We start from the raw sequence: 45,752 nt of genomic DNA, 5'->3' as shown, positions 1-45,752 counted from the left end.
TGCGGATTCCGACATTATCCGGCCGGGCATTCCAACCTGAAGCCGGCCATCGTTCCGACGTGAAGCCGGCCACCATTCCGATCAATATCCGGCCGCTTTGAGGTCTGAGCAGGAGCACCAGGGTCAGCAACTTTGGCATGACGGTCCTTTTGAACAAGGGACGCGTAATGCCGGCAAAGAGAAGGCTGACCATGAGACAATTACGACAGATGCTGCGGCTTGCCGGTGATGGAACCAGCGCCCGCGAGATCGCACAGAGGCTGGGCGTCGCGCGCAGCACCGTGCAGGACAATCTGAAGCGCGCGACCGCGGCGGGACTGATCTGGCCGCTGCCAGGCGACCTGACCGACGACGCGCTGGAGAACCGGCTGTTCGCCCGCGCCGGGGTGAAGCAGGGCCTGCGCCGGCTGCCGGAGCCGAACTGGGCGGATCTTGCGCTGGAGTTGAAGAAGCCGGGCGTCACGCTGATGCTTCTGTGGGAAGAGTACCGCGCCGTCCATTCCGGCGGCTATGGCTACAGCCGTTTCTGCGACCTGTTCCGCGGCTTCGAGAAGCGTCTGTCGCCGACGATGCGCCAGGAGCATGTCGCCGGCGACAAGGTGTTTGTGGATTATTCCGGCAAGAAGATCGCCATCGTCGACCCGCTGACCGGCGAGATCCGCGAGGCGGAGATCTTTGTCGGCGTCCTGGGTGCATCCGGCTTCACCTATGCGGAAGCGACCTGGACGCAGGCGCTACCGGACTGGATCGGCGCGCATGTACGCATGTTCAGCTTCTTCGGCGGCGTCCCGCGCCTGATCGTGCCCGACAACCTGAAGTCCGGCGTCAATCATGCCTCCTTCTATGATCCGGAGATCAACCGCAGCTATGGCATGATGGCCTCGCACTATGGCGTCGGCGTGCTGCCGGCGCGGCCGCGTCGCCCGAAGGACAAGGCCAAGGTCGAGAACGGCGTGCGTTTCGCCCAGACCTGCATTCTCGGCCGGCTGCGACGACAGACCTTCTTCTCGCTGGCCGAGGCCAATGCCGCAATCGCCGGGGCGCTCGACCGCATCAATGACCATGTCATGCGCCGCCTTGGCGTCAGCCGCCGCCATTTGTTCGAGACGGTGGAACGGCCGACCCTGGCGAGCCTACCGGTGCAGAATTACGAGTTCGCCGAATGGCGCCTGGCTCGCGTCGCCACCGACTATCATGTCGAGTTCAAGACCTTCTTCTATTCCGTGCCGCACAGCCTCATCCGCCAGCAGGTCGATATCCGCGCGACCAGCAGGACGATCGAGATCTTCCACCGCGGCAAGCGCGTCGCCGTTCATCAGCGCCGCTATGGCGGACGCCGCTACGGCACCAACCCCGAGCACATGCCCAGTTCCCACCGTCGATATGCAGAGTGGACGCCGGCACGCTTCCGCCGCTGGGCGGCATCGATCGGGCCACAGACCGAGGGGCTGATCATCGCCATTCTGGCCAGCCGACCGCATCCGGAACAGGGGTTCCGCACATGCCTTGGCGTTTTGCGCCTCTACCGGGATCTCCGTCGTGAGCGTGCCGAGACCATATCAGCCCGCGCCGTCGAGATCGGCGGGCTGACCTGCAAGAGCATCGCCGCCCTCATCATCAACCACAAGGCCGCCCGGCCTGCCGGCAATCCCGGCGCCATCATCGACCACGCCAATCTGCGTGGTCCCGGCTACTTCCATTGAGGAGATAAAGATCATGCTGACCCATCCCACCCTCGACATGTTGCGCGACCTCGGACTGCACGGCATGGCCAAAGGCTTCCAGGATCTCGACGCGCAGCCGGAAGCACGCGCCCTCGACCATGGCGAATGGCTTGCCATCCTGCTCGAGAACGAAGCGACGCTGCGCCGTCAGAAGCGCTTCGAGGCGCGTGCCCGCGCTGCCAGGCTGCGCCATGATGCGCAGGTCGAAGATGCCGACTTCCGTGCCGAACGCGGGCTCGACCGCTCCCTGTACCTCAAGCTCGCAGGCTGCGACTGGATTCGCCAGCGTCACGGGCTCCTGATCACGGGCCCGGCCGGTGTCGGCAAGAGCTGGCTCGCCTGCGCTCTCGGGCACAAGGCCTGTCGCGAGGACTTCTCCGTCGTCTATCACCGCGCCCCACGGCTCTTCGCCACGCTCGCTCTCGCAAGGGGAGACGGTCGCTATGCCAGGATGCTCAAGGCGCTGGCCCGAACCGACCTGCTCATCCTCGACGATTGGGGACCCGAAAAGCTCAACGACGAACAGCGCCGCGATCTCCTCGAGATCGTCGAGGACCGCTATGAGCGGCGATCGACCATCGTCACCAGCCAGGTGCCCGTCGACCACTGGTACGAGATCATCGGCAATCCCACCATCGCCGACGCCATCCTCGACCGCCTCGTGCACAACGCCTATCGCATCGAACTGACCGGCGAAAGCATGCGAAAACGGCGCGCGCCACAAAACCCGGAAACAGCTCAGGCTTGACCAGAAACGAAACTCGAACCAAATCTCAACAACGACCCAGGTGATCCAAAAAAGTGGCCGGCTTCAAATCGGAATCCCGGCCGGAATGAAATTGGAATGGGTGGCCGGTAATTGATCGGAATCACTGGCCGGCTTCGTCGGAATGCGCACCTCGGCTCCATGAGGTCGCGGAAAAACAGATCATCGAGCGCCCTCAGCGTCTCGAATGCCAGCACCTCCGAAGGTTGCTCGTAGCCGAACAGATAGGATCGCTGATCCTCCAGCCCCTTCCGGAGATGCGCTAGTGCCGCATCCTCCTCATTGTTCTTCCCTGTCATGTCGGCCCGCCCCGTCGGATTACACGTTTTCTCTGCCGATACAGCGTCGCAAAAGCGCAGGACGAATGTCAGATGCGCTTGGAATCATTCGTCATCGGATGAAGCTATTCGAGAGCATGCTGGCCCAACCAGAGCCCAGGCCGCATCCACAACTTCCTCCAGCGACAGGTCCGGGAGGTCGATCGATTGTGCATAGGCGCGCCACTGTCGTTGCTTGACCTCGTCCGCCGACAGAGCCTTCGAGAGACCCGGTGGTCGTTCAGAGGGAACGGCAGTTCGTCTTCGTTCGAAGGTGGCTCGTATCGCGGCATCAAGTTCACCGTCGGAAACGGGAACGGCCCTCGCGATCGCCCACAGATCGAAGTAATCCTTCATGCGTCCGTTGGCGACGCCAAGTGCAACCATCGCCTGGAACTTCTCGGCGACTACCGTTGCAGGCGGATAAGTCCGTATTCTCGGCGTTTCCATGCCAAGCAGTGATGGATAGGCAAATGGCTGTGCGCCGGCGGCAATCGCGTCTCCAAACCCGATATCGACCGTGACCGGAATGCGTGACTTCTCCAGAAATGCCGTCGTCCGCAGACGCACGCCCTCGTACTCCATGTCTTCCCGGATCGTCATTGCCGTCAGCGCCTCGGTATCGAAGATGAGTCCATCGTTCGCATCTATGGCCATGACTTCTGCAAACGTGGCCTTGAGGTTGTCTGTGCTGGCGTCCCCGAACCCGAGAAAGTCCGCATCCCGTGTCTCGCGGTTGCCGCCCTCGATCCAAAGCGTCAAGAGCATGCCGCCCTTCAGAACGAAACGGTCATTGTGATCCGATATCGAAAGGCGATAGAGCAGTCGCTCGAGCGCGTAACGGACGAGCACGACTTCGTACACGCGCCCCTCCTTGCGTGCGAGGTTCAGCAGCCTTTGCTTGATCGATGCGGCCTGATTTGCCGGAGGCGTATTACCCATTCGACGTCAAAGCCTCGAGATAGGGTCGCATGATCCGCCAGGCCCCTGCCCCCATTGCCGCCTCTGCGATCGCACCTGGCGTGGCCTTGCGCTGTTCAAGTGCCGCACGAAGGCCCTCCACGGCAACCGAGCGGTCGACCAGCTTGCTGTTGCGAAAGATGTCAGCAAGCGTCTTTGTTACCGAGAATACGGGCACGTCGACACCTGATATCCGGTGATGCTCGATTCCCTGCTGCATGTACTTGTCGCGAAATTCGACGATGCGGATCGGGGGATAGGTGGGCGCCGGCGCCCAGTCCTTCGTGCTGATGGCAACCCAGATCTTCCTAGGCATCTGATCGGTCAGCCCATGGAAGGCAAGTGCCGAGACCATCGCGATGACCCCTTTCGGCACCAGTTTTGCAGCTTCGGCCAGTGCCTGTTCCGTGTCCACATCGGTGTCGGCGCGCTGGTAGAGACCCCGGGAGATGCGAACAAGCTCGCCGTCATCGACGGCGCGCTTGATCGTCTGACCGGCGATTCCCACCTTGCGGAGCTCGTACGCGCGCACGATCGGCTTTGATCGGAGAAGAGCCGACAGTTGATCACGCTGGGTTCGCCCTGCCTGGGTCATGCCGTTACATATCCTGGGTCTAACTTGATTCTCACCCAGGTTTTGTAACACAATCGCGCGTGACAATTCCTGGGTCTATTCTATTCGACACCCAGGTTTTGTAACGCACAGACCCACTCTCCACCAGCCCAATCGAACGGTGCATCGATACAACGGAGGCCCCAGGAGCTGACGAACCTGCCGGAATCTCATGCATAGTGGCCGCTTCGCGCCCATAAATCGGACGTTTCCTGGGTATAGACCTCTTCGCGAAAGCCGACATTCTTTGCAGCTCGAGCCAAGGGCCAAATTGGGCGGATGAACCGACATGCGGCTGCGCCCTGCAGGCGCCCGCGCGCTGGTAACGGACGCCCATGCCGCCGCATCGCTTGAAGCCCGGCGCCAGATTGCCGACACTATGGACCGCTTTGTTGAGCGCAAGGCAGAGCTGCCGATGTCGGTGCAGTCGGCGCATCATAACCTTGTCGAGCAAACTCGGGTGGGCACCGCGAGTTCAATTGCCGCCTCCATGAACAGACGGGGCGGTTGGACGCAGTTTTCGGTCCATCATTTGCTCGGCGTCGGCGTCCGGTCGGATGCCGCGGCGCGCAGCATGAGGGCGTTTGTCGGCATCGAAGAGATCATCCGTGACCTTGAAGGCCAGTTTGCGCACCTTCCGGATGTGGCCCAGGCGCTTGCAGGCCTGCGGGAAGAAATGAAGGAATGGGAGCAGGAATTCCTCGCGCAGGCGCTCGCGCTCGGCCGCGCCGCATTTAAGCCGCAGCTCGATGAGGCCAACGAGCTTTGGCGGGCTTGCGTTGAGCGCTGGGGCCGGGGTGCCGGATATCGCGACGATATCGCAGGCATTCTCGAAGAGTGGTTCCGAACCAACGAGAGTCTCGATGCTGCGCGTCGTTCCGTTGAAAGCGGCCTCAACCAAATCTGGAAGGAGTTGGTTCTCGATGCGCTGATAGCGGCTACACGTATCGATGGTGTTGTTGATGGTGAGGACACGGAATGAGTTGGGCGCTTTTTATCGACGAATTCGTCTTGCTAGCTCAGCCGTGATACTGGGGCTTTAAAAATGAAACACCAGGTGAGGACTGGCCTGACCTGGTGAACATATGACTGGTGTCGAAGGCGCTTGGCAAGCCAGTGGGGCCTAGTCGACTGCTTGGAGGGAGTTATCGTCGTTCTATGGCCGAAAGTCAAGTTCCTTATGGGACTGTCAGGAATTCTGTGCGCGAGGCCATAGTGATGGAAAGGAGAGAATCATCACATGGCTATCGAGAAAGAACTTCTGGACCAGCTCCTTGCTGGCCGCGATCCCAATGAGGTGTTTGCCAGAGATGGGCTGCTCGACGATCTGAAGAAGGCGCTTTCAGAGCGCATTCTGAACGCCGAGCTGGACGAGCACCTTGAAGATGAAGGCGATGCCGGCAACGCCAATCGGCGCAACGGACATTCGCGCAAGTCGGTGCTGACGGGCACATCGAAGATGACGCTGTCGATCCCGCGCGACCGGTCCGGCACCTTCGACCCGAAGCTGATCGCCAAATATCAGCGCCGCTTCCCCGATTTCGATGACAAGATCATTTCCATGTATGCACGCGGCATGACGGTGCGCGAGATCCGCGGTCACCTCGAAGAACTCTACGGCATCGACGTATCGCCGGACCTGATCTCGGCTGTCACCGACGCCGTCCTGGAGGAGGTTGCCGAATGGCAGAACCGGCCGCTCGACATCTGCTATCCGCTCGTCTTCTTCGATGCGATCCGCGTCAAGATCAGGGACGAAGGCTTCGTTCGCAACAAGGCCGTCTACATCGCGCTCGGCATCCTGCCCGACGGCGCGAAGGAGATTCTGGGCATCTGGATCGAGCAGACGGAAGGCGCAAAGTTTTGGCTGCGCGTCATGAACGAGCTGAAGAACCGTGGCGCCGCCGACATTCTGATCGCCGTTGTCGACGGCCTGAAGGGCTTTCCCGAGGCCATCAACGCGGTCTTTCCCCAGACCGTCGTCCAGACCTGCATCGTGCATCTGATCCGCCATTCGCTCGAGTTCGTGTCCTGGAAGGATCGCAAGCCCGTTGTGCCGGCGCTGCGGGCGATCTACCGGGCGAAGGACGCCGAAGCCGGCATGAAGGCCCTTGAGGATTTCGAAGCCGGCTACTGGGGTCAACGCTATCCGGCAATCACGCAAAACTGGCGGCGCAACTGGGACCACGTCGTGCCGTTCTTCGCCTTCCCCGAAAGCGTGCGTCGGATCATCTACACCACGAACCAGATTGAGGCGCTGAACTCCAAGCTGCGGCGCGCCGTGCGAACGCGGGGCCATTTCCCGAATGACGACGCGGCCATGAAGCTGCTATACTTGGTGCTGAACCACGCGGCCGAGGAATGGAAACGACCGCCGCGCGAATGGTTCGAGGCCAAGACCCAGTTCGCCGTCGTCTTCGGCGAGAGGTTCGTCAGCCAATGACGAAACCGGCCTCGCGCACAGAACTCCTGACAGTCCCGTTCCTTATCCATATACGCACGAACAACTGCAAGCCATCAGAGCGTCGATTTCCGAACCTCGATTTGCGACATATCTGAAAAAGGGCGGCAATCATGAAGCGTACGCCCTAGCGCTATACCTCTACAACGCTCGCGTCGCGAAGGCGTTCCTCTACCCGCTCAATGTGGCGGAAGTGACCCTGCGCAACGCCGTCGATCAGATCCTGGTCGCCACGTTCCAAGATAATTGGCATCAGACGGCTACCTTCCGGGACCAGACCCTGACTCCTGCTGGGCTCGCGACCCTTGACAAGGCTATTCAGCGGGCCGGCCAGAATGCTCCCCGAGACCAGGTTGTCGCGACGCTGACATTTGATTTCTGGTCGAACCTGTTCAGGCCAGAGTATGGTGGCCTCTGGCGCACCCACGTCAATCGTGCCTTCCCTTATCTCCAGCATGGAGAAGGTCGACACGAGATTCAGATCCTGGTCAAAGCGATCAACACGTTTCGCAACCGTGTTGCTCATCACGAGCCTGTTCTGGACCTCAATATCAACGACATCTATGCGAAAATCATTCAGCTCACCGAATTGCGGTGCCCGGAAACAGCAGCGTGGATGAAGCACCATTCCACCGTCGGCAGCATCGTGAGAACCCGGCCACGTCGTGATGGCACGATGGCCAACAGCCTCGCGACGAAACTCGACAAGTCGTTTGTGAGCACTTCGATCGATACCACACTGCTAGAGCTGATCGAGAAAGCCGATGAAAGGCATCAGGCGATCGTATGTCTGAAAGCCAACGGGTCGCCGATCGCCGCCTTCACGTCTATCGACGTCACACGTTTCATAGCGGCCCGCGCCAAGGAACTAGACGGTATGATCGCGCTTCCCGATCACAAGGTTTCGGATCTTCTCGCGGATTTCGATCTCACCAACCGCTGGGCAGCCATGGACGACTCCACGCCTTTGGGTATTGCAGTCAAAGAACTGCAGAAGCCTCGCATTCAGATATTAGTCGGCGTTAATGGGGCATCCGGTAAGGTGACCGGCGCCATTATTCGTGCTCACCGCAGATACTAACGCTGCCGGAAAAATCACCTCCCGTTGGAACTTGATCGAAGAGCCTCATAGGCCAAGCGCGATCCCACTTTGACATACTACCTGTCGTTTGCTATCGTTAGGTATCAAATGGTGGGTTTACACATGACGGAAGAGACGACTTGGCTTTCGCTCGAAGATACCGCTTCCTACCTCGGTATGGGGAAGACCGCGCTTTATGCGTTGGCGCGCGAGGGCAAGATTCCGGCGCGCAAATTGGGCAAGAAGTGGACGTTTGAGAAAGCAGGTCTCGATGCCTGGGTCCGGTCGAGCCGCCCGCTTCAGGCATTCTTTCTCGATCTGGAGTTCAAGATCGACGGAAACGAGAATCTGCGCGATCCGCAGAGGGAGGGCTACCTTCGGACCTATGAATTTTTCAGAGAGGGCAAGAACAAGGCGATTCTGCAAATACCCGTCGGGTGCGGAAAAACCGGCTTGGCGACAATCTTGCCTCTGGGTCTCGCAGAGGGCCGAGTCATCGTTATCGCGCCGAATCTGACGATACGTAACGGCCTATACGAGGCGATGGACATCACCAACCGTCAAAAGTGCTTCTGGCGGAAAGCGGCGGTGCTGAGCCAAGATCAGATGATCTCAGGTCCCTTGGCGACGACCCTGGATAGCGGGAACATTACGGTCGCTACCAAGTCACACGTGGTGATCACGAACGTGCAGCAGCTCGCCACCAACGTGGACAAGTGGCTGACGCAGTTTCCCGATGATTTCTTTGACATGATCATCGTCGATGAAGCGCACCACAGTGCCGCGGCAAGTTGGCAACAGGTCATTGAGAGGTTCCCGAAGGCGAAGGTGGTCTTGCTGACCGCCACGCCATTTCGCAGCGATCGTCAGGAGTTGGATGGCCAGCTCGTTTTCCGGTACCCGTTTAGAAACGCGACTTTGAAGGGCTACATCAAGCGATTGAAGGCGAGCTATGTCGCGCCATCGACCATCCAGCTTGGCTTCACCGATGAGGGCGGAAGAACCTACACGCTCGCAGAGGTCGAGAAGCTTAAGGAAGAGGACTGGTTCAGCCGTGGGGTTGCTCTGGCGCGAGTTTGTAATCAGCACATAGTCGACAGCAGTCTTCAGAAACTAGAGGACCTTCGACAGAGCGGGACGCAACATCAGCTCATCGCAGTCGCGTGCTCGATCAATCACGCGAGGGAAATCCGCTCGCTGTACCGGGAGCGCGGATTCACTGCAGACGTCATACACAGCAAGCAGTCCCCTGATGAGCAAGCCGACATTCTGGCGGCACTGCGAAATGGGACGCTTGATTGCATTATCCAGGTTCAGATGCTCGGCGAGGGTTTTGACCACCCGAAACTGAGCGTCGCCGCCATTTTCAGGCCTTTCCGCACACTCGCGCCGTACATCCAGTTCGTCGGCCGAGTGATGCGCGTGGTGGTGCAGAACGATCCCACACACCCGGACAATATGGGGCACATCGTTACGCATCTCGGCATGAATCTCGATCAGCGGCTGAAGGAGTTTAAGGACTTCGAGAATGACGACCAGGCATTCTGGGACAAGGTGATCGGTGGCGAGGAGCCCGAAGTTCCGCAGGAGGTGTTGGATGGAACGAAGCGGCTGCGCGCCGGGGAAAACGTGGTCGTCCATGGCGAGATCGTTGAATCGCTTTGGGAGGAGGACTTCACGAGCCTCGAAGACGCTCAGATCGTGGAAGACATTCGCGAGCGTTTCAAACTCCTAGGCCTTGACCCTAGCCAAGTCGAAGAAATGGTTAAGCGGGCGCTCAAGTCACCGCTTCGAAAACAGGCGCCGACGGCGCCGTTTCTAGTTCAGCCACAGCGGGAGTGGGAAGAGGCGAGAAAAAGACTTAACGAGCAATCGAAACGGTTGGCAACGTTGCTGCTCAATCATGTTGAGCTCAATGTGAATGGAACGGAACTGACCTACAAGTACCGCTCGCTCAAGCTCTCGGGGCGGACGAATTTTATCTCGGCGCTGACGATGGTCAATCATGAGATTAATAAACGCCTCGGAAAAGAGAGGGGTGAGGCGTCGATCGAAGAATTCCGGGAAATACTCGACAACTTAGACGATATCTTACAAACGCTTGCCCGCCGAGTTCGAAAGGCGAAGTCTGACTATGACAAAGAAGACACCTAGGGGGCCGACCCCATCGCTTATTGGCGGTACCAATGGGCGGCCGCGCAGGGTCGATGTCTTGCGCAAAGGCAAATGCTACCGCTGTGGGGATACATTGCTCTCCGGCACGAAATGCATTGAGATCCCGAAGTTGGGCACCGGGTTTTCGGATTCGAAACGTTGTTGCGACGAATGTTATGAGAAGATTATCGCCAAGACTATGAGTGATCTGGAGGAGCTGAGGGTTCTGTAGTGGAGGAAATCTATGGGCGACGGCCATAATTTCAAACAACTAAAAGACCGTATTCTCGCCCTTAGCCTTGCGACGGACTGGGAGGTCGCACGGAAAGAGTGGAGCCTTGTAGGCATCCACGAGGCGGACGAGCCCGAGACCTGTATTTGCGGGCATTTTCCGATTGTTGAAGTCTGCGAGATTTACAACAGGGTGACGAAGCGTCGAACCGAGGTTGGCAATCAATGCGTTAAGCGCTTCCTTGGCCTTAGATCGGATCTGGTATTCACCGCGATCAAACGTATCCGAAAGGACATTACCAAGAGCCTGAATGCCGATGCGATCAGTTTTTTTCACGAGCGCGGTCAGCTCAACGATTGGGAGTACACATTCTCACAGGACACTATGGCCAAGCGAAACCTGTCTGCTGCGCAACTCCAAAAAAGAAGGGCTATCAACGAGAAGATCCTCGCCGCGATTGGCCGTCGCGGATTCCAGGGGCCGGAGTAAAGAAGGGGCCGATCGGCGCCTCGTTGTGGTTCGTTCAAGCTGTGTCGTGGAGCCGTTCGAGTTCAGCTGGCTGGCGGCGTTTTCGCGACTGCTAGCATCAAGTCGACACGGCCGCTGGCAGCGTCTCTACAGGATTCCATTCCCCGGAATCTCGCGTCAATAGCGCCGGGATGTCTTTCCCGCCGGAAGGATCAAGGCCGTGCCTTCATGTGGCGTCGTCACAAGGGAACGGAGCAAATTCGTACGACGCTTGGAACCGCCGCGACGCACGCGATCCGGAGCTAACCGGGCCATAGCGCATAGCTGTGGACGCAAGCGGAAAATCCCTGTGTAATATAAGGAGGGGGCAACACCATGGATACAGAAGTACCAAACCAGGGCGTCCTGTTCGATGACCGATTCCTGGACAAGTATGCGGGGCCCATCATTTCCGATCCTGCAGTGGCCATCGTTGAACTTGTCGCGAATGCTTGGGACGCCTATGCGACTAAAGTGGATATAGTTTGGCCGAAGCGCGGCGAGAACATCCCCTTTTCCATCACCGACAACGGCAAAGGGATGACGCCCGAACAGTTCGAGAGGCGTTGGAAGACGCTTGACTACAATCGCCTTGCCGACGAGGGCACCAAGTCGGCGCCGCCGGCGGATCTGTCAGACTCCCCTCCCCGAAACCCGTATGGCCGCAACGGTAAAGGCCGCCATGCGGCCTTCAAGTTCTCCGATCCTTACACCGTGCGCACTTGGCGAGACGGCATCGAAACCGTCTACGAAGTCCGTCGCGGTGTGACCCAGCCATTCGACGTCACGGTGATCAGCTCACGCGACAAGGTCCCGGGGCATGGCACGGAGATAGCGGCGGCCGCCTCCGATGGCACCTCCATGGATGCCGACACAGCCCGCGAGATCATCGGAACGCGCTTTCTCGCGGACCCGAATTTCGTGGTCTCGCTCGACGGGACTTTGGTCACATTCGATGACATTCCGACGCGCAACATCCGGAAGGTCAACGTCGACGTGTCCGGTTTCGGGATGGTCCAGATCGTCATGATCGATAGCCAGAAGGCCGATCGGACCACGAGGCAGCATGGCATCGCATGGCGCGTGAATTCGCGGCTGGTCGGAAACCCGGGCTGGGTCGGGTTCGACCATGAACGTATTGTCGACGGGCGAAGCACCGAAGCGAAGCGTTTCCAGTTCATCGTCTCGGCAGATATCCTTGAGAATGCAGTGCAGCCGGATTGGAGTGGGTTCCATCCCACCGACCCAACATGGCAGGCGACCCGGCCCGCAGTCCATGCACAGATCAAGCAGTACCTTTCCACCTTTTCTGCCGATCGTCGCCGCGAGGCAAAACATTCGGTCAAGGAACACCTGGTCAAAACGGTGCGCCAGCTGCCTCCCGTTGGGCGCGAGCGCTGGAATCAGTTCGTGGATGAGGTGATCGACAATTGCCCCTCAATCTCGACGGAGGAGGTCGGCAAGGTCGCCGGCATCCTCGCCAATCTCGAATTGAGCACCTCGAAATTCAGTCTGGTCGGGAAACTGAATGAGCTGCAGCCGGGCGATCTCGATGCTCTGTACGAACTCCTCGACGACTGGACCCTCAGGCTGGCCAAGGACGCCCTTGATGAGATCCAGATGCGCCTGAAGTTGATCGAAGACCTGGATAAAAAGCTTCGCGACGAGACCATGGACGAGGTCGGCGACCTGCAGCCGCTATTCGAGCGATCGCTGTGGGTATTCGGCCCCGAATTCGAGAGCCTCGAGTTCACGAGCAATAAAGGCATGACGGAGGTCATTCGTAAGATATTTGGATCGAATGAGACCGGCAGCAGACAGCGGCCCGATTTTGTGATGCTCCCTGACGGCAGCGTTGGGCTGTACAGCCGTGACGCGCATGACCTGGGACACGAGGTGGACGGCGTGTCCCGCTTGGTCGTGGCCGAGATCAAGAGACCCGGTGTGGGCCTTGGGTCCGAGCAGAAAGATCAGGCGTGGCGGTATGTGAAGGAGCTCAGGAGCAAGGGGCTTCTGACCGAAGCGACCGTGACGACCTGCTACATCCTCGGATCGAAGATCGATGCTGCCGAGGGCGGAAGTCGAACCGAGTGGGACGGGCGCGTTACCATCATTCCCATGACCTACAATACTTTCATCCGCAGAGCGGAAAAGCGAATGCTCGGCCTTCGCGAGAAGCTCAAGGAGGCTCCGTTCCTGAGGGAACATGGTCTTGATTGCGACGCCTATGTCACGCCGCCGCTGGATCCACAGTCGGACCTGCTAGCCGCTGCAGACGCTTCGGCGCGCCCCTAGGATCGGCATGGCAACGTTCGGCCCACGATTTGGAGAGGACGACCTAGGCACCCTGTCCCTCGAGGAACGAGGACCAGGCCTCGTCGAGGTGCTTTTCCAACCTTCAGCGACCCGATTAAGGATCGCAGGCCGTGAAGGGGACCCAACGACCCGCGTTCTGCTTTTGCGCTTCGATGCCGCGAACACCGCGACCACCCTCTTCCCGATCAACACGATGCCGACCTCCGAGCGCTTCCTCGAACCGAAACACGCTCCCATCCTGTCGATCGAGCTGGTGGAAGAGCGCGGGTTCTTCAATGAGTACGATGTTCCCAAGACTTTGGAGGATGTCGAGGCGTTTCTAGCGGAGGGGATGCCTTCGGGCTTCACCAAGGACCCGAACTACGGGCTTGGGCTCGATCGCAATCTCTTGTTTGTCGTTCACGCACTCGCGAAGGTCGACGGCATCCAGAAGCTACGCCTGAGCAATGAGCGGACTCTCGATGTCGCCGTCGCCGACAACGGCGCGATCTATGAGATGGGCTACACTCTGTTTGACGCGCTACGCCGGAATGCCAACCGATTCGACGATAGGGCCCGGGCCTCATCCCGTAAGAAGAAGCACCAGGCCGCGTACACCAACCTGCTCACCAATCTCGACCGGGAAAAGTTTCCGCTGAAGCTGTTCGAGCGCGCACCCGATGATCTGGCGGAAGTGATTGGCGAGACAATTGTAGACGCTCGCCTCTCAGAAAAGGACCGTGCGGCTGTCGTCGGGCTTGCCGGCGCAACGGTTCGCAAATCGATCAAAACCCACCGCGCCGGACTCGTAAAACTTCATGACGAGATAGAACTTGCGTCCCTCGATGAGCTTATAGTCCATATGGAAACGCAGTTCGCCGCGAAGGCCACCGAGTTGCAGTGGCAGAAGCTGTTCGAGGCCAACCCGTTTATCCTGGACATGGCATTCAACGTGCCGGTGCTTTTGCTGCAGGGGCAGGCCCATGTCGGTGGCAAGATCCTCGACGGGTCAGGCGAGAAGATCGCCGATTTCCTGTTCACCAACCAGCTAACCGACAGTATTGCAATTTTGGAGATTAAAACGCCCGGCATGGAACTGGTCAGCCGGAAGCAGTACCGCGGCGGAGTCTTGGCGCCCTCCCCCGAGCTGGTGGGTGCCGTCGTACAGACCCTGGATCAGATCGACAAACTGCGCAGCGATATCTACCGGATTAAGGCGCTTAACCCTCAGCATCAGCTGGAGGCCCACGGCATCAAGGGCGTGCTGTTGGCGGGTATGATCCCTCATACCGAGCGAAAGCGTTCCTTCGAGCTGTATCGCAACAGTATGTCCGGTCTGTCCGTCATCACGTTCGACGAGCTGTTAGCGAAGCTGAGATCCCTGCGCGAGCTCCTGTCGGCGAAGCCCACATAGCGGCATGGCGCGGGACCTCCGCAACGCAATACGAGCGAGCCCCTGGTGGCCAACGCAGAGCTATTCGTCCGGCTCGACCCCCGATGTCCTCCGGGGACCCCAGCGAAGTCCGGCAGGATGTCGCCCGCAAGCAGTTTTTTTCGACAGCAGCCCGGCATCCTCCAGCACCTCGAAGTCGGGAAGATCGCGCAGCGTGTCACGCCTGAACTCCAGCAGAAACTCTCTAGAATTCTGTTGGTACTTGGTACACGACAAGCGCAACTATGTTTTTGTTTTAACTCACCAATTCAACCCTTGTCCGTCCAATCCATCATGGGTGCGATTGCAAACCGCGCGTCCAGCGGTCCGGCTCTGTTTTGCTTCATTTGATCCACGCTGCGCCAATACCATCCGGCACCGGGAGGCGGCAAGGGTGGCCGTCTTCGGCTACGTAAACCTGCGGCTGACGAAAGGCGAACCGGCAACGCCGAAGCGCCAGGGCTTATCGACAGCCCGCGTGATACCGATGCGTTGCCCTACCACGACCACCGGCAGACCGGATGCAGGAATGACGTCGAACGGAGAGCGGTCAAGCGCAAGCCCATCCATCGTCCCGTCAACAGCAAGCGCCTGGCACAATCGGCCCGGCCCTGAACATAAAAGCTGAACCTTGTCCGTTTGCCGCCGTGCCCGCATCGCCTCCAATCCGACCTGCGGTTCGATCGCCCTGATCAACACGGCGCTGCCGGAGCGGCAGACGAAATTCAGGCACCAGTGGATACCGTATGAGCGATAGACATAAGCATGGCCCGGCGGCCCGAACATTGCCCGGTTTCGCTTTGTCTCACCTCGAAAACTATGCGACGCAGGATCGTCGGGCTCATAGGCCTCCGTTTCGACGATCAGCCCACCCACTCCCCCGACCAGAAGACGGGCGTTCAGCAGATCGCACGCAACCATCGGCGCGGGTCGCGCGAAGAAATCGTCAGTCGGCACGCCCTGCTCCCGATGTGCTCTTTCACCCGCGCGCACCCTACCGGAACGTTCGGGCCACGAAAGCATTTTCATCTGTAAGGCAATCTTGGATGCACACGAGCGCTCATCCGAGGCCCGCTTGGCAAGCTGCGGAGCATCAACCAGCAGCAGACCCCATCATTGCCGCAGCGAGACGCCAATGCTCCCCCATGCAGCGGAGGCGAGGCGGAGATATGAAAATGGAAAAATCCGAAGACACCAGACAGCGGCCGACATTAATCGGCGAAGAGGCACGCCAAGGCGAAATCATTTTGAACACGCGCACCCGCCGCCTCATCTTTATTGCTGGTATTGTCGGCCTGGTCGTACTGGGTTTCGTCATCCAGTTCGCCACGCTGACTTGAAGCCGCTCCGCGCAGACAACTGCCTCAGTGCTGGAGAGTTCAGCGCACCGTGGCCTTGCTCGAAATGCGGGAGAGACCGATGAGCACCAGCATGGTCGCCATGCCGAGGATCATCGTCAGCGTTGCCGCATCGAAGATCGCGCCACGATCCGAAAGAGCAAAGATGCTGACCGGCAATGTCATCCAGCCGGGTGGGTAGATCATCACCGTGGCGCCAAGTTCGCCCATGGACAGCGCGAAGCTCAGACTGAAGGCGGCGATCAGATAAGGTAGGAGCAACGGTAGCGTCACACGCCGCAGCCGATAGAAGGGCCGCGCGCCGAGGCTTTCGGCCACCTGTTCGCAATCCGACGGTATTCGCGCCAGTCCTGCCGCAACATTTCCATAAGTGAAGGCCGAGATCAGCACGAAATGTGCGATCATCACGATGAGCCGCGTGCCGTTGAGCAGGACCGGCGGCTGACTGAAGGCGACCAGCAGGCTGAGACCGATGGAAACCGACGGCACCGCACTCGGAATGAAGAAGCAAAGATCGAGAATTCGCTTTGGCACGGGCTGTATGCGGCGCAAGGCGAGCGCTGCCCAGGTTCCGCTCACCAGGGCTGCCGCGCTGGCCAACACACCAGTCACGAGGCTGGCCTTCAAACTATCGAATGAGGCCGCGCGGAAGGCGTCTGCATAATGCTCGAGCGTAAAATGGCTCGGCAGCACATCGTTCCACTGGCCGCTGACGCTGGCCAGTGCGATCACACCGATCGGCAGGCCATAAATGATGACGAACAGCGGGATCGCCAGCAGCCATGTCAACACACGGCCGGATTTAGACCACACCAGCACGATTGCCTCCAAAATGCGCGATGATGAGCCGATAAAGCGTATAAAGACTGAGCGACAGCGCGACATTGACGACGGCGATGACGCAAGCTGTCGTGTAGTCGAACTCCTGGATCGCTTTGCTGTAGATCAGCATCGGCAAAGTAATCACATCCTTGGCGCCGATAAACAGGACGATGCCGAATTCGTTGACGGTAAGCAGCAAGCACAGGCTTCCGCCGGCAACGAGGGCCGGCAGCGCCGCAGGCAGAATGATCTGGCGGATGATACGCAACGGTTTCGCTCCAAGGCTGGAGGCCACCTCGATCTGTGCCTGATCGATCTGGGAAAAGGTTGCCAGAAGCGGGCGCATCACGAAGGGTGTGTAGACCGTGGTTTCGGCCAGGATCACGCCCCATTGGGAGTAAAGGAAATCCACCGGCGGCAAGTCAAAGCCGAACAGGCGGATCAACGACACGTTGAGGAGGCCGGCGGAGCCATAGATAAAGGTGAAGGCAAGCGTGACAAGAAATGTCGGCAGGGCGATAAAGGTGTCGATCAGCCGTGCCACGGATTTCGCGCCACGAAACGGTACAAAGGCTATGACCAGCGACAGGACGAAGCCCAGCACGATGCAGCCGGCGGTGGCACAGGTCGCAATGATGATGGTGTTGTAGAGCCCGTCAAGAAACCGTCGCGAGGATAAAACCTCGCTGAAATGGGAAAGCGTGAAGGCTTCGTTGCCGCCAAGCGCCTCGCGTACGATCAGGCTCAGCGGATAGAAGAACAGCGCGGCCAGGATCAGCAAAGGCGGCACGACCCAAAAACTGTCGAGGCGCGGCCGGGACGCCGGAACGCCGGCAATGGCGGCATCAGCCATCTGCGCCGTCCTCCGGCACGACAGTCACGTCGGCGGGATCGAAGTGCACGTCGAGGGACGCACCAGGTTCCGGCGGCTCGCGCATCGGCGCGGATGAAAGGCGGATGCATTCGCCCGCCACTTCGACCACCACATTGTGGACGTCGCCCTGCCATTGCACCGAGCGCACCACTCCGCTCAACCTGTTGGCGTCTGGCCGGCTACTGCCGAGTTTGAAATCATGCGGTCGGACACACAGGAGACAGTCGCTGCCCTTTGCCAGCCGGTGATGGTTCCGCGCCTTCAGAACGGTTGCACCGAACCTGACACTCACCCTGCCCTCGCCGGCCGGCTGCAGATCGTTGACCGGAAGCAGGTTGGCACGGCCAAGAAATTCCGCCGCAAAACGGTTCGGTGGGTTGCGGAACAGCGATTGAGCGCCGCCGAAGGCCTTGAGCCTGCCGTCACGCATGATGCCAATATGGTTGGCCAGCGTCAGCGCCTCGGTCTGATCATGAGTGACGTAAAGCACTGTCAATGCCGGCAGGTCACGATGCAACTTGGCCAGTTCGTCCAGCATCGAGCGTCGAATTTGCGCGTCCAGCGCCGAAAGCGGCTCGTCCAGCAGCAGCACCTGCGGTTTGTTCGCCAGTGCCCGTGCGATAGCAATCCGCTGCTGCTGCCCGCCGGATAATTCGCGCGGATAGCGCTTGGCGTAAGCGCCCATGCCCACCATCGCCAGACATTCCGGCACCCTGGCGCGAACGACCGCCTCGGACGCGCCATGCGCTCTGAGGCCAAAGGCGACATTTTCCTCCACCCGCATATGCGGGAAAAGGGCATAATTCTGGACCACCATGCCAATCTTGCGATCATAGGGGGCGAGATTGGTCACGTCGCGATCGCCGATCATGATGCGGCCACTTGACGGTCGCACGAAGCCGGCTACGGCCCGCAGCGCAGTCGTCTTGCCCGACCCCGACGGGCCGATCAGCGCCACGATCTCACCGGGGTTTACCGTCAGCGTCAGCGACTGGAGAACGGTCAGGCTTCCATAAGTGACCGAAACGTTCTCGAAACCGATCCGGCTGCCGCCCACCGCATCTGCGGGGGCGGCCGATGCCGAAGGGGTAGCCGCTGGCAGCGACCGTTCCATGACCATCGCCTGAACCATCAGTTGCTCGATATCGCCTGATTATACGCGGCAACGTCGGCTTTGAGATCCGTCAACACCTTATCCCAGTCCGGCTGCCAGATTTCGACACCTTCAAGCAGCGAATTCAGTTTCTTGAAGTTCTCGTCGTCAGGATGAATGTCAGAACGCACCGGGAATCCCTGCGCGACAGATGCAACATCCTTCTGAGCCGCCTCGCTTAACAGGAAGTCGATCAGTTTCTTGCCGTTCTCCTGGTCGGGCCCGCCCGCAACCAATCCGATGTAATACGGCATGGAGAAAGCTGTCTTCTTGCCGTCCGGCCCCGTAGGAAAGAAGATTTTGATATTGGGATTGGCCTCAGACTGCGCCAGGTTCATCTGCATGTCGCCATTAGCGACATAAAGTTCCCCCTTATTGACCAGCGCGGTCAGCTTTCCGGTCGAGGCCGAAGGCCCGAGATTGTTGACCTGCAATTTCTTCAAATAGGCAAGACCTGCATCCTTACTGCCGAAAGCATGGAAGGTCTGCAGCATCAGCGCGGTGCCATCGCCGGCCTGGCCCGGCGTCGAATATTGGATTTTCTGCTTGAACTTCGGATCAAGGAGGTCGTCGTAAGTCTTTGGCGCTTCTTTCAGAATAGCCGAATTATAGATGAAGTTCGGGTAGTTGTTGATCATTGCGGTAAAGAGCCCGTTCGGATCCTTGTTCGCCGCATCGATCTTGTCGGCATCCGCCGGTGTATAGGGTTCCAGAAGTCCCTCCGCCGCAGCCTTCTGGATAAAGGGTGGTAGGGTGACGATAACGTCAGCCTGAGTGTTGGACTTTTCCTTGGCCACCCGGTCCACCACACCGCTCGACCCGGCTTCGACATACTGCACCTCGATGCCGGTCGCCTTGGTAAAGGCCTCGAACTGCTTGCCTAGCCAGCTTGGGTCGCCGGAATGGAGCCCATCGGCGCTATAAATAGTGACAATCCCCTCGGCCGTCGCGGGCATAGCCGTAGTTGCGAGTAGCAACGCTGCGGTCAACATGATTTTCGCTTTCATGGAATCTCCTTTGCTTGATGCGCTCAAGTGTCCTGATGGCTTATTGTTCTTTTCGGGTCTGTTTCGACCGCCATGCCACCCTCTGAAAGCGAGTGTGTTGCGACGATAATGATAAGTAAAATCTATTTAATTTATGATTGGGGAAATTTTTCCGATACCTGAGGCGGCCCCGAAAAGCCGAACGAACGGCACCTGGCTACCAAGCGGGTTCCGCCGTCCAACATCCGCAACCGTGGCACGCGCGGATGACGACCCGATGACAATCGCCAAGATGGAAGATCTCGCTACGATTGACCAAAACGGCTCAAGTGAACACGACGCCGTTCACTTGAGCCCTGAGGCGCCTGTCGAGTGAGCGCACCATAACCGCGCGTCCATCGAGAATTTCAAAACAGCGCGCGAGCGTATCGTCTTCCAGCCGACGCATGGCTTCGACCGTGAAAAAGGTGAGATGTGGAAACAGGATGACGTTGTCACGCCCGTATAGCGCGCTCATCGGATGGCCGGTCCTGGTGAGCGGTTCCAGCGAATAAACATCCAGCCCGACGCCCCCCATCCGATCCTTCACCACGGCCTCAACCAACGCTTCCTCATCGACCAAGGCACCGCGCGAGACATTGATCAGGACGGCCGTGGGTTTCAGACAGGCCAGTTCCTCCCGACCGATCAGGCCTCGTGTCTCACCGTTGAGCACACAATGAAGCGAGACAAAATCGCATGCGCCGAGCATGGTCTTGAGGTTATCCACCTTCTCGATTCCGGCCGCAGCGAGTTCGATACGATCCGCATGGGGATCGTAAGCCAGCACGCGCGCGCGAAATCCCTGGGCCGCCATGCGCGCCATCGATCGGCCAATCTTGCCACAGCCGACAATGCCAAGCGTGGAGCCGGCAATGTCGCGCCCGAGCCATCGCTGCGCGGGCCAGATCCAGCCGTCGCGCTGAACCGCGCCCGAAATCTCCGGCAGCCGCTTGGCCAATGCAATCATCAGGGCAAAGGCGCCTTCGGCGACCGTTTCCTCCGCATATTCCGGCACGTTCACCACCGGAATACCGCGCCTGATCGCGGCGGGGATGTCGATGGCATCGATCCCGACGCCATATTTGACGATACCCTTCAGGCGGGTCGCGGCCTCAATCACCTTCGCGGTGATCGGCGTATAGCACATGAGAAGTAGATCGGCGTCGGCGACCGCACGCGCCAGTTCCATTTCTGGAATGCCATCGGGCAACGTTACCAGTTCGACGCCGCGCGCCCGCAAACCGGCATCGATGCCGGGACATTCCAGCTCACGATCCGTGCGAATTGCCTTCATCGACTCCCCTCCGACAGAAAAGCCGATCCATCGGCCACTTGCGCCCTAGTCAGCAAGCACAGCCGCTTCGACAATGTCGAGCGCACGGTCGAGGTCGGCCTTTGCGATTATCAGTGGCGGCGAGAGCGTCAGCACATTGCCCTGGCTGATCTTGAAGGACAGACCTTGCTCCAGGCAGCGGTAGTAGATGCGCTCGGCAAGTGCATGGTTCGGCTGGAACGTTTCTTTATTTTCGACGATCTCGACGCCAAACATCAGTCCCCTGCCCCGAACATCGCCGACATATGGCGAGCGTGCCATCAAGTCGCGCATCCGGCTCATCGCATGGTCACCAAGTTCGGCCGCCCTCTCCGCCAGTCCCTCCTCGCGCACAATAGCAATCGTGGTCAGGGCCGCCCGTGTGGTGACGGGGTTCTTCTCATGCGTGTAATGACCAATGGCATAATCGCCCGCGACATCGAGATCGTGCCGCGCGATCACCGCAGCAATTGGCAAAATGCCGCCGCCCAACGACTTGCCGAGCACGATGATGTCGGGTGTTGCTTCGTCATGATCGGACGCGAAGAACTTCCCGGTCTTGCCAAGACCTGTGGGAATTTCATCGAAGATCAGTAATGTGCCATGCCGGTCGCAGGCTTCGCGCACAGCTTTCCAAAATCCGGGAGCCGGCACCAGAGGGGTCGCCCGCATCGGCTCTGCCACCACAGCGGCGAAATCCCCTTCCCGGCCAAGTACATAAGAAATCATGTTGGCACAGGCGCGAGCCGATTCTTCCAGCGAATGGGTGCCATACGGGCAATTGCGGCCTGCCCATGGCGCGATATGCTCGGTGCCGGTCATTAGCGGGCCGGCTATGCCGGACCGGAACGTCGCCTCGCCACCGACGCTCGCCGCACCGAAACCGGCGCCGTGGAAAGCGTCCCAGAAGGACAACGTCTTGAAGCGCCCCGTCGCGGCACGCGCCACCTTCAGAGCCACCTCGATGGCGTCCGATCCCCCGGTGGTGAACAACACCTTGTCCAAACTCCCGGGCGCCAGTCGCCCCAGCGTCTCAGCCAGTTCCACCGCCGGTTCGCAGGTGAAGCGACGCGGCGCGAATGGCAGTTCATCAAGTTGCTTCTTGATGGCTTCTTTCAGGCGCGGATGACCATAACCAATATGGTGGACGCTATTGCCGTGGAAATCCATGTAGCGACGCCCGGCCGTGTCCTCGATCCATATGCCCTCCGCCCTGGCGATGGCTGAAACGCAGGGGCTGGATAAGCTCTGATGGAGAAAGGCACTCGCATCCCGCTTCAGCAGCTTTTGCGTGGAAGGATCGTCGAGCCGCGCCGCCCAGGCGCCGCGCGCAGCGGAGGTATTGGATTCGCCTTCGGTGTGGACCAGAGCGGATTGGATGCGCGCCATCTTCAGTTCGCCCACGGCAGCGAGAAAGTCTTGACGTTGGTGAAGGATTTCATCGCCTCGATGACGCCTTCCTTGTAGCCGTTGCCGCTGTCCTTGATGCCCCCGAAGGGGCTCATCTCGATGCGATAACCCGGCACTTCCCAGATGTTGACGGTGCCCACCTTGAGGCCGGCGATATACTTCTGCATACGCCGGTAGTCGTTCGTGCACACTCCGGACGACAAACCGAAGGCCGTGGAATTGGAAAGTGCGATCAGAGCGTCGTCATCGTCGGGCGCACGCACGATCGGGACGATCGGCCCGAACGTCTCCTCCATCACCAGTTCGGACTTGTGCGGGACGCGGTCGACCACGATGGGCGGCAACAGCGCGCCCTGCCGGCCGGGATGGTAGAGGATGTCGGCACCCTGCTCCGCCGCCATATGCACGCGGTCCTCGAACAATTTCGCGGCCCGTTCATGCACGACCGTGCCGAGATCGGTGGCGCGATCCATCGGATCTCCGAACTTTAGCTTCTTTGCCCGCTCCAGCACCAGCGGCACGAAGCGGTCAGCAATCTTCTCCTGCACGAGAATGCGCTTTACCGCCGTGCAGCGCTGGCCGGAATTCTTGGTCGCACCCGCCACGGCCAGATCGGCCGCCTTAGCCAGATCGTCATCGGACAAATCGTTGAGGATGATCAGCGGATCATTGCCGCCAAGCTCTAGAACCTGTCGCTTGTAGCCGGCCTTCGACGCAATCAGCTTGCCCACCGGCACCCCGCCGGTAAAGGTTATCAAATCGATATTGGGATTGGTGATCATCTCCTCGCCGATATCCTTCGGCCAGCCGGTGACCACCGACAGCATTTCCGGCGGCAGCCCGGCCTCATAAAGAATCCGGGCCAGCACCAGCGCCGTCATCGGCGTCAGTTCGGCCGGCTTGACGACAATGCAATTGTTGGTGGCGATCGCCGGCGCGATCTTGTGCGACACCATGTTGAGTGGATGGTTGAAAGGCGTGATCGCCGAGATCGCGCCGATCAGCGGCTCGCGGGTGGTAAAGATCTTGCGCTGCTTGCCATGCGGCGTGAGATCGCACGAGAAGATCTCGCCATCGTCCTTCAGCACCATCTGCCCGGTCAACGTATAGACGTCGAAGGCCCGCCCGACCTCATAGAGCGAATCCTGCTTGGAGATGCCGAGCTCCAGCGTGATGAGGTCGGAAAGCTCCTCCTTGCGGGCGTCGAGCAGTTCGGCAGCCTTGAGCAGGATCTTCTGGCGGTCGTAGCGTGTCAGCTTCGGCGTATAGTTCACCGCGATCTCGAACGCCTTCCTGGCATGTTCGGCATTGCCGGCGGGAACCGTGCCCACTACCGCATCCGTATAGGGATAGTGGACGGCCAGCGTCTCGTCGGCATCGACCTCCCTGCCGGCAATCCGCATCGGCTCGTGGCGAACCTTGATGGAGGTGTCCTGCCTGGTCATTTCTGTGTCCACCGTACCTTGCCGGTCGTGCGTCCTTCGAAGCTCGCCCATCCGGTCCTTTTCTCTACTTCAGCGCCTTGCAGGCTCGCACCTCAGGATGAAGAGCGCCGGCGCCGGAACTCTTCAGCCTCGACCCGCCTCGCCCTTCCTCATCCTGAGATGCGAGCGAAGCGAGCCTCGAAGGACGCACTCGTCAGCCCACCTGCGCCGCCGCTTGCGTTGCATAATAGAAGGCATCGAAATTGCGCAGCGTTGGCGCGTCCGGCAAATCCTTGAGCACGCGATTGACGATGAATGGCACTGTCTGCTCGGTCAGGCCGCCATGCGAGCGCAGTGGTTCATCGAGGGCGGCCAGATTGTGCCGATGCTCGGAGGTGCCGATCGTCTTGTTCTCGCCGGAGATCAGGATGATGTCGCCCATACGATCTTCCGGCAGTTCGAAGCGGGCGCAACCCTCCTCCCGGCCAAGCACAAGAATGATGTCCTCGACCTTGCGCAGCTTGTTCATGATCGCTTCGCGGTCGGCGCCTTTCGGCAGGTAGGCAGTGGCGAAAGAGCCGAGCGCACCATGATGCACCACATAGGGATCGGTGATCGGCAGGATCACACGGGCGGCATCCTTGCCCAGCCATTCATCCAAAAGGTCCTGCACATAGACGACATTGGGCGAGGCGTCCGCATGGTGCTTCGGCTTCATGCCGTGGTCGGCCGTTACCACGATCGCCGCGCCAAGCGCGTCGAGTTCAACCAGATATTTGTCGAACATCTCATAGAAGGCGTCAGCTTGGCGGACGCCGGGGGCGTATTTGTGCTGCACATAGTCGGTGGTGGTGAGATACATCACGTCCGGACGGAACGTCTTCAAGAGTTGCACCCCGGCGGCAAAGACGAACTCCGACAGTTCGGCCGAATAGACTTCCGGAACAGGCAGCCCGAAATGCTTCGAGGCATTGTCGATGCCGTGCTCGGCTTTCGTCGTGGAATCCGACTTCTCGGCCGAGAAGCATAGCGCCCTTCCGTCTTCGAACTTCAACCCCTTGCCGAGCAGCGCCCTCAGCTTGTCCTTGGCGGTCACCACCGCAACCTTGGCGCCAGCGTCGTAAAAGCCTTGAAAGACAGTGGGGGCCCGCAGAAATTTTGGATCGTTCATCATCACCTCCTCGCCCGTTTCCGGGTTGTAGAGGTAATTGCCGCAGATGCCGTGCACCGCCGGCGGCCGGCCCGTCGCGATCGACAGATTGTTCGGGTTGGTGAACGATGGAATGACGGAATGGGCGAAGCGCACCGTGCCCTTTTCCTTGATCTTTACCAGAGCCGGCATCAACCCCGCTTTGATCGCCTCGTCGAGATAAGCGGGTTCGCAGCCGTCGAGACAGATTGCGATCGCCGGTACGCGCGGCCATGCATAATTGCGGCCATTGACCGAAACATTGACAGGGGACATCTGGTTCATCAGTCGTTCTTTCGTAGGTTGAAGCGTTTTCAAGCTGCGAGCTTGGCGCGTTCGGCGATCGCGGTGGCCGGCGGGGCAGCGGTGTCTACCCCCATTTCATTGAGCGATGCGGCGGCGGCCTCTACCACGCGGCGCATGACATGCTCATCCATGTGCCCGATGCATCCGACACGAAAGGACTCCACCACCGTGAGCTTGCCCGGATAGATGATAAAGCCTTTGCCCTTCATCAGGTCATAGAAGCGCGGGAAAGAGAATTTCTCGTGTGCCGGGCAGAAGAAGGTAACGATGATCGGCGAAAGCCACTGCTCGGAAAGCAGGGTTTCGAAACCGAGTTCTCGCATGCCGGCGACCATCACGTCGCGGTTCTTCGCATAGCGCGCACCGCGCCCGGCCACCCCGCCTTCGGCCTCGTGCAGCTTGAGCGCCTGGAGGAAAGCAGCCACCACATGTGTCGGCGGCGTGAAGCGCCACTGACCGGTCTTTTCCATCGCGGCCCATTGCGCATGAATATCGAGACTAAGCGAATGGCTGCGACCCTTGGCGGCTTCCAGTTCGCTCTTCCTGGCAATGACGAAGCCGAAGCCGGGTACGCCCTCGATGCACTTGTTGGCCGAGGAGACCATCACTTCATAGCGGATTTCATTGACATCGAGCGGGATGGCGCCGAAGGCGCTCATCGAATCGATCAGCAACTTGCGGCCTTTGGCATAGACGGCCTCGGAAATCTCGCCGACCGGGTTCAAAATGCCCGAACTCGTCTCGCAATGAATGACGATGACATGCGTGATCGCCGGGTCCGCATCGAGCGCCGCAGCCACCTCTGCGCCGCGCGGCGGCAGGTAATCGCCCTTGTCGATCAATGTATGGGCGCGGCCGAGATATTGCATCGTTTGGGCGGCGCGAAGGCCGTAGGCGCCATTGGCCAGAACCAGCACCTTGCCGTCACGCGGCACGAAGGAGCCCAGCATGGCCTCGACCGCGAACGTGCCGCTGCCCTGGATCGGCACGCAATCGAATTCCCCCTTCTTGTCGCCAGTCAACGCTAGCAGCCGGTTGCGAAGATCGCCCGTCATGGCGCGGAAATCGCCATCCCACGAACCCCAGTCGCGCAGCATCGCCTGCTTGACGGACGAGGCCGTGGTCAGCGGTCCGGGCGTCAGCAGGTATGGCTCACCAAGGGCCGGCGGCTCGAAACCTTCCACTTTGTCTGTCGCTTCGGCTCGCATGGTGTTCTCCGAACGGATGCTTTTCTTTCTCTCTATATCGCTCCAGTCGAAGTATTCGGAAAATCGTTATTTTGTATCCATTGATAAGTTTTTTAGATAACGTGGACGCACGTTGTTTCGAAATGCGGAATCCGCCATGCGCTACGTCCAGCTTCGAGCCTTCCATTATGTCGCCATCACCGGCGGCTTCTCGCGCGCAGCGGAAGAATTGTTCCTGACCCAACCGGCGATTTCGGATCAGGTGCGCAAGTTAGAAGAAGAATATGACATTCTTCTCTTCAACCGGCAGCGCAAGCAGGTGACGTTGACGCCGGCCGGTGAAAAGCTGCTCGCCATCACGCGCAGAATGTTCGATACCGAAAGCCAGGCCTTGGAACTTCTGTCGGAATCGCGCGCGCTTCGGGCAGGCACATTGCGCATCGTCGCCGACGCGGCGCATCATATGCTGCACATATTGGGCAGCTTTCGTGAAAAATATCCGGGCGTGAAGGTAACGATGCGGGCCGGAAACACCGAAACCGTCGTTGAAAGCCTCTACAGCTATGATGCCGACATCGGCGTGCTTGGCGACGTTCCGACCGGACGCGACTTCGAGATCATCACACTGAATTCTTCTCCTATCACTGCCTTTGCGGCTGTAGGCCGGCCGGTCGCGCAACGCGCCAGCCTGAGCTTTACCGATCTTGCCGAGTTGCCCCTGGTGATGCGCGAGCGCGGTTCGCGCACCCGCAAGAAGCTGGAGGAAAGCGCAGCGAAGATCGGCGTTGAACTGAAGCCGATAATCGAGGCGGAAGGTCGCGAAGCGGTTCGCGAGATTGTGGCCTCGGGAGCCGGCATCGGCTTCGTTTCGGAAGCCGAGTTCGGTAATGACTCGCGACTAAAGAAAATCCCGATCGAAGGTCCGGCGATGCTGATGGAAGAATCGCTGATCTGCCTTTCCGAACGCAGCCAGGCCAAGACCATGCGCGCTTTCCTCGATATCGCCCGCACACTGGCGCAATAGCGCCGAAACGGCCGTCAGCGTTCCTCGCGCCGGAACGGCTTGAGCAGAGCTGAGGGCGCCACCGCATTGCGCGACATCAACGCCATGGCGACGATAGTCAGCACGAAAGGCAGCATCAGGAAGATTTCATAAGGGATGTGCCCCAGTCCCGCGGCCTGCAATCGCAGTTGCAGCGCATCGACAAAGGCGAACAGCAGCGCGGCACCGGCAGAACGCCACGGATCCCAGCGCCCGAAGACAACCAGCGCAATCGCCACCCAGCCGCGCCCCGAAATCACGCCGAAGGTAAAGGCATTGAACTGCGCCATGGTCAGGAAGGCGCCGGCCACGCCCATCAATGCACCGCCGAGCATCACCGCCTGGAAGCGCATGCCGATCACGCTCACGCCCGCGGAATCGGCAGCGCGCGGGTTTTCGCCGACCATGCGCAACGAAAGCCCCCATGGCGTGCGGTAGAGCAGGAAGGCGGAGATGGGAATAGCCAGTATCGCCAGATAAACCAGTGTGAACTGGTTGAAGATCGGCGGGCCGATGACCGGAATATCCGAAAGGATGGGAATCGGGACTGGCTTGAAACCTTCGATGCTCGGCGGCACTGACTGCTGGCCGAACACCAGGCGATAAAAGAAATAGGCAAGGCCGGAGCCGAATAGCGTCACGCCGATGCCGCAAACATGCTGGCTGAGGCCAAGCGCCACCGTCAGCACGGCATGAAGCGCGCCCATCAGCGCCCCGGTGATGATCGCAGCGAGGATGCCCAGCCACAAGCTGCCAGTGAGGCTCGCCGTCGTGAAGCCGGTCATCGCTGAAAGCAGCATGATGCCTTCAATGCCGAGATTGAGTACGCCGGCGCGCTCCGAAAACATCTCGCCCAGCGTCGCGAAGGCCAGCGGCGTCGCGATGCGAATGATGGCGGCGAGAAATCCGACCTGGAAGACCTGTTCCAGCACGGCATTCATGACGCGCCTCCCCTGCGGCGTATGCGATAGGCGGTAAACAGCAGCGCAACCAGCATGGCCAGCAGCGCCATGCCCTGGATGACATCGGACAGGAAGGGCGGAACGCCGGTGGCGCGCGACATCGCTTCAGCACCGGTCATCACCGCCGCCAGAAAAATCGCCGCCGGCACGACGCCAAGAGGATTGAGCCTTGCCAGCATGGCGATGACGATACCGGAATAACCGTAGCCCGGCGAAATGTCGCTCATAACCTGAAAATGCACGCCGCCGACTTCTGCAACACCGGCAAGTCCGGCTAGCGCACCTGAAAGGATCGCCGCGAGCACGATGATGCGCTCGACACCGATACCCCCATAACGCGCGGCTTCAGGGTTTTCGCCCGTCACCCTGATCTTGAAACCGAGCGTGGTGCGCGCAATGACGAACCAGACGACCGGTGCCGCGATAAGAGCCACCAGAACGCCCAGATGCAGCCTCGTGCCAGCGAGAAGTACCGGAAGATTGGCCGCATCCTCGATCGGCGGGGAGATCGGATAACCCGACAGCGGATCTTTCCACACTGTCTCGATCAGCGCCATCAGGATATAGAAGACAATGGAGTTCAGCAGCAGCGAACTGACGACGTCATCGACCTTGAGCTTGACGCGCAGCAGCGCCGGAATAAGCGCGACGGCGGCACCGGCGACAGCCCCGACAATCGCCATCAGCAGCATCGCCAGCGGGCCGGCCATCGGAAACGTGCCGACCCAGCAACCGGCCATCGCGCCTGCCAGCAATTGCCCCTCGGCACCGATATTCCAGAATTTTGCCCGGAACGCGACCGCCACCGCCAACCCGGTGAAGATCATCGGCGTGGCCCGAACCAGAGTCTCCGTGACGGCGTAGGTGTCGCCGAACGAGGCATCGAGCATGACGCCGTAGGCCTGGAAGACGCTGGCACCGGCCATCTTGATGAGGCCGCTGCACAGAACCAATGTGGCAATAATGGCCGCGAAGGGTAAAGCGAGGTTGAACCAACCGGGTGTCCGCTGGCGAGGCTCCAGACGCAGCATCAGGCGTTCCCCTCCGCGCCGCTCATCAGCATGCCGAGTCGTGCGACCGTGGCATCGGCGGCATCGAGCATGCCTGCGATGCGTCCCTCATACATCACAGCGATGCGATCAGAGAGCGTCAACAATTCCTCCAGGTCTTCGCTGATCACCAGGATACCGCAGCGTCTTTCCCGCAAGGCCAGGAATTTTTCATGCACGAAGCGCGCAGCACCTATGTCGAGCCCGCGCGTTGGCTGGGCGGCGATCAGCACCTTCGGATCGAAGGCGAGTTCACGCGCCAGCAGTGCCTTTTGGAGATTACCGCCCGATAGCGCGCCGGCCCGGATCATCGGGCCGGGACAGCGTATATCATAGGCCTTGATCTGCTCTTCGGCGAAGGCGATGATCGCGCCCGGCTTTAGCAGGCCCTTGCGGCTGAAAGCCTCCGTGCCGACGCGCGGCAACACCATGGAATCGGCAAGCGGCAGGTTGGTCACCAGCCCCGTCGTCATGCGGTCTTCGGGGATGCGGCCAAGGCCGAGTGCCTGGACCTCGCGCGGCGTGAAACGCGAAACCGCCTTGCCGCCGATCTCGATCTGCCCGGCATTGGGCCGTAGCATGCCTGAAACGACATCTGCCAATGCGCGCTGACCATTGCCGGAAACGCCGGCAATGCCGACAATTTCGCCCTCGCGCACGGAAAGCGAGACGTCGCGCAGCGGCATACCGGGGCCATCCGTCGAAACACGCTCCAGTTGCAGCACTGCCGAACCCGGAACCGAAGGCCCCTTGGCCGGTGGCACGATCTCATGACCGCACATCAGCCGAGCCATCTCTGCCGTCGCAGTCTCGGCAGGCCGGTCGACACGGCCGGCAACGCGCCCATGCCGCAGCACCGTGCAGCGGTGTGTGAGCGCCCGCACCTCGTTCAGCTTGTGCGAGATGAAGATAATGCCCAGTCCCTGTTGGGTCATGGCGCGCAGCGCCGCAAACAGCCCTTCGACTTCCCCCGGCGCCAGTACCGCCGTGGGTTCGTCGAGGATAAGCAGTTTGGCGCCACGATAAAGCGCCTTGACGATTTCAAGCCGTTGCTGCTCGCCGATGGACAGGCTGGAAACAGCGACATCGGGGTCGAGCTTCAACCCGTAACGGTCGGCAATCTCGGCAAGCTTTACCAATGCGCCTGCCCGGTCGAGCCGCCCGTTTTTTCCGGGAATGCCGATCAAAAGGTTTTCCAGCACGCTCATTCGTCCGGCAAGGTGGAAATGCTGATGCACCATGCCGATGCCGGCGGCCAGCGCATCGGCCGAACTGTTGATGACAGTCGGCTTCCCCTCGATGAAGATTTCACCGGCATCGGGCTGGTAGGCACCGAACAGGATGTTCATCAGCGTCGTCTTGCCGGCGCCGTTTTCGCCGAGCAGGCCAAGGATCTCGCCGCGCCCAACGACAAGATCCACCGCCTGGTTCGCCTTTACGGCACCGAAGCTTTTGGAAATGCCACGCATTTCGATAAGAGGGACATCAGGCGACATGGAAGAGCGCAAAGATATGAGAGTCAGGCAACCATAGTGGAGTGAAACTCAAGACACATCCTTCCGGCCCGTAGGCCGGAAAGTCAGCGATTTGAGGCACGGCGTTCAGCGCGATGATCGGCTCAATCCGAGCTTGGCGTGTTTTCGTCCACATCGACGCGGAAGATGCCGTCCATGATCTCGGTCTTGCGCTTCTCCACCATATCCTTCACCTCTGCCGGCAGGATCTGCTCGAACTTGTGGTAGGGCGCGAGTGAGGACCCGCCCTTGGCCATGCGCGAGAAATCGCCATAGTCCTGCGCGGTGAATACGCCGGCCCTGACCAGTTTCACCGCCTGCTCGACCGTCGGAAACATGTTCCACACCGGCCCGGTAATCACTGTCTCGGGCGCAAGGCTCGACTGGTCGGACATGTTGGAAATGGCATAAATGCCCTTCTGCTGGGCTGCCTCGATGACCCCGAAGCGCTCGGCATAGATCACGTCCACGCCGGCATCGATCTGGGCAAGCGCGGCTTCTTTGGCCTTTGGCGGATCGAAAAAGGAGCCGATGAAGGAAACCTTGCGCTTGATGTCCTTGTTGACCTCGCGCGCGCCGGCGAAGAAAGCATTAACCAGCCGGTTGACCTCCGGAATGCCCATCGCGGCTACCGCCCCGATCGTGCCCGATTTCGACATCTTGCCGGCGATCATGCCGGACAGATACGCCGGTTCATGGATCCAGTTGTCGAAGACGCCGAAATTCGGCTCCGCCGGACCTGCACCCGAGCCGAACAAAAATGCCACCTTGGGAAACTGTTTGGCCGTGCGACGCGATTCACGCTCGGCGGCGAAAGCGTCGCCCATTAACAAATCGTAGCCGCCTTGCGCGTATTCGCGCATGACTCGGCCGAAATCGGCGGTCTGCACCTTCTCGGACCATTTGTAGTCGATGCCGAGTTCCTTTTGCGCCTGTTGCAGCGCGACATGCACCTGATGGTCCCAGGGCTCCTCAATCGGTGTGGCGAAAACCGCCGCGACCTTGAGCTTCTTGTCCTCGGCCATGGCGCCGCGCGGCAACGCCGTCACAGCAAGACCGAGAACACCCAGTTCCAGCACCGCGCGCCGGGAAAGCCCACCATTCAGCATAGCCTTGCCCTTGCTCCCATTGTTCATTGCCTGACCCTCTGATTGAGGCCGTCCGCGGAGCCGACCTTATGATTTTATATCCGCCCGACAACTATGGGACGGGCCCTCGATCTTGTCCATATGGTCAAATTTGACAGCGGGATTTACCCGGCAGAAACAGCATCGCCCGCCCATGCGGGGAGCAGCGCACCGAAGTCGATTTGCATCAGTTGACCGCCGCCGTCGTAGAGCATCCCCAGCGCGACGTAAACGATGATCGCAAGCCCCGCCCAGCCGATCCACCGATATCGCGCGAGCAAGGCGGCAACCAGCGTCGAGGCAACCGCCATCAACAACACCGACAAAATCAGGCCAAACACCAGAGCATCGAGTTGATCGCTGGCTGCACCCGCCACGGCCAGCACATTGTCGAGCGACATCGACACGTCAGCGACGACGATCTGGATGATCGCCTGGCGCAGCCTCTTGCCCGGTTTGGCAACCGCCATGGCGCCCTCGCCGGCCATGTCCGGTTCAAGCTCCTGCTGGTCACCGGAATAAAGTTCCCTGAAGAGGTTCCAGCATACCCACAACAGAAGCAGGCCGCCAACCAGCATGATGCCCGGAATTTTTAGAAGTTCGACGGCGACAACGGCAAAGACCACCCGAATGACGGCCGCCGCGGCGATGCCTGCAAAGATCGCCTTCTTGCGCAGATCCCTCGGCAGAGCAGCCGCTGCCATGCCGATGACCACGACATTGTCACCGGATAGAACCAGATTGATGACGATAACCTCGACATAGGCCGCAATGGCGGCCTGATCGATCCCGAACGGCATTCACTGCGCTCCTGTCATGCGACCCGGTTCTCCGTGAATTGCCGCCTACACGACAGGTATTCGGTTTCACCTGCGCACCTGTCAAGGTTTTGGCACCGCCGCTTCCACCCGACCTCAACCGATGCTAGGGCCTCATTCATAGTTACCCAGGGACGACAACCATGCTGCCCATCGAACCCATCTCGTCCTCGGACGAACCGGCCGTGCTGGCACTTAACAACAGTCATGCGGAAGAACTCTCATGGCTGGAGCCGCTGCGCTTGTCATCCATGCTCGGCGCGGCCTTCTACAGCCGCCGCATCGGTTCCCTCGAAGCCTTCATCATCGCCTTCGATCAGGATGCGGCTTATGACAGCCCGAACTTCCAGTGGTTCCGGCAGCGTTTTGACCGCTTCGTCTATGTCGATCGGATAGCCGTCGATGGCGCTGCACGCGGACGTGGCCACGCCCGCAATCTCTATGGCGACCTGTTCGAATACGCAGTTCAGGCAGGGCACGAGATCGTGGTCTGCGAGGTCAATGCCGCGCCACCCAATCCGGCTTCGGACGCCTTTCACGCACGACTCGGCTTTCGCGAAGTCGGCACCGCGGACATTCATGGCGGCAGAAAAACCGTCCGTTATTTCGCCCACGAATTGTTGCCGGGATAAGAAGCAAGCGGCGTCGCCTCAAGGGCGACGCCGCATCATGTCAGTGGATGAACAGTTTCATCGCGTTGGCGAGGGTTTGCAGCACCCCCCAGACCAAAGGAATACCAACGAAGCCCCAGGCAAGGATGAGTTGAAGAGGCGTGGTCCTTTTCTCGTTCATGTCATTCATGGAAGCCTCCTCACTTTCAGTTGGCCGCCGCAAGCGCTTCGCGCTCGGCTTTCATATGGTGGCGCTCATTGACCGCGCGTACCGCCAGATTGCAGATGAAACCGATCACGAACAGGCCCGCCATGATGTACATGGTAGTGTTGTAGGCCTGCGCCTTCGGCACATTGTGGGTGATATTGTACTGGCGAATATAATTCACCAGCACCGGGCCGAAGATGCCGGCTGCCGACCAGGCCGTGAGCAACAGGCCATGAATGGCACCGACATAGCGGGTGCCGAACATGTCACGCAGATAGGCCGGAACCGTCGAGAAACCGCCGCCATACATCGAGATGATGATGCAGAAGCAGACGACAAAACCAGCAACACTGCCGATCGAACCAGTATAAGGCACCAGACAGTATAGGATGAAACCCAGCACCATGAACACGAAATAGGTGTTCTTACGGCCAATAAAATCCGACGTCGTCGCCCAGGCGAAGCGGCCGCCCATGTTGAACAGGCTCATCAGGCCGACAAGGCCCGCCGCCGCGATCGGAGTAATCAGGCCCGGAAACATTTCCTGGCTCATGGCCGAGGCTTGTCCCAGAACGCCGATGCCGGCGGTCGTATTCACGCACAGAATGACCCAGATCAGCCAGAACTGCGGCGTCTTCAGCGCGTCATAGACAAAGACGTCGTTCTTGCTGATGAGCTTGTTCTCCTTCGGTGCGACATAACCCTCAGGCTTCCAGTCAGCCGGCGGAACACGCACGATAATCGAACCGACGACCATGAAGATGAAATAGACCACCCCGAGCACGATGAAGGTTTCCATCACGCCGACATGGGTGTCAGTGGTGAATTTCCTCATCAGCCACACTGACAGCGGCGAAGCGATGAAGGCACCGCCGCCGAAGCCCATGATGGCCATGCCAGTCGCCATGCCCGGCCGATCGGGGAACCATTTGATCAGCGTCGAAACCGGCGAAATGTAGCCGATTCCAAGCGCAATGCCGCCCAGTACGCCATAGCCGAGATAGATCACCCACAGATTGTGGATGGAAACGCCGATGGCCGAAATGAAGAAGCCGGCCGCCCAGCAGCAGGCCGCAGTGAACATGGCCTTGCGCGGGCCGCCCTCCTCCACCCATCGGCCAAACACTGCCGACGAAACGCCGAGGAAGAAGATAGCCAGCGAAAAGATCCAGCCCAGTTCCGTCAACTTCCAGTCGTCAGGTGCCGATTCGGTGATGCCGATCAGCTTGGTCATCGGCAAGTTGAACACGCTGTATGCGTAGGCCTGACCGATACAAAGATGCACACAAAGTGCGGCTGGCGGCACCATCCATCGGCTATAGCCGGGCTTTGCCACCGTCCGGGCACGGCTGAACCAGTTCGTCCCCGCCTCCTGCGTCTGCGCTACCATGCTTCCCTCCCAGAGCAATGAGTCTGATACTCAACGGGCGGGATGATAAGGAATTAGGTCGCAGAGCGATACAATAAACCATACTACTGGATATACGACGAAGGTTTAATTTAGTTGATGTGAAGAAACCGGCGCATTCGCGCCGATTCCCCTGTTTTTATTCGGCTTTTCAGATTCGAATAAAGAACTCAGGCAGCGTTGGCTGCCACGACCGCACGTTTGGCCATTACGCTGATCAAATGCGCGCGATAATCCGCCGACGCATGAATGTCGCTCATCAGGCTGCTTGCCGGCACCTTAACACCATCCAGAGCGGAGGCTTCGAAGGATTTCGCCAGTGCCGCCTCGATCGGCTTGGAACGGAAGACGCCGTCGTCACCGGCGCCCGTTACCGCAACCCTGACCCCATCTTTGCCCTTAGCGACGAAAACGCCGACGATGGCATAGCGGGAAGCCGGGTTGCGAAACTTCTCGTAACCGGCCTTGGCAGGTGCGGTAAATGTGACTGCCGTGATGATTTCCCCATCCTTGAGCGCGGTTTCGAACAAGCCCTTGAAGAACTTGTCCGCCGCGATCTCACGCTTGTTGGTGACGATGGTCGCGCCAAGTGCGAGAAGTGCCGACGGATAGTCCGCGGCCGGATCGTTGTTGGCCACGGAACCGCCGATCGTGCCACGATGACGCACCGCCGGATCGCCGATCAGCGAAGCCAGATGCACCAACGCCGGACAGGCCTTCTTGAGCTTTTCGTCACTGGCGACTTCAAAGTGTGTCGTGCCGGCGCCGATTGTCACCGTCTTGCCCGACACCTTGATGCCCTTGAGTTCCTGAACATGCGACAGGTCGACCAGATCCGATGGCGCAGCCAAGCGCGTCTTCATGGCCGGGATCAGTGTCATGCCGCCCGAAAGCGGCTGAGCATCCCCCGATTTCAGGAGCTTTACGGCATCCGCGACCGAGATGGCGCGATGATAATGGACGGAATACATGTTTGCGCCTCCTCAGTGTTTCACAGTCCGGATCGCAGCCCAGACCTTCTGGGGCGTTGCCGGCATGGTGATGTTTTCTGTACCGATCGCGTCGGTAATGGCGTTGATGACCGCCGGCGGCGAACCAATCGCGCCTGCCTCGCCGCAGCCCTTGAGGCCGAGCGGATTGGACGGCGACGGCGTGCTGGAGGTCGACACCTTGAACGACGGCAGGTCGCCGGCACGTGGCATGGTGTAGTCCATGTAACTTGCCGTCAGTAACTGTCCCGTTTCGTCGTAGTTCGCGCCTTCCAGCAGCGCTTGGCCGACGCCTTGCGCCACGCCGCCATGGACCTGGCCTTCGACGATCATCGGATTGATGATGTTGCCGAAATCGTCGGCAGCCACGAACTGCACAATGTCGGTATGGCCCGTCTCCGGGTCGATCTCGACTTCGCAGATATAGCAACCCGCCGGGAAGGTGAAATTGGCCGGATCGTAAAACGCGGTTTCTTTCAGGCCTGGCTCCATACCGGCAGGCAGATTGTGTGCGGTATAGGCTGCGAGCGCCATCTGGAACCACGGCACTGACTTGTCGGTGCCCGCAACCTTCAATTCGCCGTTCTCGATGACAATGTCGCTCTCATCGGCTTCAAGCAGATGTGCCGCGATCTTCCTGGCCTTGGCTTCGACCTTGTCGAGAGCCTTGACGATGGCCGACATGCCGACCGCTCCGGATCGTGAACCGTAGGTGCCCATGCCCATCTGCACCTTGTCCGTATCGCCATGAACGATGGAGATGGAATCCAGCGGCACGGAAAGGCGCTGCGCCACAAGTTGCGAAAATGTCGTCTCATGGCCCTGACCGTGGCTGTGCGAGCCGGTCAACACTTCGATAGTGCCGACCGCGTTCACGCGAACCTCGGCCGATTCCCACAGGCCGACGCCGGCGCCAAGACTGCCCACTGCCGCAGAGGGAGCGATGCCACATGCCTCGATGTAGCAGGAAAAGCCAATGCCGCGCAGCTTGCCGGCCTTCTTCGCTTTCGCCCGGCGCTTCTCGAACCCGGCATAGTCCGCTTCTTTCATCGCAGCATCGAGCGAGGTGGCGAAATCACCGGCATCGTAATTCATGATGACCGGTGTCTGGTGCGGGAAGGCGGTGATGAAATTCTTGCGGCGAAGCTCCGCCGGCGACATGCCGAACTGGCGCGCAGCCACCTCCATCATCCGCTCAACGTTGAAGGCCGCCTCGGGGCGCCCTGCCCCGCGATAGGCATCGACGGGCGCCGTGTTCGTGTAGATCGCCTTCACATTGGCGTGTATGGCAGGAATATCGTACTGCCCCGACAAAAGCGTCGCGTAGAGATAGGTTGGCGTCGCCGATGAAAACAGCGACATATAGGCTCCGAGATTGGCCTTGGTCTCCACCTTGAAGCCGAGAATCTTGTGATCCTCGTCGAAGGCCATGGCGCAATGGCTGTGGTGGTCGCGGCCATGCGCATCGCACAGGAAGCTTTCGGTACGGTCGGCCACCCATTTGACCGGCACGCCGGTCTTTTTGGAGGCCCACAGGCAGACGATCTCTTCCGGGTAGATATAGATCTTCGAGCCGAAGCCGCCGCCGACATCGGGGGCGATGACACGCAGCTTGTTTTCAGGCGCGACATTGTAGAAGGCGCTCATCACCAGGCGCGCGACATGCGGGTTCTGCGACGTCGTCCAGCAGGTATAGTGATCCTCGGCCTTGTCATAGTGGCCAAGGGCCGCTCGCGGCTCCATGGCGTTTGGAACCAGACGGTTATTGATGATGTCCATTTCAACGACATGAGCGGCCTTCTTGAAGGCAGCCTCCGTCTCATCGGCATTGCCGATATCCCAGTCAAAAATCAGGTTGTTTTCGGCTTCGGGATGAATTTGCGGCGCGCCCTTGTCCATCGCCTTGGAAGCATCGGTAACCGATTTCAATTCCTTATAGGTGATTTCCACCGCCTCCGCGGCGTCGCGCGCCTGTCCTTTGGTGTCGGCGACGACGACGACGACAGCATCACCGACATAGCGCACCTTGTCGACGGCGAGCGCCGACCAGGCACCCATTTTCATCGGCGTGCCATCCCTGGAATGGATCATCCAGCCGCAAATGAGATTGCCGATCCCGTCTGCTTTGAGTTCCTTGCCGGTCAGAACACCGATAACGCCGGGCATGGCTTGCGCCGCCTTCACGTCGATCTTCCTGATTTGCGCATGCGCATAGGGGCTGCGCACAAAAACCGCATGCTTCATGCCGGGCACCACCATGTCATCGACATAGCGACCACCACCGGTGATAAATCTCTTGTCTTCCTTGCGCGCGACCCGTGCGCCTATGCCTTCAACGCCCATGCGAATTCTCCTCCGTGGCGAGAAAGTCGGCAATTGCAGCCGGCGGTCAAAAACTTTGTGCCGAGCCGCTCCCGATCTCCTCGCGCCAACCCGATATTGCCGACGGCCTAATGTCGACTGCCGGTCACGCCGCCCTCTTCGTCCTTGTTTTCGATCCCTTCGCCATCGTTTTGGACGCCGCGAGGATCGCCTTGACGATGTTATGATAGCCGGTGCAGCGACAGATGTTACCTTCCAGTTCGGTGCGCACCGTTGCCTCGTCGAGACCTTCCGGATGGCGGGCAATCATGTCGGTAGCCGTCATGATCATGCCGGGCGTGCAGAAGCCGCATTGCAGACCATGATGCTCCTTGAAAGCAGCCTGAACCGGATGCAGATCGCCGCCATTCGCCAGTCCCTCGATGGTCAGGATCTCAGATCCCGACGCCTGGACGGCCAGCATCGTGCACGATTTCACCGCCTTGCCATCCACATGGATTACGCACGCTCCACACTGGGAGGTGTCGCATCCGACATGGGTGCCCGTAAGCCCGAGATTCTCGCGCAGGAAATGGACCAAAAGCGTGCGATCTTCGACAGTGCCGCTCACCCGTCTGCCGTTCACCGTCAACGAAACGTCCGACATGAAACCTCCCTGGGTCTGAAACCTTGGTGCTGATCGCAAGCGCTCGCATATGCCTGCCGAGCACTATTCTTGCACGGCATAACATCAGGGGCCAGCCCCTCCAATTCCGAGAATGCAGCCCGCCCTGAAAACCGTATATTGTACTTTCGGCCACGCCGCGATGCGATGCCTGCACCAGACACCATTGCCAAACCGCCAATTGCCGTGAACAATATTCTGCGCGGCGAGAAGCCGTTGAGAATAGCCGCAACGCCCAAGGGAGGAGCCCGTGGCTTGCTCGCATGCGAGTTATTCATGCGGTCTTTCGGTGCTCAGTTCCGACGAGCCCGATGCTGATGCCTTTGCCGCAGCCGTCGCCGCCGAAGCCGCCGCGATGGGCGCCGGCTTTGCTCTGATCTTCTTTTCGCAAAGCCTCGTCGAGGCATCCGTTCTGACGGCAGCCATCCAGCGCCACGCACCGGCCTTGCTTTATGCCGGCTGCTCTACGGCCGGCGAGATCACGCCGCAGGGGCTGGACGAAGGCCACATGCTGGCCATGCTCTTTCCCGGCGCCACCTTTGCCGCCGTGAGCACAATGGTCGAGAGCTTGGCTGCAACCAGCATGGACACGATTACCAGCGAGGTCGAGAAACTGAGACGCGCATTGGGAGACGGCACACAGAAAGCCAGGGACCATACCTTCGCGCTGTGCTTCATCGATGGGCTTTCTCACGCAGAAGAGGCCGTCACATCGGCGATCCATTGGGGACTGGACGATATTCCCCTGATTGGCGGTTCGGCCGGCGACAACCTTAAATTTGAGACCACCCGACTGATCTCAAACGGTCGCGTCGCGTCCGACTCGGCTATTGTCGTGCTGATCTCCACCGAAATCCCCTTCCATGTCTTCAAGACCGACAATTTCGAACCAACCGACGACAAACTGGTGGTGACAGCGTCCGACCCCGACCAGCGCATCGTGCTGGAATTCAACGCTTCCAGCGCCGCTGGCGAATATGCTGCTTCCGCCGGCATCGAACCGCGGGCTCTGGCGCCGCTCAATTTTGCTTCGCATCCCGTCGTGGTCAAAGTCGGCGGCGAATATTACTGCCGTTCGATCCAGAAAGTGCTTCCAGACGGAGGGCTGTCCTTCTTTTGCGCAGTCGACGATGGCGTCGTACTTTCGGTGGCGCAGCCCAAAAGCATGGTAGAGACGACGCGAACTGCGCTGGAGGAGGTCGAAACGCGACTTGGTGGCATCGACATGGTGCTCGGCTTCGACTGCGTGCTGCGCCGGCTCGATGCGCTGAACCGACAGGTGTTTCGTGAAATCTCCGAGCTATACCGGACCAACCGGGTGATCGGTTTCGGCACCTATGGAGAACAGTACCGTTCCATGCACCTCAACCAGACCTTCATCGGCATAGCCTTCGGACAGAGACAGCCCGTGAAGCAACGAGACAAAGATGCCGCTGCGTGAAATCGACGACATAGAGCGGCTTAAGAAGATCAACGCCGCCCTGATCAGCAGGGTAGAGCGTTCGATGGAGCAACAAGGCAACGCCTTCTCACTGTTCCAGACGGCGATCTCGCTGGAACAAAGGGTTCGCACACGCACGGAAGAACTCCACTCGACCTTGCGCCGGCTGGAACAATCGAATCTCGATCTGATTTCCGCCAAGGAAAGTGCCGAACAGGCAAATCTGTCGAAGACCCGTTTCCTCGCGGCCGCCAGCCATGACGTATTGCAACCATTGAATGCCGCGCATCTTTCAGTATCCGCTCTTGCTGAAATCCAGACCAGTGAGGAAGGCCGCAAACTGGTGCGCCAGGTCGAGCGTTCTCTCGAAACCATGGGCGATCTGCTGCACACCCTGCTCGATATCTCGAAGCTGGATGCCGGCGTGACCCGGCCCGATATCTGCGACGTCCATCTTGAAACACTGTTTTCTTCGCTCCGCTCCGACTTCGAACCGGTGGCGGCGATGAAGAATCTCAAGCTGAAATTTCGTCCCGTCAACGCCATGGTGCGCTCCGACCGGACGCTTCTGCGCCGCATTTTGCAGAACATTCTGTCCAATGCCCTACGCTACACGCGGTCGGGCGGTGTTTTGGTGGGAACCCGCAACCGGGGCGAAACCATGCGCATCGATGTCGCCGATACCGGTTGCGGCATCCCCGACGATCAGCGCGAGGCGGTTTTTGAGGAATTCCACCGCGGGCCTCGTGTCGCCGATGCCGAACTCGCCGGCGGCGGACTTGGCCTGGGCCTGGCGATCGTGCGCCGTATGGCCGATACGCTCGACCACCCTGTGACTTTCTCCTCGACTGTTGGTCGCGGCACCATTTTCCATATCGATGTTCCGGTCGCAGCAACCGTTACTGCCCATAGCATGAGCGCATTGCCGGACATGCAACGGCCACGCGGCTACGGCCTGTTTGGAACAAGAGTGCTATTGGTGGAGAACGACCCCGATGTTCTTCAGGCTATGGCGTCATTGCTCGAACGCTGGCGTTGCACCGTACGCGCAGCCAGTTCCACGAGCGAGGCGCTCGACACCCTCGGCGACACCGCCTGGACACCTGACATCGTGATAGCTGACCAGCATCTGGACGGTGGAGATCTGGGCTCTGCCACGATCGATGAGGTCCGCGCCTATCTTGGCCGCCCGGTACCGGCGCTTATCGTGACTGCCGATCCTTCCGAAACCGTGATCCAGGCGGCGCGCGCCGCTGGCATCGACCTGATGCTCAAACCGCTCAAACCAGCGCAATTGCGCGCGCTGTTGGCGCATCTTCTGGCATAGCGCCAACCCGCCGCACCTGTTTCTTGCTTGAAGCCTCGCCAAGCATCACCACATGCGGCAGGTCAAAGACAAACAACAAGGGAAACAGCGCATGAAATGCCCAATCGACGACACCGACCTCGCAATGGCCGATCGCCAGGGCATCGAGGTTGACTATTGCCCCAAATGCCGCGGCGTGTGGCTGGATCGCGGGGAACTAGACAAGATCATCGAGCGTAGCGCAGCTGAACAGGCGCCTCGTTCAAGTGGCCATGAGCGCCCGCGGGACGACGGCCGTTATCGTGACGACCGTCATTACGGGTCAAAACCCTACAAAAAGAAGTCTCTTCTCGGCGAACTGTTCGATTTCTGATTCTGTCAGAATAAACCGGGGCCGAATCCTGTCGGTTCAGCCTCGGCCTTTCAAAATCCCGTCTGATCCCGAAACAGATCGGCGTTGTCGAGCTTGGAAATCTCGATCACGGCCTGCGTGCGGCTATAGACATTGAGCTTACGCAGTATTTCTGAAACATGCGCCTTTACAGTTGTCTCACCGACTTGCAGCTTATAGGCAATCTGCTTGTTGAGCAGACCCTGCCGCAGCATCTGAAGCACACGCAATTGCTGGGGTGTCAGCTTCGCCAGTCGCTGCACCATGTCGGCACGATCCAGTTCCTCGTCACCCGGCGGCCTGCTTTCGTAAGTCTCCGGTACGTAAATCTGGCCCTCCATCACAGAACGGATGGCGAAAGCCAGATCACTCTTGCGTGCCGATTTGGGAATAAAGCCGGCCACGCCATAGGATAGCGCCTCGGTGATGACCTTCGGTTCTTCGTGACCGGACACGATCACCACCGGCAGCCTCGGATAACGCGTCCGCAATTGCAGAAGTCCTTCGAAACCATGCACGTCCGGCATGGACAGATCGAGCAGTGCCAGATCGAAGGGTTTTGGATCGGCCAGAATGTCGAGCGCCTCGGCAATGGTGCGGGCCTCGACCGTATCGACTTCCGGATAAGCCATCTGCACGGCACTATGAAGCGCCTCGCGAAACAGCGGATGATCGTCGATGATCAGAAATCGGGCGGTTTCGTTGCTGGCATTCATAGTGACGGCCTCGGCTCGAATCCGTTCATACTAACCATATGGCTTGGCGGCGATCATAGGAAAATAGTACACCGCAGCACCGACATGGCCAGCACCTTGCAAACGGCCGGACCCGCCGTCTTCAAAATCGTGGCCGCGTGTCGCACACAGACAGGATCGTTCATGAGCGCCTTTATCATACAGCCCCCCGAAACGCCGTCCGTCGCGATTGCCGGCAGTGAGAAACGCTTCGCAGTGCGGCGTATCGTCTGCGTTGGGCGCAATTATGCCGCCCATGCGCGCGAACTCGGCAATGACGAGCGCGATCCGCCCTTCTTCTTCACCAAGCCGGCGGATGCGGTAGTGGATTCGGGAACGACAATCCCCTTCCCGCCGCTGACCGAAAATCTTCACCACGAGGTCGAACTGGTTGTGGCTATCGGCAAGGCCGGCAGCGATATCGCGCGTGACGGCGCACTCGGCCACATCTGGGGCTACGGTGTCGGCATCGATCTCACCCGCCGCGACCTGCAGGACATTGCCAAGAAGGCGGCAAGGCCATGGGACTGGGCAAAGGCCTTCGACCGTTCCGCGCCTTGTGGTTCTCTGGTCGAGGCCAGCAAATCCGGCCATCCGGAACAAGGCCGCATATGGCTCGCCGTCAATGGCGAAGTGAAGCAGGATGGCGACATTGCGGCAATGATCTGGCCCGTTGCCGACATTGTATCTATCTGCAGCCAGTCCATCGAATTGCGGCCTGGCGACCTCATTTTCACAGGCACGCCGGCAGGCGTCGGACCGATCCTGCCTGGTGACCGGCTTACCGGCGGCGTGGACGGGATCGGGGACATCGAGATCACCTTCGAGCAACAGGCATAAACGGAATAGCTTTGCTCGCCGATATCGAATAGCCATTTCATCATTGATCTCGCGGAGGCTGCCATGAAAGCCGTCATGTTCGAAAGATTCGGGGAAGCCCCGGAAATTCGCACGGTGCCGGACCCGACGCCGTCTGCCGAAGGCGTCGTCATCAAGGTCGAGGCAACCGGGTTTTGCCGCAGCGACTGGCACGGCTGGATGGGACACGACCCCGATATTCGCTTGCCGCATGTGCCGGGCCATGAGCTTGCCGGAATCGTCGTTGCGGCTGGAAAGCAGGTTACTCGCTGGCGCCCCGGCCAACGCGTGACCGTGCCTTTCGTCGCCGCCTGTGGGCGTTGTGTCGAATGCGCGTCCGGCAATCATCAGGTCTGCGAGCACCAGTTTCAACCCGGTTTCACCGCCTGGGGCTCGTTTGCCGAATATGTGGCGATCGACTTTGCCGACACCAATCTCGTCGCTCTGCCCGAAGACATGGATTTCGCCACCGCCGCCAGCCTCGGCTGCCGCTTCGTCACGTCTTTCCGCGCCATTGTCGATCAAGGCCGCGTGACGCCGGGCGAATGGGTAGCGGTGCATGGCTGCGGCGGGGTTGGCCTATCGGCCGTAATGATCGCCTCGGCCATGGGCGCCAATGTCATTGCCATCGACCTGACCGAAGAAAAGCTGAACTTTGCCAAACAGCTCGGCGCCGTCGCGACCATCAATGCCTCGACTACACCCAATGTGGTCAAGGCGGTCAAGCAGATCACCAATGGCGGCGCGCATATGTCGATGGACGCGCTCGGCCATCCTGCAACTTGCAACAATTCGATCTCGAACCTGCGCCGGCGCGGGCGCCATGTGCAGGTCGGCCTGATGCTGGGCGAACATACGAGCGCCGCGATACCTATGGCCAAGGTCATTGCCTACGAACTAGAAATCCGCGGCAGCCATGGCATGCAGGCTTTCCGCTATCGTGCCATGCTGGACATGATCCGCGCTGGCCGCTTGCAACCCGAGCGCCTGATCGGCAAACGGATCGGCCTTGAAGATGCACCGGCGGCCCTGATGGCAATGAGCGATTTCGAAGGCATCGGCATCGGCGTGGTGACACGCTTCTGACCCGACTGGCGATTGCCAGCGAGGTCAGCCCTCTTTCACGACCTTCCTGCGCCGCTCATAGAGCATAGCCAGCGTCTCGGCTGTCAGTGCCGGCTTTTCCTCGCCTTCGATCTCGATCGTGTTGGCGAATTTCATCAGATATTGACCCGGCCCCTTATCCTCCATCGAAAGCAGTCTGGCGCTCAGGCGCACGCGCGAACCAACCTTGACGGGAGCGATGAAGCGCACCCGATCAAGCCCGTAATTGAAAGCCGCCTGCGTGTTTTCAGGGATGACGTTCATTTCCTGGGAGAGACAGCCGATGATCGACAGTGTCAGATAGCCGTGCGCGATCGTGGTGCGGAACGGGCTTTGCTTGTGCGCGCGCTCCGGATCGGTGTGAATCCACTGCTTGTCGCCAGTGCATTGGGCGAACTGGTCGATTCGCTCCTGATCGACCGTCATCCATGGCGACACGCCCAATTCCTGACCCACCATTGTCCTAAGTTGTTCATAGGTCGGTGGCGAAGTTGTCATTGGACGTCTCCTTCAGCCAGCATGGCAGCCACAATCAACGTCGTCGGCTGCATGGCATAGGTCCTCTCAATTCGTCCGCGTATCAATTGGTTCCTTCCAGT

The 45,752-nt window shown here is 59.7% G+C and carries 42 protein-coding genes; 17 read left to right on the top strand and 25 right to left on the bottom strand.

The genetic code is table 11. The annotated features are described in order from the left end of the window. The first annotated feature begins 167 nt into the window (after positions 1 to 167). The gene (istA, locus tag BFN67_RS02075; RefSeq protein WP_080917953.1) at positions 168 to 1,703 is read left to right on the top strand and encodes an IS21 family transposase; all 1,536 of its coding nucleotides are present in this window, start codon (positions 168 to 170) and stop codon (positions 1,701 to 1,703) included. A 13-nt stretch (positions 1,704 to 1,716) separates the two neighbouring features. After that, positions 1,717 to 2,472, top strand: a complete 756-nt coding sequence (gene istB / locus BFN67_RS02070) for an IS21-like element helper ATPase IstB (protein ID WP_080917952.1) — start codon at positions 1,717 to 1,719, stop codon at positions 2,470 to 2,472. Here the strand turns inward: istB and BFN67_RS02065 are convergent. The 3 genes from BFN67_RS02065 to BFN67_RS02055 all read right to left on the bottom strand — a co-directional run bounded on the left by BFN67_RS02065 (position 2,463) and on the right by BFN67_RS02055 (position 4,362). Further along, positions 2,463 to 2,789 carry a hypothetical protein gene (locus BFN67_RS02065; RefSeq protein WP_080917897.1) on the bottom strand — a complete coding sequence of 109 codons (327 nt, stop codon included), beginning with the start codon at positions 2,787 to 2,789 and terminating at the stop codon, positions 2,463 to 2,465. The two genes, istB and BFN67_RS02065, sit on opposite strands and share 10 nt — an antisense overlap. A gap of 84 nt (positions 2,790 to 2,873) precedes the next feature. Continuing rightward, positions 2,874 to 3,749, bottom strand: a complete 876-nt coding sequence (locus BFN67_RS02060) for a nucleotidyl transferase AbiEii/AbiGii toxin family protein (protein ID WP_080917896.1) — start codon at positions 3,747 to 3,749, stop codon at positions 2,874 to 2,876. Then, a complete protein-coding gene (locus BFN67_RS02055) occupies positions 3,742 to 4,362 on the bottom strand; it encodes a type IV toxin-antitoxin system AbiEi family antitoxin domain-containing protein (RefSeq protein WP_080917895.1) in 621 nt (206 codons plus the stop codon). The genes BFN67_RS02060 and BFN67_RS02055 overlap by 8 nt, the downstream gene beginning before the upstream one ends. Positions 4,363 to 4,669: 307 nt before the next feature. Here BFN67_RS02055 and BFN67_RS02050 point away from each other — a divergent pair, with 307 nt between their 5' ends. From BFN67_RS02050 to BFN67_RS02020, 7 genes are all read left to right on the top strand, one after another. Then, positions 4,670 to 5,362, top strand: a complete 693-nt coding sequence (locus tag BFN67_RS02050; protein ID WP_080917894.1) for a hypothetical protein — start codon at positions 4,670 to 4,672, stop codon at positions 5,360 to 5,362. Positions 5,363 to 5,620: 258 nt separating this feature from the next. Next, a complete protein-coding gene (locus BFN67_RS02045) occupies positions 5,621 to 6,823 on the top strand; it encodes an IS256 family transposase (protein WP_080917893.1) in 1,203 nt (400 codons plus the stop codon). Positions 6,824 to 7,034: 211 nt separating this feature from the next. Continuing rightward, positions 7,035 to 7,922 carry a hypothetical protein gene (locus BFN67_RS02040; RefSeq protein WP_342587431.1) on the top strand — a complete coding sequence of 296 codons (888 nt, stop codon included), beginning with the start codon at positions 7,035 to 7,037 and terminating at the stop codon, positions 7,920 to 7,922. 123 nt (positions 7,923 to 8,045) lie between these two features. Further along, the gene (locus BFN67_RS02035; protein ID WP_080917951.1) at positions 8,046 to 10,076 is read left to right on the top strand and encodes a DEAD/DEAH box helicase family protein; all 2,031 of its coding nucleotides are present in this window, start codon (positions 8,046 to 8,048) and stop codon (positions 10,074 to 10,076) included. Positions 10,077 to 10,320: 244 nt separating this feature from the next. Continuing rightward, on the top strand, positions 10,321 to 10,797 hold the full coding sequence (locus BFN67_RS02030; RefSeq protein WP_080917891.1) for a hypothetical protein: 477 nt from the start codon (positions 10,321 to 10,323) through the stop codon (positions 10,795 to 10,797). A 354-nt stretch (positions 10,798 to 11,151) separates the two neighbouring features. After that, entirely contained in the window at positions 11,152 to 13,110 is a 1,959-nt protein-coding gene (locus tag BFN67_RS02025; protein WP_080917890.1) for an ATP-binding protein, read from the top strand. 7 nt (positions 13,111 to 13,117) lie between these two features. Beyond that, entirely contained in the window at positions 13,118 to 14,524 is a 1,407-nt protein-coding gene (locus tag BFN67_RS02020) for a Shedu immune nuclease family protein (protein ID WP_080917889.1), read from the top strand. Positions 14,525 to 14,950: 426 nt separating this feature from the next. On the opposite strand, the gene BFN67_RS02010 is transcribed toward BFN67_RS02020, so the two are convergent. After that, complete coding sequence (locus BFN67_RS02010) at positions 14,951 to 15,571, bottom strand: DNA-3-methyladenine glycosylase (protein WP_425349725.1); 621 nt, start codon at positions 15,569 to 15,571, stop codon at positions 14,951 to 14,953. Between the two features lie 146 nt (positions 15,572 to 15,717). Here BFN67_RS02010 and BFN67_RS02005 point away from each other — a divergent pair, with 146 nt between their 5' ends. After that, positions 15,718 to 15,882, top strand: coding sequence for a peptide ABC transporter permease (locus BFN67_RS02005; protein WP_080917887.1), 165 nt, complete (start codon positions 15,718 to 15,720; stop codon positions 15,880 to 15,882). A gap of 39 nt (positions 15,883 to 15,921) precedes the next feature. On the opposite strand, the gene BFN67_RS02000 is transcribed toward BFN67_RS02005, so the two are convergent. The 9 genes from BFN67_RS02000 to BFN67_RS01960 form a co-directional block, all read right to left on the bottom strand. Further along, positions 15,922 to 16,719, bottom strand: coding sequence for an ABC transporter permease subunit (locus tag BFN67_RS02000; RefSeq protein ID WP_080917949.1), 798 nt, complete (start codon positions 16,717 to 16,719; stop codon positions 15,922 to 15,924). Further along, positions 16,703 to 17,575, bottom strand: a complete 873-nt coding sequence (locus BFN67_RS01995) for a 2-aminoethylphosphonate ABC transporter permease subunit (protein ID WP_080917886.1) — start codon at positions 17,573 to 17,575, stop codon at positions 16,703 to 16,705. The genes BFN67_RS02000 and BFN67_RS01995 overlap by 17 nt, the downstream gene beginning before the upstream one ends. After that, the gene (locus tag BFN67_RS01990) at positions 17,568 to 18,710 is read right to left on the bottom strand and encodes an ABC transporter ATP-binding protein (protein ID WP_139788985.1); all 1,143 of its coding nucleotides are present in this window, start codon (positions 18,708 to 18,710) and stop codon (positions 17,568 to 17,570) included. Before BFN67_RS01990 ends, BFN67_RS01995 begins: the two co-directional genes overlap by 8 nt. A gap of 17 nt (positions 18,711 to 18,727) precedes the next feature. Then, positions 18,728 to 19,756 carry a 2-aminoethylphosphonate ABC transporter substrate-binding protein gene (locus tag BFN67_RS01985; protein ID WP_080917885.1) on the bottom strand — a complete coding sequence of 343 codons (1,029 nt, stop codon included), beginning with the start codon at positions 19,754 to 19,756 and terminating at the stop codon, positions 18,728 to 18,730. Between the two features lie 304 nt (positions 19,757 to 20,060). Continuing rightward, complete coding sequence (locus BFN67_RS01980; protein WP_080917884.1) at positions 20,061 to 21,071, bottom strand: 2-hydroxyacid dehydrogenase; 1,011 nt, start codon at positions 21,069 to 21,071, stop codon at positions 20,061 to 20,063. Between the two features lie 45 nt (positions 21,072 to 21,116). Continuing rightward, complete coding sequence (pbfA, locus tag BFN67_RS01975; RefSeq protein ID WP_080917947.1) at positions 21,117 to 22,478, bottom strand: (R)-1-hydroxy-2-aminoethylphosphonate ammonia-lyase; 1,362 nt, start codon at positions 22,476 to 22,478, stop codon at positions 21,117 to 21,119. Between the two features lie 2 nt (positions 22,479 to 22,480). Continuing rightward, entirely contained in the window at positions 22,481 to 23,944 is a 1,464-nt protein-coding gene (phnY, locus tag BFN67_RS01970; protein WP_080917946.1) for a phosphonoacetaldehyde dehydrogenase, read from the bottom strand. 193 nt (positions 23,945 to 24,137) lie between these two features. After that, positions 24,138 to 25,397 carry a phosphonoacetate hydrolase gene (phnA, locus tag BFN67_RS01965; RefSeq protein ID WP_080917883.1) on the bottom strand — a complete coding sequence of 420 codons (1,260 nt, stop codon included), beginning with the start codon at positions 25,395 to 25,397 and terminating at the stop codon, positions 24,138 to 24,140. Positions 25,398 to 25,426: 29 nt separating this feature from the next. Continuing rightward, positions 25,427 to 26,626 carry a 2-aminoethylphosphonate--pyruvate transaminase gene (locus tag BFN67_RS01960; RefSeq protein ID WP_080917882.1) on the bottom strand — a complete coding sequence of 400 codons (1,200 nt, stop codon included), beginning with the start codon at positions 26,624 to 26,626 and terminating at the stop codon, positions 25,427 to 25,429. A 136-nt stretch (positions 26,627 to 26,762) separates the two neighbouring features. Here BFN67_RS01960 and BFN67_RS01955 point away from each other — a divergent pair, with 136 nt between their 5' ends. Further along, positions 26,763 to 27,629: a LysR substrate-binding domain-containing protein gene (locus BFN67_RS01955; protein WP_080917881.1), complete on the top strand. Its 867-nt coding sequence runs from the start codon at positions 26,763 to 26,765 to the stop codon at positions 27,627 to 27,629. A gap of 14 nt (positions 27,630 to 27,643) precedes the next feature. On the opposite strand, the gene BFN67_RS01950 is transcribed toward BFN67_RS01955, so the two are convergent. From BFN67_RS01950 to BFN67_RS01930, 5 genes are all read right to left on the bottom strand, one after another. Beyond that, positions 27,644 to 28,588 (bottom strand): ABC transporter permease, encoded by a 945-nt coding sequence (locus BFN67_RS01950; RefSeq protein WP_080917880.1) that lies wholly within the window; start codon positions 28,586 to 28,588, stop codon positions 27,644 to 27,646. Next, positions 28,585 to 29,640 carry an ABC transporter permease gene (locus BFN67_RS01945; RefSeq protein ID WP_080917879.1) on the bottom strand — a complete coding sequence of 352 codons (1,056 nt, stop codon included), beginning with the start codon at positions 29,638 to 29,640 and terminating at the stop codon, positions 28,585 to 28,587. The genes BFN67_RS01950 and BFN67_RS01945 overlap by 4 nt, the downstream gene beginning before the upstream one ends. Further along, on the bottom strand, positions 29,640 to 31,154 hold the full coding sequence (locus BFN67_RS01940) for an ABC transporter ATP-binding protein (RefSeq protein ID WP_080917878.1): 1,515 nt from the start codon (positions 31,152 to 31,154) through the stop codon (positions 29,640 to 29,642). Before BFN67_RS01940 ends, BFN67_RS01945 begins: the two co-directional genes overlap by 1 nt. Before the next feature lie 122 nt (positions 31,155 to 31,276). Continuing rightward, complete coding sequence (locus tag BFN67_RS01935; protein ID WP_080917877.1) at positions 31,277 to 32,308, bottom strand: BMP family protein; 1,032 nt, start codon at positions 32,306 to 32,308, stop codon at positions 31,277 to 31,279. 116 nt (positions 32,309 to 32,424) lie between these two features. Then, positions 32,425 to 33,099 carry a YjbE family putative metal transport protein gene (locus BFN67_RS01930; RefSeq protein ID WP_139788984.1) on the bottom strand — a complete coding sequence of 225 codons (675 nt, stop codon included), beginning with the start codon at positions 33,097 to 33,099 and terminating at the stop codon, positions 32,425 to 32,427. Positions 33,100 to 33,260: 161 nt separating this feature from the next. On the opposite strand from BFN67_RS01930, the gene BFN67_RS01925 reads away from it, so the two are divergent. Beyond that, positions 33,261 to 33,749 (top strand): GNAT family N-acetyltransferase, encoded by a 489-nt coding sequence (locus BFN67_RS01925; RefSeq protein ID WP_080917876.1) that lies wholly within the window; start codon positions 33,261 to 33,263, stop codon positions 33,747 to 33,749. 40 nt (positions 33,750 to 33,789) lie between these two features. Here BFN67_RS01925 and BFN67_RS25040 read toward each other — a convergent pair whose 3' ends face one another. From BFN67_RS25040 to BFN67_RS01905, 5 genes are all read right to left on the bottom strand, one after another. After that, positions 33,790 to 33,918 (bottom strand): MFS transporter small subunit, encoded by a 129-nt coding sequence (locus tag BFN67_RS25040; RefSeq protein ID WP_192856743.1) that lies wholly within the window; start codon positions 33,916 to 33,918, stop codon positions 33,790 to 33,792. Between the two features lie 16 nt (positions 33,919 to 33,934). After that, a complete protein-coding gene (locus tag BFN67_RS01920) occupies positions 33,935 to 35,326 on the bottom strand; it encodes an L-lactate MFS transporter (protein WP_080917875.1) in 1,392 nt (463 codons plus the stop codon). Positions 35,327 to 35,514: 188 nt separating this feature from the next. Next, a complete protein-coding gene (locus BFN67_RS01915; RefSeq protein ID WP_080917874.1) occupies positions 35,515 to 36,315 on the bottom strand; it encodes an FAD binding domain-containing protein in 801 nt (266 codons plus the stop codon). A gap of 12 nt (positions 36,316 to 36,327) precedes the next feature. Continuing rightward, a complete protein-coding gene (locus BFN67_RS01910; RefSeq protein ID WP_080917873.1) occupies positions 36,328 to 38,676 on the bottom strand; it encodes a xanthine dehydrogenase family protein molybdopterin-binding subunit in 2,349 nt (782 codons plus the stop codon). A gap of 124 nt (positions 38,677 to 38,800) precedes the next feature. Further along, on the bottom strand, positions 38,801 to 39,301 hold the full coding sequence (locus tag BFN67_RS01905; protein ID WP_080917872.1) for a (2Fe-2S)-binding protein: 501 nt from the start codon (positions 39,299 to 39,301) through the stop codon (positions 38,801 to 38,803). Between the two features lie 268 nt (positions 39,302 to 39,569). Between BFN67_RS01905 and BFN67_RS01900 the strand changes: the two genes are divergently transcribed. From BFN67_RS01900 to BFN67_RS01890, 3 genes are read left to right on the top strand one after another with little or no spacing between them, the layout of a single operon-like run. Continuing rightward, entirely contained in the window at positions 39,570 to 40,760 is a 1,191-nt protein-coding gene (locus tag BFN67_RS01900; RefSeq protein WP_245295126.1) for an FIST N-terminal domain-containing protein, read from the top strand. Beyond that, positions 40,747 to 42,087, top strand: a complete 1,341-nt coding sequence (locus BFN67_RS01895; protein ID WP_080917871.1) for an ATP-binding response regulator — start codon at positions 40,747 to 40,749, stop codon at positions 42,085 to 42,087. Before BFN67_RS01900 ends, BFN67_RS01895 begins: the two co-directional genes overlap by 14 nt. A 52-nt stretch (positions 42,088 to 42,139) precedes the next feature. After that, entirely contained in the window at positions 42,140 to 42,439 is a 300-nt protein-coding gene (locus BFN67_RS01890) for a TFIIB-type zinc ribbon-containing protein (RefSeq protein ID WP_425349724.1), read from the top strand. Between the two features lie 50 nt (positions 42,440 to 42,489). On the opposite strand, the gene BFN67_RS01885 is transcribed toward BFN67_RS01890, so the two are convergent. After that, the gene (locus tag BFN67_RS01885; protein WP_080917870.1) at positions 42,490 to 43,173 is read right to left on the bottom strand and encodes a response regulator; all 684 of its coding nucleotides are present in this window, start codon (positions 43,171 to 43,173) and stop codon (positions 42,490 to 42,492) included. 162 nt (positions 43,174 to 43,335) lie between these two features. Between BFN67_RS01885 and BFN67_RS01880 the strand changes: the two genes are divergently transcribed. Further along, positions 43,336 to 44,031, top strand: coding sequence for a fumarylacetoacetate hydrolase family protein (locus tag BFN67_RS01880; RefSeq protein ID WP_080917943.1), 696 nt, complete (start codon positions 43,336 to 43,338; stop codon positions 44,029 to 44,031). Between the two features lie 63 nt (positions 44,032 to 44,094). After that, the gene (locus BFN67_RS01875; RefSeq protein WP_080917869.1) at positions 44,095 to 45,135 is read left to right on the top strand and encodes a zinc-dependent alcohol dehydrogenase family protein; all 1,041 of its coding nucleotides are present in this window, start codon (positions 44,095 to 44,097) and stop codon (positions 45,133 to 45,135) included. Between the two features lie 24 nt (positions 45,136 to 45,159). Here the strand turns inward: BFN67_RS01875 and BFN67_RS01870 are convergent, their stop codons facing one another. Further along, positions 45,160 to 45,651, bottom strand: a complete 492-nt coding sequence (locus tag BFN67_RS01870; RefSeq protein ID WP_080917868.1) for a MaoC family dehydratase — start codon at positions 45,649 to 45,651, stop codon at positions 45,160 to 45,162. Positions 45,652 to 45,752 lie beyond the last annotated feature (101 nt).

It is taken from the genome of Manganibacter manganicus, assembly GCF_002075885.1.
Taxonomy (GTDB): Bacteria; Pseudomonadota; Alphaproteobacteria; order Rhizobiales; family Rhizobiaceae; genus Mesorhizobium; species Mesorhizobium manganicum.
Note: the sequence above shows the minus strand (reverse complement) of the source record. Positions and strands in the feature narration are given on the sequence as shown.

What these genes read in the sequence shown, in the direction of transcription:
- istA (WP_080917953.1), top strand. Translation starts at nt 168, where the DNA reads ATGCCGGCAAAGAGAAGGCTGACCATGAGACAATTACGACAGATGCTG.
- istB (WP_080917952.1), top strand. Translation starts at nt 1,717, where the DNA reads ATGCTGACCCATCCCACCCTCGACATGTTGCGCGACCTCGGACTGCAC.
- BFN67_RS02065 (WP_080917897.1), bottom strand. Translation starts at nt 2,789, where the DNA reads ATGACAGGGAAGAACAATGAGGAGGATGCGGCACTAGCGCATCTCCGG.
- BFN67_RS02060 (WP_080917896.1), bottom strand. Translation starts at nt 3,749, where the DNA reads ATGGGTAATACGCCTCCGGCAAATCAGGCCGCATCGATCAAGCAAAGG.
- BFN67_RS02055 (WP_080917895.1), bottom strand. Translation starts at nt 4,362, where the DNA reads ATGACCCAGGCAGGGCGAACCCAGCGTGATCAACTGTCGGCTCTTCTC.
- BFN67_RS02050 (WP_080917894.1), top strand. Translation starts at nt 4,670, where the DNA reads ATGCGGCTGCGCCCTGCAGGCGCCCGCGCGCTGGTAACGGACGCCCAT.
- BFN67_RS02045 (WP_080917893.1), top strand. Translation starts at nt 5,621, where the DNA reads ATGGCTATCGAGAAAGAACTTCTGGACCAGCTCCTTGCTGGCCGCGAT.
- BFN67_RS02035 (WP_080917951.1), top strand. Translation starts at nt 8,046, where the DNA reads ATGACGGAAGAGACGACTTGGCTTTCGCTCGAAGATACCGCTTCCTAC.
- BFN67_RS02030 (WP_080917891.1), top strand. Translation starts at nt 10,321, where the DNA reads ATGGGCGACGGCCATAATTTCAAACAACTAAAAGACCGTATTCTCGCC.
- BFN67_RS02025 (WP_080917890.1), top strand. Translation starts at nt 11,152, where the DNA reads ATGGATACAGAAGTACCAAACCAGGGCGTCCTGTTCGATGACCGATTC.
- BFN67_RS02020 (WP_080917889.1), top strand. Translation starts at nt 13,118, where the DNA reads ATGGCAACGTTCGGCCCACGATTTGGAGAGGACGACCTAGGCACCCTG.
- BFN67_RS02010 (WP_425349725.1), bottom strand. Translation starts at nt 15,571, where the DNA reads ATGAAAATGCTTTCGTGGCCCGAACGTTCCGGTAGGGTGCGCGCGGGT.
- BFN67_RS02005 (WP_080917887.1), top strand. Translation starts at nt 15,718, where the DNA reads ATGGAAAAATCCGAAGACACCAGACAGCGGCCGACATTAATCGGCGAA.
- BFN67_RS01995 (WP_080917886.1), bottom strand. Translation starts at nt 17,575, where the DNA reads ATGGCTGATGCCGCCATTGCCGGCGTTCCGGCGTCCCGGCCGCGCCTC.
- BFN67_RS01990 (WP_139788985.1), bottom strand. Translation starts at nt 18,710, where the DNA reads ATGGAACGGTCGCTGCCAGCGGCTACCCCTTCGGCATCGGCCGCCCCC.
- BFN67_RS01985 (WP_080917885.1), bottom strand. Translation starts at nt 19,756, where the DNA reads ATGAAAGCGAAAATCATGTTGACCGCAGCGTTGCTACTCGCAACTACG.
- BFN67_RS01980 (WP_080917884.1), bottom strand. Translation starts at nt 21,071, where the DNA reads ATGAAGGCAATTCGCACGGATCGTGAGCTGGAATGTCCCGGCATCGAT.
- pbfA (WP_080917947.1), bottom strand. Translation starts at nt 22,478, where the DNA reads ATGGCGCGCATCCAATCCGCTCTGGTCCACACCGAAGGCGAATCCAAT.
- phnY (WP_080917946.1), bottom strand. Translation starts at nt 23,944, where the DNA reads ATGACCAGGCAGGACACCTCCATCAAGGTTCGCCACGAGCCGATGCGG.
- phnA (WP_080917883.1), bottom strand. Translation starts at nt 25,397, where the DNA reads ATGAACCAGATGTCCCCTGTCAATGTTTCGGTCAATGGCCGCAATTAT.
- BFN67_RS01960 (WP_080917882.1), bottom strand. Translation starts at nt 26,626, where the DNA reads ATGCGAGCCGAAGCGACAGACAAAGTGGAAGGTTTCGAGCCGCCGGCC.
- BFN67_RS01955 (WP_080917881.1), top strand. Translation starts at nt 26,763, where the DNA reads ATGCGCTACGTCCAGCTTCGAGCCTTCCATTATGTCGCCATCACCGGC.
- BFN67_RS01950 (WP_080917880.1), bottom strand. Translation starts at nt 28,588, where the DNA reads ATGAATGCCGTGCTGGAACAGGTCTTCCAGGTCGGATTTCTCGCCGCC.
- BFN67_RS01945 (WP_080917879.1), bottom strand. Translation starts at nt 29,640, where the DNA reads ATGCTGCGTCTGGAGCCTCGCCAGCGGACACCCGGTTGGTTCAACCTC.
- BFN67_RS01940 (WP_080917878.1), bottom strand. Translation starts at nt 31,154, where the DNA reads ATGTCGCCTGATGTCCCTCTTATCGAAATGCGTGGCATTTCCAAAAGC.
- BFN67_RS01935 (WP_080917877.1), bottom strand. Translation starts at nt 32,308, where the DNA reads ATGAACAATGGGAGCAAGGGCAAGGCTATGCTGAATGGTGGGCTTTCC.
- BFN67_RS01930 (WP_139788984.1), bottom strand. Translation starts at nt 33,099, where the DNA reads ATGCCGTTCGGGATCGATCAGGCCGCCATTGCGGCCTATGTCGAGGTT.
- BFN67_RS01925 (WP_080917876.1), top strand. Translation starts at nt 33,261, where the DNA reads ATGCTGCCCATCGAACCCATCTCGTCCTCGGACGAACCGGCCGTGCTG.
- BFN67_RS25040 (WP_192856743.1), bottom strand. Translation starts at nt 33,918, where the DNA reads ATGAATGACATGAACGAGAAAAGGACCACGCCTCTTCAACTCATCCTT.
- BFN67_RS01920 (WP_080917875.1), bottom strand. Translation starts at nt 35,326, where the DNA reads ATGGTAGCGCAGACGCAGGAGGCGGGGACGAACTGGTTCAGCCGTGCC.
- BFN67_RS01915 (WP_080917874.1), bottom strand. Translation starts at nt 36,315, where the DNA reads ATGTATTCCGTCCATTATCATCGCGCCATCTCGGTCGCGGATGCCGTA.
- BFN67_RS01910 (WP_080917873.1), bottom strand. Translation starts at nt 38,676, where the DNA reads ATGGGCGTTGAAGGCATAGGCGCACGGGTCGCGCGCAAGGAAGACAAG.
- BFN67_RS01905 (WP_080917872.1), bottom strand. Translation starts at nt 39,301, where the DNA reads ATGTCGGACGTTTCGTTGACGGTGAACGGCAGACGGGTGAGCGGCACT.
- BFN67_RS01895 (WP_080917871.1), top strand. Translation starts at nt 40,747, where the DNA reads ATGCCGCTGCGTGAAATCGACGACATAGAGCGGCTTAAGAAGATCAAC.
- BFN67_RS01890 (WP_425349724.1), top strand. Translation starts at nt 42,140, where the DNA reads ATGCGGCAGGTCAAAGACAAACAACAAGGGAAACAGCGCATGAAATGC.
- BFN67_RS01885 (WP_080917870.1), bottom strand. Translation starts at nt 43,173, where the DNA reads ATGAATGCCAGCAACGAAACCGCCCGATTTCTGATCATCGACGATCAT.
- BFN67_RS01880 (WP_080917943.1), top strand. Translation starts at nt 43,336, where the DNA reads ATGAGCGCCTTTATCATACAGCCCCCCGAAACGCCGTCCGTCGCGATT.
- BFN67_RS01875 (WP_080917869.1), top strand. Translation starts at nt 44,095, where the DNA reads ATGAAAGCCGTCATGTTCGAAAGATTCGGGGAAGCCCCGGAAATTCGC.
- BFN67_RS01870 (WP_080917868.1), bottom strand. Translation starts at nt 45,651, where the DNA reads ATGACAACTTCGCCACCGACCTATGAACAACTTAGGACAATGGTGGGT.